This window comes from Paracoccus lichenicola (assembly GCF_009708075.1).
Taxonomy (GTDB): Bacteria; Pseudomonadota; Alphaproteobacteria; order Rhodobacterales; family Rhodobacteraceae; genus Paracoccus; species Paracoccus lichenicola.
In genome coordinates this window covers 54,061-111,731 of the sequence record NZ_WMBT01000008.1, presented here as the reverse complement: position 1 = coordinate 111,731, position 57,671 = coordinate 54,061, and the positions used below count along the sequence as shown (strand labels likewise).

Here is a 57,671-nt window from a genome sequence, read left to right as displayed (position 1 = left end):
CGTCCTTGGTCACGACCTTGCCCGCCCGCATGAACAGCAGTTCCAGCAGCGCCAGTTCCCGGGCGGGCAGGTCCAGCGCCGCGCCCCCCGCCGTGAACCGCCGCGCCGCCAGATCCAGCGTGACATCGCCCACCGTGACCACCGCCGCCCGCAGCCCCGCCTGGCGGCGCAGCAGCGACCGGACCCGGGCCTCGAACTCGCCGATATCGAAGGGCTTGACCATGTAGTCGTCGGCCCCGAGGTCCAGGCCCCGGATCCGGTCCTCGGGCGCGCCGCGCGCGGTCAGGATCAGCACGGCGGCCTGGTTGCTGCGCGCCCGCAGCGCGCGCAGCACCGACAGCCCGTCCATCTGCGGCAGGTTCAGGTCCAGGATGATCAGGTCGAAGCGTTCGGCGGCGGCCAGCGCCTCGGCCGATGCGCCGTCGGCCACCCGGTCCACGGCATGGCCCGCGCCCGCCAGCAGGGATTGCAGCGCCTCGGCCAGCTGTTCATTGTCCTCGACCAGCAGAAGCCGCATCCCTGTCCCCCCTGGACGGCCACGATAGCCGCGCGCAGGGGCGTTGTGAACCGGGGCGGGCGCTGCCATGATCGGGCCATGATGCTGCGCCTGATCGCCGCCCTGATGCTGCTTTCGCTGCCCGCGCGGGCGGACCTGTTCATCTACGGGGGCGGGGACCAGATCCTGACGATCTATTCGTCGCTGGACAACCACCTGGCCGCGCCGCTGATCGCGGGCTTTCAGGCGCGGAACCCCGACGTGACCGTCCGTTACGAGGAACTGCTGACGGGCGCGCTGAACGACCGCATCGTCGCGGAAACCGATGCGGGGCGGGATACGGCGGATTTCGCCTTCTCCTCGGCCATGGATCTTCAGGTCAAGCTGGCCAATGACGGCTATGCGCAGCCCGCCGTGACCCCCGACAGCCCTGGCTGGCCCCGGTGGGCGAACTGGCGCGACACCGCCTATGCCCTGACCTTCGAGCCTGCGGTGCTGGTCTATCACCGCCCCGCCTTCCGCGACCGGCCCCCGCCGTCCTCGCGGTTCGAGCTGGTGGACTGGCTGGCCCATGGCGGTGTAGGCGTCAGGGGCCGCGTCGGCACCTATGACATCGAACGCTCCGCCGTGGGCTACCTGTTCCTGGCCCGCGACCAGGAGCATTTTCCCGACATCTGGTCCGTGATCGGCGCGATGGGCCGCGCAGATGTCCAACAGTTCCCGACCAGCCAGCAGATCCTGGAACGCGTGAACGACGGGCGGCTGCTGATCGGCTACAACATCCTGGGATCCTATGCCGCCGACTGGGCGCGCGACTACCCGGATGTGGGGATGGTGCTGCCGCGCGACTTCACGGTGGTGGTGTCCCGCGTGGGGCTGGTGCCGCGCGCCGCCACCCGGCCGGACCTGGGCGCGCGGTTCCTGGGCTTCTTCATGTCGCGGGCAGGCCAGACGATCCTGGCCGAAAAGCTGCGCCTGCCCGCCGTCAGCCTGGAGGTCGCGGGCGAGAACAGCGCGCGGGCCATGCAGGCGGCGCTTGGCGCGCAGTTGCGCCCCGTGCCCGTCACCCCGGGCCTGCTGGTCTATCTGGACCAGGCCAAGCGCGCCCGGCTGATCGACCGCTGGCGGCAGGCGACCGGGCGGGATTAAGGCCTTCCCGGAACGGGCGGGACAAGGAAATGCGACGAGCATTTCCCCCGCCCGCTCCGGAACGGTGCCACTAAAGACGGCGCAACCCCGCGACCACGGAAGGCCAGCGCCCGACCCGGTGGGCGTGAAGCGCCCGCCGGGGGCGGGTCGGGCGCTGGCCGGGCCTTTGAGGCCCGGCGGTTTCGATGGCGATGTCGCGACGTGGCGAAGGCGATGGCCTTCGCCAGACAGGCGGCCAGGCGCGCCACCGTCCTTTTTTCTGGACGCCCATGTCAGCTTGGTGACAGGTTCATCGTGTTTGGTCACCGCATCCGGGCTGGAGGGTCCGGGCCGCGCCTATGCGCATCTTGGGAGGATAGACAGACATGAAACACACCCTTTTCGGGGCGCTGATCGCTGCCGCACTTGCCGTTCCGGCCTACGCCGAGAACTACACCATCATCGCCCCCGCGGCGCCGGGCGGCGGTTGGGACCAGACCGCCCGCACCATGCAGGAGGCGCTGCAAGCCGAGGGCATTTCCGACACCGTGCAGGTCCAGAACGTGCCGGGCGCGGGCGGCACCGTGGGGCTGGCGCAATTCGTGGCGGGCGCGCAGGGCAAACCCGACCAGCTGATCGTCGGCGGCTACGTGATGGTCGGCGCGATCCTGACCAACGCGTCCCCCGTGTCGCTGGCCGACGTGACCCCCATCGCGCGGCTGACCGGCGAATACGAGGCCATCGTGGTTCCGGCAGCCTCCGACATCCAGGACATCAACGGCTTGATCGAGGCGCTGAAGGCCGATCCCGGCGCGGTCAGCTGGGCGGGCGGCTCGGCGGGCGGCGCGGACCACATCGCCGTGGGCCTGATCGCCAAGGCGGCGGGCGTCGATCCGACCAGGATCAACTACATCGCCTATTCCGGCGGCGGCGAGGCCCTGGCCGCGATCCTGGGCAGCCAGGTGACGGCGGGCATCTCGTCCCTGGGCGAGTTCAAGGCCCAGGCGGACGCGGGCGCGCTGCGGATCCTGGCCGTGTCGTCCGACGAGCGGATCGAGGGCGTGGACGCGCCGACCCTGAAGGAAGCGGGACTTGACGTGGCCTTGCAGAACTGGCGCATGGTCGCGGCGGCGCCCGGCATCACCGACGAACAGAAGGCCGCGATCAGCGCCGACATCGACCGGATGGTCCAGTCCAAGACCTGGCAGGACGCGCTGGCCACCAAGGGATGGGCCAACACCTATCTGGCGGGCGCGGACTTCCAGGCGCAGCTGGACAAGGACATCGCCGCGACCGGGGCGATCCTCAAGGACATCGGTCTGGTGAAATGAGCGGGTCCACCCCCCAAGGATCTGGCGCAACGCGTCGCCCCGATGGGGCGACGCTGGTCGCAGCCTTGATCCTGGCCGGTATCGCCGTCGTGATCTGGCGGGACGCCGCGCGCCTGCCGCAGGCGGGCGGCTATGCCGGCGTCGGTCCCGCCGACGTGCCGCGCTGGATTGCCCTGGGCCTTGCGGGCCTGTCGCTGTGGTCGCTGGTCGAGGCCTTCCGGTCCGGCAAGGCCGAACGCGAGGCGCAAGACACCGGCCCGATCCTGTGGATCGTCGGCGGGCTGGCCGCGCAACTGGCGCTGCTGAGCACGGCGGGCTTTTCGATCGCCACGGGGTTGCTGTTCGCGGCAACGGCGGCGGCCTTCGGCAAGCGCAACCTGGCGTTGACCGTGCCGGTGGGGATCACCTTCGCCCTGGTCGTCTATCTGCTGTTCGCGGGGCTTCTGAAGCTCAGCCTGCCCGCCGGTCCGCTTGAAGGGCTGGTCTGGGACCTGTTCCGGGGCGCCAAGCCATGAACACGTTCGATTTCCTGTTGCAGGGCCTCGCGGTCGCGATGGACCCGATGATCCTGATCTATGCGCTGATCGGGGTGACGCTGGGCACCGCCGTGGGCGTGCTGCCCGGCATCGGCCCCGCGCTGACCGTGGCGCTGCTGCTGCCCGTCACCTATGGGCTGGACCCGGCCGGGTCGCTGATCATGTTCGCGGGGATCTACTACGGCGGCATGTATGGCGGATCCACGACCTCGATCCTGCTGAACACGCCGGGCGAAAGCGCCTCCATCGTCACGGCGCTGGAGGGCAACAAGATGGCCCGCATGGGGCGCGGCGGACCCGCGCTGGCCACCGCCGCCATCGGGTCGTTCATCGCGGGCCTTGCCGCCACGATCCTGCTGGCCTTTGTCGCGCCCACCGTGGTCAAGCTGGCCCTGGTCTTCGGCCCGCGCGATTACTTCGCGCTGATGGTGCTGGCCTTCGTCACCGTGTCGTCCGCCTTTGGCGAAAGCGCGCGGAAGGGGCTGATCTCGCTGTTCGTCGGGCTGGCCTTGGCGCTGGTGGGCATCGACCAGCTGACCGGGCAGGCGCGGCTGTCCTTCGGCGTGCCGCAATTGCTGGACGGGATCGAGGTCACGACCCTGGCCGTCGCCATGTTCGCCGTGGGCGAGGCGCTGTTCGTCGCAGCCCGGCGCGACACGGCGGATGACGAGGTGATCGCCGTCAAGGGGTCCGTCTGGATGACGGCGAACGACTGGGCGCGGTCCTGGAAGCCCTGGCTGCGCGGCACGATCATCGGCTTTCCCATCGGCGCCATGCCTGCCGGGGGCGCCGACATCGCGACCTTCCTGTCCTATGCGGCGGAAAAGCGCATGTCGAAGCACCCCGAGGAATTCGGCCACGGCGCCATCGAGGGCGTGGCCGGACCCGAGGCCGCCAACAACGCATCCGCCGCCGGAACGCTGGTGCCGCTGCTGACGCTGGGCCTGCCCACCACGGCTACGGCGGCGATCATGCTGGCGGGCTTCCAGCAGTTCGGCCTGCAACCCGGCCCGCTGCTGTTCGCCACCAATCCGCAACTGGTCTGGGGCCTGATCGCGTCGCTGCTGATCGCGAACTTCATGCTGCTGGTGCTGAACCTGCCGCTGATCGGGCTGTGGGTCCGGCTGCTGACCATCCCGCGCCCCTGGCTTTACGCGGGCATCCTGGTCTTCGCGACCCTGGGGACCATCGGCGCCAACCCCTCGCCGGTGGAGCTGTCGATGCTGCTGATCTTCGGCGTGATGGGCTACGCGATGCGGCTTTACGGCTATCCCATCGCGCCGGTGGTGGTGGGCCTGATCCTGGGACCGATGGCCGAACAGCAGTTGCGCCGGGCGCTGTCGATCAGCCAGGGCGATCTGTGGACGCTGGTGGGATCACCCGTGTCGGCCACGCTGCTGGCCTTGTCGGCCATCGCGCTGATCGTGCCCCTGATCCTGCGCGCGCGCGGCAAGGGGAAGGTGTTGAGCCAGCTGGCGTCCGACGAGGATTGAGAGCGGCAGCAATAGGAGGCCCTGGCGGTGCCGGGGCTTCCGACGGCGAGAGCCATGTCCGGCCTTGTGGATGGCAGCAATGCGGACAAGAGTTGCCGTTTACGGCCTCTCGTTCAGGGCGTTGTCAACACGCCTTGTGTTGTTTCACTCACCAAGATCGACATCATTCGTTGATAAACTGTTTCCAATAAAAATCGCAGCTCGCGAGTCTTTACCGTTGGGTCCTGTTCCGAGTGCTTGAAGAACAAACAATTTTTTCTCTTTGAAATTTTCTGGCGCCTCTATGTACTGGTTTCTAAGATCGCCTGACTTTGGATAACCCGACAAGCCATCTGCATCAATCCAACGGGTAATGTAAGTATCTATTGGGTCTGCAAGTGCGTTTCTGGCTGTTAGTTCGTAAGAACAGTTACTTCCAAAGCTTGCCGAGAAATTGGTGCGTCCGTCTGGAGCACTCCCTATCTTCTTCAATACCAGAGGGGATTTGCTAAGTTCATCTTTGATTGGGCAGTTATCTGAAAAGTTCTCATGATAAGTATTATCTTCGGGAACTGTGTCGCTCGAAGGGGCAGCGCACGCCACAGTGAAACAAGCCACCGCTATACAAGCTAGTATCTTAATTGCTGAATTCGCTCTCGACATTTCGGTCGTATTCTCCTGGTTCGGCTGTCGTCAAAGAACGCCAGACAGCATAAAGCTGCACTGTATCACTAGGTCGAGCGGCAGCAATGGACTCAAAGCACCTCTCCACTCCGGCACGCAGCTCTCCTTTCCACACCGTTATTCCCGCTTCCATGCTATACTCACCCTCCTGCAGTCCTGTTTCCCAGGAGGGATTTTCATGTCACACACCATCAGGACCACCCGCGGACGCGGCAGGCTTTACGACAGCATCCTGGACACCGTGGGCGACACGCCGACGATCCGCGTCAACAACCTCGCCCCCCAGGGCGTGACGATCTATGTCAAGGCCGAGTTCTTCAACCCCGCCGCCTCCGTCAAGGACCGCCTGGCGCTGAACATCATCGAGGCCGCCGAACGCGACGGCACCCTGAAGCCCGGCCAGACCGTGGTCGAGGCGACCAGCGGCAATACCGGCATCGGCTTGGCCATGGTCTGCGCGCAGAAGGGCTATCCCTTGGTCGTGACCATGGCCGACAGCTTTTCCGTGGAACGGCGGCGGCTGATGCGGATGATGGGGGCCAAGGTCGTGCTGACGCCGCGGGCGCAAAAGGGCACCGGCATGTACGCCAAGGCGGCGGAACTGGCGGAAAGGCACGGCTGGTTCCTGGCCCGCCAGTTCGAGACCCCGGCCAACGCCGACATCCACGAAGCCACCACGGCGCAGGAAATCCTGGGCGATTTCGCGGGCGGGCGGCTGGATTACGTCGTCACCGGATACGGCACCGGGGGCACGGTGACGGGCCTGTCGCGCGTGTTGCGCCGCGAACGGCCCGACACGAAGATCGTCCTGACCGAACCCGCCAACGCCGCCCTGGTCAGCAGCGGCACGCCCCAGGAACGCGGTCCCGACCACGCCCCCGCCGCCAGCCACCCCGCCTTCGAGCCGCACCCGATCCAGGGCTGGACCCCCGACTTCATCCCCTTCGTCCTGCAAGAGGCGCTGGACAACAACGGCTATGACGAGCTGATCCCGGTTTCAGGCGCGGACGGCACCGCCTGGGCCAGGAAGCTTGCGGCGCAGGAAGGCATCCTGACCGGCGTCTCGGGCGGATCGACCTTCGCCATCGCCATGCAGATCGCCGAACGCGCGGAACCCGGCACGGTGATCCTGGCCATGCTGCCCGACACCGGGGAACGCTATCTCTCCACGCCGCTGTTCGGGGACATCGCCGAGGACATGGACGACGAGGAACGCGCCCTGTCCGAATCGACGCCCGGCTACCGGATGGGGTGAGGGCGGTGGATACGCTGGACCCCCCGGACTGGGGCGCCTTCGCCCGCATTGCCCACGGCGCGGTGGACCGGGCCATCGCGCGGACCGCCGCCCTGCGCGACCGCCCCGTCTGGCGGCCGATCCCGCAGGCGGTGCGGAACAGCCTGCGCCAGCCGCTGCCGGAGGAACCGACGCCGCTCGACCGGGTGGTGGACCAGGCTTGGGACGGCGTGCTGGACTATCCCATGGGCAACACCCATCCGCGGTTCTGGATGTGGTACATGGGCGCCTCCAGCCTGACGGGCGCCTTGGCCGATTTTCTGGCGGCCGTTGACGGATCGAACTTGGGCGGGGGCGATCACGCGGCGGCGGAGTGCGAACGGCAGGTGATCGACTGGCTGCGCCAGATCGTGGGTTTCCCGGATGGCGCCAGCGGCACGCTGACCAGCGGCGGGTCGGTCGCGAACCTGATCGGGCTGACGGTGGCGCGCAACCGCATGGCGGGCATGGATTTGCGCGAACAGGGGCTGGCCGCCCTGCCCCGGCCCTTGCGCTTCTATGCCTCGGACCAGGTGCATGGCTGCCACCAGAAGGCGGTCGAGCTGCTGGGCATGGGCAATCGCGCCCTGCGCCGCATCCCGACCGGACCCGACTGCCGCATGGACATGGCGGCCCTGGCCCGCGCCATCGACGAGGACCGGGCGGAGGGCTGGCAGCCCGCCTGCGTCATCGCCAGCGCGGGCACGGTCAACACGGGGGCCATCGACCCCCTGCCCGCCCTGGCCGACCTGTGCCGCGACCGGGGGCTGTGGTTCCATGTCGATGGCTGCATCGGCGCGCTGGCCCGGCTGTCGCCCCGCCACGCCCCCCTGCTGGACGGGATCGGCCGCGCCGACAGCCTGGCGCTGGACCCGCACAAGGGCCTGCATGTCCCGTTCGAGGCAGGCTGCGCGCTGGTCCGCGACGCGGAGGCCCACCGGGACAGCTTCGCGCTGCATTCCCCCTATCTGGACCCGGCGCTGCGCGGGATCGCGGCGGGGGGCTGGCTGCTGGACCTGGGGATCCAGACCACGCGCGGGTTCCGTGCGCTGAAGGTGTGGATGATGCTGCGCGAACACGGCACCGCGCGGTTCGGCCGGATCATCGGGCGCAACATCGACCAGGCGCGGCGCATGGGGGCGGGGATCGACGCCCATCCCCGGCTGACCCGCCTGTCCCCGGTCACGCTGGACATCGTCTGCTTCCGCTATGACCCCGGCGGGCTGGACCCCGCCACCCTGGCCGCGCTGAACGCCGAGATCATGATGCGCCTGCAGGAACAGGGCATTGCCGCCTTTTCCGACACCACGGTCCACGGGCAGCACGGGCTGCGGGCCGCGATCTGCAATCATCGCACCACGGACGAGGACATCGACACCGCGCTGGCCGCCGTCGTGCGGACCGGCGACGAACTGGCCCAGGTCCCGATCCATGCAAGGCCCGCATGACGGGCCTGCGCATTTGCCGCGTTGCGGCATGGCGGGGAAAGGGCCACATTCACCCTGTCAACCAAGGACAGAAAGTGAGACTGACTATGACCGCCCTCCGCAACGCCATGATCCGCATCCGCGCGTTCCTGGACGTGATGGATGCCGCGATGTCCGCCTCGGCCGCCGTGCGCTTGCACCACGCGCCCGCGGTGGCCGACCTGCGCCGCCTGGGGATCGAGCCGACCCGCGCCGCCATGGCCGCCCTGTCGCGCGCCTGATCCGCGCGGACAGCCTGCCGACCCTGGCCCGCCACTGGCGGGCCTTTTGTTTTTCCGGCCTTGGATGGGCCATCCTGTTCCCGCTCCGGCTTCTCAGAAGGCCGGCAGGTCCACGCGATACCCGCGCATCTTCTCGAAGCGGGCCAGGAGCGCGGCCTTCCCTTCGTCCCGGCTTGCTTCCTGCCCCAGACGATGCAGGATGGTCCGGTTCAGCGTCTCGGCGCGGGCCTGGAGGCGGAACATCTGCTTGCGGATCTCGATCATCTCCGCAGCCTCGCGCTCCGTATAGGGGCTCTTCTCTTCACCCAGGAGCTTGCGCTCCTTCAGGGCCGCCTGCTCCAGCTTGGTCATCTCCCTGATCCGCTCGTAATGGCGCCCGGCGGCTTCGCGGATCTGGGCACGGCGCTTGTTCTTGGGGTCTTCGTCATGCGGAGTGGGAACGGGGGTCATGCGGGGCTCCTTGTGATTACGATCAAGGTATAAACAATCCCGGTCCCGCGATCAACGGGTCGGGCAGGGCGCACGGGTGGCTTTCGTTCGGGGAACGGGAACGGGCATGCAGGAAACGGGGAACGGGAAGGAGGGAGCGGGATCGGCGGAAGATCGGAGCCGGAGACCGGCCGATCTTCCTTCTTTCCTTTTCCTTTTCCTTTTCCTTTTCCTGCCCGCCGCCGGGCGGGATCAGGAAACGCATCGCGTTTCTCCCGCCCGTGCAAGCGCCCGTCCCGCCCCCCATCGCTTCCCGGAACAATTCCCGCGCGCGCTGGTTTTCCTTTCCAACGCCCGGCCAGCGCAGAAACCGGGCCGTCGCAGAAAGGGAGAAGACCCGTGGCGCAAACTCTGGATCAGACCGCAGGAACCGGACGGCCCCCTTCCATCGTCGCGGTGTTTGCCGACCGGAACGCGGCGGCTGCCGCGACCCAAGGGCTGCGAAACGCCGGCATCGACGGCGCCAGCATCCATGACGCCAGCGGCAGCGGCAGCCTGACCCATCCGGCCCTGGCCCGCCTGTCTGACGCCGACCGCCAGGCGGTTGCGGCCGCCGTGGCGGAAAATGGCGCCGTGCTGGTCGTGACAAGCCGGTCGCAGGCCGAACACGACCTTGCCCTGTCCGTCCTGAACCGGCAGCCGGGCGGCCACGCGCCCACTGGTTCCGCCCCCGCCGGCGGCAGCGCGGGCGGTGACGAAACGGCCCTGCCCGACGGCATCCGCGGCACGACCCGCGACACCCCCTATACCATTCCCAAGGACGAACACGCGGGCCATGGCGACGCATTCCCCGACCACATGCCCGACAGCAGCCCGGGCGGGGCAAGGACCGGCCTTTACATCGTCCACGGCGACTGACGCGTCCAACCTGCATCGGGGCTTTCCATGAACGACATCGGGGCGCGCGCGCGCGCGCTTGGCATCCAGCTCGACTATGAAGGCGTGGGCGGCACCCGCCACGAGGTGCCCGCCGAAACGCTGGAAAAGCTGGTCGCGGCCTTCGAGCCTGCCCCCGCGATGCGCCCGCAGGCGCTGGAGGCACCGGACGGCGTGCGCTGCCACCTGCCCGAAGGCCCCCCGGCCTGGGGCGTGGCGGTGCAGCTTTACCAGATCCGCACGGCGCGGAACTGGGGCATCGGCGATTTCGCCGATCTGGAAACGCTGGCCGCCATCCTGGGCGGCGAAGGGGCCAGCTTCATCGGTCTCAACCCGCTGCACGCGATGTTTCTGGCCGATCCGGCGCGGTGCAGCCCGTTTTCCCCGTCAAACCGGCGCTTCCTGAACCCGCTTTATATCGCGGTGGACCGGGTGGAGGGCTTCGCGCCCGACATGGCCGACCCGCAGGAGATCGCCCGGTTGCAGGCCACGGATCTGGTGGACTACCCTGCCGTCGCCGCCCTGAAGCTGCGCGCCTTGCGCGCCGCGTGGCAGGCGGCGGGCACCCCCGATGCCGGGGACGCCTTCCGCGCCCAGGGCGGGGATGACCTGGACCGGCACGCCCTGTTCGAGGCGGTATCGGCCCATATGGTGGCCGGGGGTCATGGCGCGGGATGGCGCGGCTGGCCCGCCGAATGGCAGGATGCCGAAGGTCCCGCCGTCCAGGCCTTCGCCCGCGACCACGCGCCGGATCTCGCCTTCCACCGCTGGATGCAGGAACAAGCCGACCGCCAGCTGGCCCGCGCGCAGGAGGCCTGCCGGGCGGCAGGCATGGGCATCGGCCTTTACCTCGACATCGCCGTGGGCGAGGCGGCGGACGGATCGGGCAGCTGGGGCCGGCCCGACGTGCTGGCGGGCGTGCGCATCGGCGCGCCGCCCGACTATTTCAACGAAAAGGGCCAGGACTGGGGCCTTGCGCCGTTGTCTCCCGCCGCGATGGCCGCGACGCGGGCGGCGTCCTTCGGGACGCTGATGGACGGCGTGATGCGCCGCGCGGGCGCCGTCAGGATCGACCACGCCATGGGCCTGTGGCAGCTGTTCCTGATCCCCGACGGGGCGGACGCCAGCACTGGCACCTATGCCCGCTATCCGCTGGACGACATGCTGCGCGCGCTGGCCCATGCCTCGAACCGGCACGGCGCGGCCGTGATCGGCGAGGATCTGGGCAACGTCCCCCCCGGCTTCCGCGAGATGATGGAGGACGCAGGGATCCTGTCCTATCGCATCCTGTTCTTCGAACGCGATGAAACCGATTTCCTCCCGCCGCAGGATTACCCGGCCCATGCGCTGGCCTGCCTGTCCACCCATGACCTGCCGACCTTCCAGGGATGGTGGCGCAGCGACGACGTGCGGCTGCGCCAGGAATTCGACCTGATCGGCGAGGACACGGGCCGCGAACAGGCCAACGCCCGCCCCGCCGAACGCCAGGCCCTGGTCCAGGCCCTGACGGATGCGGGCCTGCTGCCGGAAAGCCCGGAGGTGGCCGGGGACGCCGCGCCCCTGGCCGTGGTGGTGGCCGCGCACCGCTATCTGGCACGCACGCCCTGCCGCCTGATGGCCGCGCGGCTGGAGGATCTGGCCGGAGAGACCCGCCCCGTCAACCTGCCCAGCACCGAGGACGAATACCCGAACTGGCGTCCCAAGCTGGGCCTGACGCTGGACGACATCGTGGCGGGCGAACCCTTCCGCGCCATCACCCAAGCCATCCGGTCCGAACGCCCCGGAACCGCGGATTGATCTATGTTTAGCGGACGGGGGCGGAACAGATGCGCGGACCAGGGGGTTCAGTGATACCGAAATCCGCACGCTTGGCGGATTCCCAACAAAGGATGACAGCCCATGACCAATCCGGCACATGACGTTTTTCTCGACGGGTTGCGCAACGCGCACGCCATGGAAAAGCAGGCCCTGTCGATCATGCAGCCTCAGCTGAACCGGCTGGAACACTACCCCGAGGTGTCCGCCCTGCTGGACCGCCACATCCGCGAGACCGAAGGCCAGTTGGCCCGCATCGACCAGGTGCTGGACAGCCTTGGCGAATCCGCGTCGGGGCTGAAGGACACGATGCTGTCCTTCAGCGGCTCGATGGCGGCCATGACCCATACGCTGGCCAGCGACGAGATCCTCAAGAACTCGATGGCGAACTTTGCCTTCGAGCATTTCGAGATCGCGGCCTATACCGCGCTGATCACGGCGGCGGAACTGGCGGGCCCGACGGCGGCCATTCCGGTCCTGCAACAGAACCTGGACGAGGAAAAGGCCATGGCCGCCGCCCTCGAGGCGGGCCTGCCCCATGTCGTGCGCCAGTATGTGGCCCTGTCGGCCAGCGGCGAACGCGCCGACATCTGACGGCAGCCGAAAGGGGGGATCCCATGTCCTATTCCGAGATCCTGGCCCTGTCGCGCCAGGCCGCGGCCGGGGGGCTTGCCCCCTGGTTCGACGCCCGCCTGAAGGCGCAGATCGACGCTGGCCTTTTTCTTGGGGAAGACCGGCTGGCCCAGGTCCGCGACCGGATCACCCGGCAGCTTGCCGACTACCGGACGCAAGCCGGGGTCGGCACCGCCGTCCTGGGCATGTCGGGGGGCGTCGATTCCGCGCTGACGGCGGCGCTGTTCAAGCAGGCGGGCTGGCGGGTGATCGGCTTCACCCTGCCGATCCACCAGAACCCTGTCGAGACCGAACGCGGGGTCGAGGCCTGCGAGGCCCTGGGCCTCGAGCATTTCCACCTGGACCTGTCCCCCGAATACGAGGCGATGGTCGCGGGCCTTGGCCGGGTCGATGAGGCGATGCCGGGGTCCGACGACACGCCGGCCCGGACGCGGCGGGGCAACCTGCGCGCCCGGCTGCGGATGATCACGCTTTACGACCAGGCGCACCGCTTTGGCGGCGTCGTCGCCAGCACCGACAACTTTTCGGAACTCGGCGCGGGCTTCTGGACGCTGCATGGCGACGTGGGCGACCTTGCGCCGGTGCAGGGGCTGATCAAGTCCTGGGAAATCCCCTGGCTGGCCCGGGAGGTCGGCGTGCCGGAAAAGACCTGGCGGGCCAAGCCCACCGACGGGTTGGGGATCGGCGCGGGGGACGAGGCGCAGATCGGCGCGACCTATCTGGAATGGGACATCACCGTCTTCGCCATCGCCGAAGCCTTGCAGCAGGATCCGCAGATCACCGTTGCAGGGCTGGCCGATGCGCTGGACATGGGGGGCGACGATCATGCGCGCCGGATCCTCGGCACCGTGCTGGCCCGGCTGCGCATGACCTGGCACAAGCGGGTCAACCCGATCCGGTTCGATCATCCGCTGGCCGACCGCTTCGCCCTGATCGACCGGACCGATGAAGCCTTGTTCCGTCCCCCGGTCTTGCGCCAACAGGAAGCTGCCCATGACCACCAGCGGATTTGACTGCGCCATTGTCGGGGGCGGCCCGGCCGGGTTGACGGCGGCGATCTATCTGGCGCGCTTTCGCCGCAGGGTCGTGCTGATCGACGCGGGGCAAAGCCGCGCATCCCTGATCCCGCGGTCGCACAACCACCCGGGCTATCCCGACGGGATCCATGGCAACGACCTGCTGGAGCGGATGCGCCAGCAGATGGACCGCTTCGGCGTGACCGTCCTGTCCGCCAAGGCGACCGATGCCAGGCCCGTCCTCGACGGCGGCTTTCGGATCGAGGCGGGGCAGACCCTTCTGGCCGACCACATCATCCTGGCGACCGGATCGCGCGACCGCCTGCCGCCCCTGGACGACGCGCTGGACCATATCCGCCAGGGCCTCTTGCGCCAGTGCCCGATCTGCGACGCCTATGAACTGTCGGGCCAGCCCGTCGCCGTGATCGGCGCGGGCGACTGCGCGGCGGGCGAGGCGCTGTTCCTGCGCCATTACACGCCCGACATCTCGATGCTGACTTTGGGCAGCGAACTGACCGTCCCGCCGCCGCTGCTGGCCAAGCTGGAAAAGGCCGGGGTGCGGATCGTCACGGATGAGGCTTCCGATTGGGACTTCGGCGACGGCGGCGTCGGCGTCACCCTGGGCGGCAGCCCGGCCCGGTTCCGCGCGGTCTATTCCGGCCTGGGAAGCGACCCGCAGAACAGCCTGGCCCGCAGCCTTGGCCTGGACCTGGCCGAGGACGGCCGCATCAGCACCGACGCGCATCAGCAAAGCTCGGTGCCCGGGGTCTTCGCGGCGGGGGACGTGGTGACCGGCCTGAACCAGATCGCCGTCGCCATGGCGCAGGGGGAAATCGCCGCGACCCATGTCCACAACCTGCTGCGCGTGCAGGAAGATCGCTGCCTGGCCGACAGCCTTTAGCGGACCACGCCTTCGCCACGTCACACCATCGCCACCCGAAACGCCGGGCCTCAAAGGCCCGGCCAGCGTCCGGTCTGGCACCGCATCACGCAGGCAGCAGGCCCGGCGCATAGCGGCTGTCGCGTGGCAGGCCCAGGGCCGTGAAATCGCCCGCCAGCCGGTCCAGCGCGGCCTGGAAATCCGCTCCCGCCAGCGCAGGCCCGTGGCCCGCGATCATCGCGCGCGGACGAAGCGCGGCCAGCCGCCGCACCGAATCCCCCGCCGCCTGCCAGTCGGTCGTGAAATAGGCGGGCGGGCCTTGCAGCTTCGGGGTTTGCAAGGCGGCGCTGGCCATGGATTCCTGCTGCGTGGTGCTGATCGCGTCGCCCGCGACCAGCCGGCCCGTGGCCTCGTGCCAGAAGGACACATGGCCCGGCGCATGGCCCGGCGTGTGGATCCAGCGCCAGCCCTCAAGCCCCGGAATGGTGCCGTCCCCCGGCAAATCCGCCAACCGGTCCGCGATGTCGATCGGGCTGCGCGGGAACAAGGGCGAGAGTTCCGCCATCAACCCGCCGCCGACCTCGGGCGCGGGCGGGGGATAGGACCGGGTGCCGTCCAGGAAGGGACGCTCATCGGGGTGGGCCAGGACGGGGGTGTCCCATTCGCGGGCCAGCTGCTCCAGCGCGCCCACATGGTCGAAATGGCCGTGGGTCATCAGGATGGCGGCGGGCCGGGCCGTCCCGTAACGCGCCCGCGCGGCGGCACGGATGAAGGACGCCGAACCGGCGATCCCCGCATCGACCAGGAACCATGCGCGGTCCCCTGCCCCCGGCGCGCCGATGAAGGCCACGTTCACGATGCCGCAGCGCAGGCGCATCAGGTCGGGACCCAGGGCCTCGGCGGTGGCGCTGGCGGGCAGCGGGATACCCTGCGGCCCTTCGGGGCTGGTCAGGGCGGCGGCGGCCAGGGAAAAGCCGCCATAGCCCGTCAGGAAGGCGCGCGGGCCGGGCCGGGTTTCGCGCAGTCCCGCCGCCAGGCAGGCGGCCCCTTGGGCTGCATCCAGCAGCCGGTGCTGGTCCAGATCAAGGCCACTCCCCGGTCCTTGGCGATAGCGGGTGGCCAGCGAATAGGCGGCAACGCCAAGGCCCGCCAGCGCCAGCGGGCGCGACAGGCGCGCGGGCCAGCGCAGCGCGTGCGGCATCAGGACCAGCATCGCCGCCGATGCCGCATCAAGGGTCGCGTGCAGGCGGGGCGGGATCATGGGTTTCCTCCGGTCATGTCGGTGTCCTTCATACCTTTGTCCAGTTGAAGCAGCCGGGGGGCGTGCCCGCGCCGCTGACCAGCAGGGCGCCGGACAGGTAAAGCGCCCAGGGGTTGCCCCCCTCCAGCCGCGCGACCGTCACCTGCGACAGGGGATCCATCCAGACCACCTGCGCTTCGGAAAAGCCCGCGCGGGCCAGGACGTCCTCGGGCTGGACGCCGGGGGCGAAGACGATGGTGGTGAAGGGCTGGCCGGCGGGCGGCTGCGCGGCCCAGATCCCGCCAAGCGCCGCGACTAGCCCCAGGACCGAGACAAGCACCGCAGGCGGCGGCCCGCCCCGTTCCCGGCGCTGCATCAGCCGCCAGCCGATCAGGATCGGGACCAGCCCGAACGCCGCCATCCAGCCCAGATCCCAGGCCAGCGGAAAGGCGCTGTCCAGCCTGACCCGGTGGATGCCCAGAAGCCAGTGCGACAGGACTCCATCGATGACATGCCAGGCGCCAAAGCCCGCCAGCAGCGCGCCAAGCGTCGCGGACGCGGCCACCGCCTGCCCCCGCCCGCGCCACAACCCCCACAGCGCCAGCGCGGCCAAGCCGTACATCAGCGCGTGGAAATACCCGTCCCACAGGATCTGCACCCGCAGGTCGGCCATGCCGGGCACCAGGCTCAGCAGGTGGTGCCATTGCAGGATCTGGTGCAGCAGGATGCCGTCGAAGAACCCGCCGAGCGCGAAGCCCAGCAGGACTGTCCAGCGCGTCCAGGCAGATCGTGCCATCGTCCCCTCCTCCGGGTGGAAAGGCCCGCCGGACGAACCCGGCGGGGCCGTGGGATCAGCCTACATCTGTTCGCTTTGCGCGCCGCTTTTCGGCTTGGCCTTGCCCAGGTCGGGCTTCTGGTCGGACGGGTGCAGCTTGCCGGTGGTGAAGGTGCCCTTGCCGTCGATGGACGGCCCCTCGCCCCAACGGCCCGGGACGGGCGCGCTGTCATCGGCCTGGAAGCCCAGATAGGCATAACTGAACTCGGTCTTTTCCTCGGCCTGCGGGTGGCTGTTGGGGATCGGGAAGGCGCCGGTCATGCCGCCCAGTTCTTCCAGAGCGGCCAGCCACTGGTTCTGGTGCATGGTGTCGCGCGCGATCAGGTATTGCAGCATGTCCTTCATGCCCGCGTCGCCCGTCATGTTGTAAAGCCTGACGGCCAGCGTCCGGCCCGTGGCTTCGGCGGCCACGTTGGCCGTCATGTCGGCGGCGATGTTGCCGCTGGCATAGATGTGGGACATGTCGAAGGGCACCCCGTCGCTGTCCACCGGCATCGCCGACAGGCCCGACGACAGCAGGTTCTTGAGGTTCATGCCCCCCATCACGGCGGCAATGGCGCGGTCGCCTGCCACCATCTCCTCTTTCATCGACAAGGGGGCGCCTTCCAGGTTCATCGCGACGGCGGTGGCCAGCATCTCGATATGGCCCAGTTCCTCGGCTGCGGTGTTCATCAGCAGGTCGCGGAACTTGGGGTTGCCGCGCGCGCCGCAGGCCTGGAAGAAATACTGCATGGCCACGCGGATCTCGCCCTCGACGCCGCCGATGGCTTGCTGGAGGGCACGCGCGAACAGCGGGTCGGGGGTCTCGACCCGAACGGGATATTGCAGCTTGTTGTCGGTATAGAACATCGAAAGGCTCCGGTTGTGGATGAAAGACCAGCCTGCGGCAGCGGGCGGTTTCAGCCCGCAAGCCTCGTGGCGGCTGCCCGACAGGAAAACCGTGCAGGGGCGCGATTGTTCCCCGGGGAACGCCGGGGCAATCTTTATCAACCGGCGCAGGCCAGCCGCCGCCTTCCGCAAACCGGGCGGCGCCGGGATTTGTCGATTTTTCCTGCCTTGCGGGAACAATGGCCGGAACACACGGTTCAGGACGCCGCAACCCACCCGCCGGAGGAGGATCCATGCGCAGCGCCGTTGTCCCGCATCCAGCCGCCCGGCCTGCCGGCGCAAGGTCCCCGGCCCGCCGTCCCTTCGGCCCCGGGGCAGCGGGGAAACCGCATGGCTGAGCCGATGGGTGCCCTGGATCTCGCGTCGCCGCGGACCCGCCCGGGCCGGGTCATCCCGCACCCCGCCGCGGGCATGTCGGACGACATCCTGGATTACCTGCCCGCGCTGCGCGCCTTTGCGCGGGGCCTGTGCCGGGGGGGCCAGGACCCCGACGACCTGGTGCAGGAAACCCTGCTGCGGGCCATCGAATATGCCGACAGCTACCGGCCCGGCACGAACCTGCGGGCCTGGCTGTTCACGATCATGCGCAGCCGGTTCTACAACAACTGCCGGCGGGCGGGGCGCGAGACGACCGGGCAGATCGACTGCGTCTCGGCCCTGCCCGCAAGCCAGCCCAGCCAGGAATGGCACCTGCGCCACAAGGAGATGCTGCTGGCGCTGGACCGGCTGCCCCCCCATTACCGCGAGGCGCTGGTCCTGATTTCGGTCCTGGGGGAAAGCTACGTGAACGCGGCGGTGATCCTGGATTGCGACATCGGCACGATCAAGAGCCGCGTCAGCCGCGCCCGCCGCATCCTGCGCACCATGCTGAACCCCGAGTTCTGAGGATGCGCCCCCATCACCGGCACCGGATCGGGGGGGATCCAACGGGCGCGTTAACGCTTTGGTAACCTTCAGCCGTCATGAAGCGATGAACCATGCCCGATGGAAGGCATGACGCAAGGCACGGGGCATGACGGCAGAGCTTGAAGACCGCAAGGACGGGACCGATCAGGACAGGATCCCCGAACGGTTGCAGATCCTGGTGGCGCGGTTGCGCAAGGTGATCCTGCAGCAGTCCCCCGCCGACCATACCGCGCAGGATCCCTGACCGCCGGGACAGGCGTTTCCAAGGACTGGAACATTCCGCCGCGCCGATTGTTGCGCGGCAGGATGTCCACCGGAGGAGACGACATGACCACCGAACGCGAAGACAGGATCCGGCAACGCGCCCACCAGCTGTGGGAGGAACAGGGCCGCCCCCAGGGCCGGCACGAGGATCACTGGCGGCAGGCCAGTTCCGAGATCGGCGAGGACGGCGAGGACGGCGATTCGGGCGGGGACACCGCCAGCACCGGCGACTTCACCCCTGCCCACCGCCTGCAAGAGGATCCGCCCGAAGGCGACCGCGACACCATCGAATCCGAACTGGCCCGGCGCCAGTATGACGAGCTGGAAAACGGCAGCAGCCAGGGCTGACGCTGACAGGGGGTGCGGCTGCAATGAACCGCACCCCCGGCTTTCGCCGCGTGCCGGCTCGTCCCGCAGCGCGCAGGCCCTAGCCGTCGATCCCCTCGAACAGCCCGGGCGCCATGTCGCGCCAGAAATTCGCGATGCGCGCGGCGTTCAGCGGCGACATCCAGCCGTGGCGCTCGAAATCGTCGCGCAGCCGGGCGTCGGGAAGCTGGCTCATGAACAGCCGCCGGTCGGCGTCGCGCTGCGTGGGCGTGCGTGCCTTCACCGCGTCCAGGATCCGGCGCAGCCGTTCCGCCCGGGGCGAGGGCGCCGGCGCGGCCAAGGCGGGCACCCCCCCTGCCCCCTCGCCGTCCAGCGCCGCGCTGAGGTATCCGATGCGGCTGCGCACCCCCTCCTTCGCCTCGACATAGGCGAGCTTGGCCAGCACCTGCTCCTCGCCATGGGCGGTCAGCCATTGGCGCGCCAGCCGGTCGCTGACGCCAAGCGCGCGCAGCCGGGCATAGACCGGGCCGTGGCGCGCCCCCTCGCCATCGTCGATGTCCAGGATCGCCAGCTGCGGGTTCTCGGCGATGCGAAAGCGGATGTCGGTGACGGCCCGGCCCATCTTCTTCGTTTCGGGCGTCACGATGATGTTGCTGGTGCGGTTCACCTCGGCCACGGCGGGCTTGATGATCTTGGCGTTCAGGTGCTTGAAGGTCTCGTAATAGGCCGACCCCTCCACCCCCATCAGCCGCCGGAACAGATCCAAGGGCCACCAGCCCGTCGAGCCGGTCCTGACGAAGCGGTAGCAGTTCTCGTACAAGGCCAGCGCGTGCCCGCTGGTGAAGCGGCGCTGGATGTTGAGGTTGATCAGCGCGAAGACCTTGGGATCGTGCAGCTTTTCCGCCAGGGCCGGGGAATAGGCATATTCGCAAATGCCCCCCTTCAGCTTGGCATAGGACAGCAGGCTGCTGACCCCCCATTCCTGCTGGCCCTTCTCGTCCAGCATGTCCCATTCGGCCACCGTCTCGGCCAGGCCGCGCAGGGATTGCTTCAGCGTGTCCATGTCGTTGGAATTGTAGCCGATCATCAGGCACAGGGTGCGCGCGTCGATCTGGTGGCGCGCGCTGCTGGTCAGCGTGTCATAGGCATTGAGCAGCAGCACGTTCGACAGCTTGCGCTGCAACAGCGTCAGCTTGCCCGACACGTGGATCGCCGCCACGTGCTTCTTGACCGCGCCGCGGCGCAGCGCGCCGGTCAACTGGTCCCTTGGAATGTCGTCCATCGCCTCTGCCCCGTTTTCGCGATCATGCCCCAAACAGGTACCCGGGGGCAACCACCGTCCGGGCACCAAGGCGTTGCGCCTTTTGCCCGTGCAACGTCCCGCAAACGGATACCCTTGGCGGTGCGCGCGCCCCAAAGGAACCCGTTTTCGGGATGAGCATAGCGGTTGAGGCAGGCTTTCGGAGTCCATTCGGGGCTGTTTGGACCCCCAAACCCCCTTTCCCGCGAATCGGCGCCCCCTGTCCCGGAATCGGATGCCCTTTGTCCCGTGAACGGGTGCCATCCATCCCGGAAACGGGTGCCGTTTCATCAGTAATGCCTTGCCGCAAAATGGAAAATCGACCCGCAAAGATCCTTAAAGAATCAAAGATCCCTAAAATCATGATGCCTTTTCGGGATCATTCAGGGGGATTTCGCCGCGAAACCTCGCTTGCGCGATTCAGGCAAACAGGATCATGTGCAACAGATCGCGAAGACATCGCGTCAAAGCAGCACATCGCCGAGAGTGTAACATGTCATCAGGCAAAGATCCCCTGCCCCCCTATTTCAACATCGACCCGGCGAAGGCGGCGAAGCGGTTGTCGGATCCGATCGACACCGCCCGATTCGCCAAGGCCGCCGCCTTCGCCGCCCGGGGGCGGCAGGACCTGGCCGAACGCGGCTATGCCCCCGACGGCCAGAAACGCCTGCGCCGCTTTTCCACGTGGGAGATCTGCCGCTACCTGATCCCCGTGGCGCCTGCCCATTTCCGCCGCGTGCTGCGCAAGTTTCCCGACCTGCCCCAGGGGGCGGGCGAGGGGAACTCGAAATGGTTCAGCCTGGACGACGTGCTGCGCCTGCGCGCCCATTTCGCCGCCGAGGGCGCGGCGGGCCGCGAATACCGCCCCTGGCGCCCCGAAGGGCTGCCCGCCAAGATCCTGGCGGTGGCGAACTTCAAGGGCGGGGTCGGCAAGACCTCGACCGCGGCGCATCTGGCGATGTCGGCGGCGCTGGACGGCTACAAGGTGCTGGTGATCGACCTAGACAGCCAGGGCAGCCTCACCTCGATCATGGGCGGCCGGGTGCCGGACGAATGGTCCACCGCATTCCCGCTGATCGCCAAGGACTATGCCCTGGCCCTGCAAGAGGAAAACAAGGTCCGCGAGGCCGCAGGCCAGACCCCCCTGCCCTTCGACGAGACCCTGACCGAGGCGCTGACGGTCAGCGCCCGCGACATCATCCAGACGACCCACTGGCCCAATATCGACCTGCTGGGGGCGCAGCTGAACCTCTACTGGGCGGAATTCCAGGTGCCGGTCTGGCGCATGGGCCTGCGCGGCTGGCCCCTCTGGGACGCGCTCGGCAACGCGCTTGTCAACGACCGCATCGTCAACGATTACGACATCATCATCCTGGATACTCCGCCCGCGCTTGGCTATCTGACGATCAACGCGCTGGCGGCGGCCGACATCCTGCTGGTACCGCTGGGCGCGTCCTTCCTGGAATTCGATTCGACGGGGCGGTTCTTCGACATGCTCTATTCCACCTTCGCCAGCGTCGAGGAGGGCGAGAACGCCGCCCGCCGCCGCGAGGGCCTGCCCGAGATGAAGTTCGAATGGGACGCAGTGCGCGCCATCATCACCCGCTTCGATGCCGCCCAGCAGACGGATCTGGCCAATGTCATCCAGGCCTATTTCGGCGATTTCATGACCACCTTCCGCCAGGAAGTGACCGCCATGGTGGGCCAGGCGGGCGAGCAGGTGAACGGCATCTACGAGGCCGATTACCGCGAATTCAACCGCGACACCTATGTCCGGGGCCGCGAGACCTTCGACCGCACCTGGGCCGAGGTGAAGGAGCTGATCCTGGGCACCTGGTGGCGCGACCTGCAGATGCAGCAAGCCGAGCAGGCGGGAAAGGAGAAGAACGATGGTTAAGCGCAGGCGGCTGGAAACCCCCAGCAACGACGAATTGACCCGGATCGAGGAACAGTTTCGCCGCGAAACCCCGGGGCGGCCCTTGCTGGGACCGGGCATGGCGCCGATCGCCCAGGTCGCCGCCGAAAGCGCGGCGCTGGCCACGGCGGGCGATACTGACGCGCGGGCCGCGCGGCTGCGCGACCAGGCGGATGCGGAACGGTTCCGCCAGGCCGAAGGGCAGGGGCTTCTGATCCTGGAACTGCCCGTGGACCGCATCGACGAGGGCGCGATGATCCGCGACCGCATGGTGATGAGCGAGGACGAGATGCAGGAACTGCGCCTGTCCATCGCCGCCAACGGCCTGCGCCTGCCGATCGAGGTGTTCGAGCTTGGCGCAAGCGGGCAGGGACCTCGCTATGGCCTTTTGTCGGGCTATCGCCGCCTTCATGCGGTGCGCGCCCTGCGCGACCTGACCCGGGACGCGAAATACGACCGCATCCGCGCCTTGGTCCGCCCCCGGACCCAGGCCGATGCCGCCTTCGTCGCCATGGTCGAGGAAAACGAGGTCCGCGAGGAACTGAGCCATTTCGAGCGCGGCCGTATCAGCGTCATCGCCGCCAACCAGGGCGCCTTCGCCAATGTCGAGGACGCCGTGAACCGGCTGTTCGCCACCGGGTCCAAGGCCAAGCGGTCCAAGGTCCGGTCCTTCGCCCTGATCTTCGAGGAACTGGGCGACATGCTGCGCTTTCCCGAGGCCCTGACCGAAAAGCGCGGGTTGCGCCTGTCGGCCGCCCTGCGGGACGGGGCCGAGGCACAGCTGCGCAAGGCCTTGTCGGGCGGCGCGCCCGAGGACGCCGAGGAGGAGTGGCAGCTGCTGGAATCCGTCCTGGCGCAACTGGAGGGCACGCCCCGCAGCCCCGCCCGGGGCGGCCGTCCGCGCGGCAAGCCGCCTGCGCAGCATGGCTGGATCGACGACCTGACGATCCGGACCGCCAGCGGCATCACCATCCGCCGCGCCCGCGACGGCAACGCCCACGTGCTGCGGCTGGAAGGCCGGGCACTGGACAACGAACTGATGGACAGCCTGATGGTCGAGATCCAGGCGCTGCTGGAACGATAGGGTTTCGCCGCGAAACCGAAGGGCGGGCAGGGCAGGGGCTTGCCCTACTCCTCGCCCGGCCCGCCGATCATCCCCTGCTTCTCGGCCCGTTGCAGAAGCATCCTGACGGTGGAGGGGAACCACTTGCCGTTGCCGCGCGGGGTGCGCTCGCGCATCTGTTCCAGCCGGCTGGCGATGCCCGCCAGCGTCAGGTCGGGATCGGCATGGCGCATCCCGGCCACGATCGCCAGCAGCCGGTCGCCGGGATCGCTGCGCGGGGCGCGTTCCAGCACGGTGGCCGCCAGCAGCCCGTCGCGGACATAGCGGCGGGCGGCGCGCTTCAGCCGCTCGACCGTCCAGGGCTGGCCGGTGCGGGCCCCCACCAAGCGCGCCAGGTCGTCCCACGCCATCGCCGGGCGGTGGCGGCGCACCAGCGGCAGCCAGCCTTCGGCCCCGGCCTCGAGCTTGCGGAAATAGCTCTCGTCGCGGGCCACGCGCAGCTTGCGGATCGCCTCGCGGTCGCCCGCCCGCAGCGCCGGGTTGCCGCCCACCCGGCCCTGCGCCTTGGCCGAGCGCAGCCCGGCCTTGGTGCGCTCGCGGATCAGCGCGCGCTCCAGCTCGGCCACAGCCCCCATCACCTGCAGCGAAAAGCGGCCCTGCGGCGTGGCCGTGTCGATGGGATCGCCCAGGGATCGGAAATGCGCACCCCTCGCCTCCAGCACCTCGATCACCTGCAGCAGGTGGGACAGCGAGCGGGCCAGCCGGTCGAGGCGCACCACCACCAGCGTGTCCCTGGGCCGGATCGTGGCCAGAAGCCGCGCCAGCGCCGGGCGCGCGCGGTCGGCGCCCGAGGCGTGTTCCTCGTGGATCAGGGCGCAGCCGGCCTGGCGCAGCTCCACCAGCTGCGGGTCAAGCGTCTGCTCGAGGGTCGAGACGCGGGCATAGCCGATCAGCGGCATAAGTGACTCCGTTCTGCATTCCAGCACCTGCATACAGTTACGGAACACGCAAGGAAACGGTCGTTTGGAGGGAACTGCAACAGGCGTCCCGGGACGGAAAACCTGTGCTTGCTGAGGGAGGGCAGGGACTGAGACGCGCGGATGAACGGAATTTTCCAAGAACTAACCTACCATCAGCAGAATCACCAATAATCCGCAAAAGCACTTCATAATGCGGTTAAGGCATTTTATCGCTAGGGATGATCAAGCCTCTTGACCATGCCGGCCAGGGCGCGCCCAGGGACGGGGCGGGTCTTTGTCGCAAGCTCTTCTGATCTCCGGGCCTAAGCTACGCTTGGTCAGTGGAGCAGCATGATGGGAGGGCGTGATGACGATCTCGTTCAACGCTGCGCATTGTCCCAAAGACATGACCATGTTCGGTTCCATTGGAAGAACATGGCGGCGCAAGCGCATCGCGCAGCTTGCCGGCGGCAACTTTCAGGGTTCACCGCAAAAAACGTCTTGCTGCAGCACGCACCTTGTGTCGCATCCGTGCGAGATCGCTATCAGGCGATGACAAGCCTGCTTGACGCGATCGAAAGGCATCGGAAATGAACGCCCCCATGCGGCTGCTGTCCGCCGACCAGCTGATCGGATCGAACCTTGGCTTCCAGCATTACTGCCGATCACCGGGTACCTGCAGGAACTGGCGCAGGCGGGATATCGGGGGGCGCTGTCCTTTGAACCCTTTGGCGATGGCAGCCATGCGCTCGACTCCGTGGCGGCGTGGGACAGGAACATGACCCGGATCAGGCGCCATCTGGCACCAACAAAGGAACGCACATGACCGGACCGCTGAAGATGATCGCCGTGGGCGACAATTGCCTGGATGTCTATCTGTCCAAGAACAGCATGGCCGTCGGCGGCAATGCCTTGAACGTCGCCGCGCAATGGCGTGCGCAGGGCCTTGATGCGCGCCATTTCGGCATCGTCGGCCACGACGCCGAAGGCGATGTGGTCGTCGCCGCGCTGTCGCAGGCAGGACTGGCGGGCGAGGATGTCGAGCGGGCGGCGGGAAGCACGGCGGTTACGCTGCTGCTGGAACGGGACGGTGACCGCCGCTTCCTGCTGGAGGATCTCGGGGTCGGGCAGGGCTACCAACCGGATCCCGCCCGCCATGCTGCGCTGCGCGAGGCCGACTGGGCGCATCTGGGCACCAGCACGCCCGACGCTCTGGTCCGGCAACTGGTGAAGGACGGCGTGCCTTTCAGCGTCGATGTCTCGACCCATCACGACGCCCTGACGCTTGACGGCGTGACGCTGGTCTTCGTCTCGGGTCCGGAAGACCCGGATGCCCCGATTGAACCCGTCCTGCGTCTTTTGCGCGGACGCGGTGCCGGGCGCATTGTCATGACCTGCGGGCGGCGCGGTGCCTTCCTGCTGGAAGGCGAACACCTTGTCCATGTGCCGGCCCGGCCGATCAAGGTCGTCGATACTTGCGGGGCAGGCGACAGCTTCGTCGCGGCCTTCATTGCGGCCACGATCTCTGGCCGGACAGGCGAGGAGGCGCTTGGGATCGCCACCCGGGCGGCTGCCCGGACCTGCGGTCACGAGGGCGGATTTCCCCAACAGCTGCTTCCGATCCCCCAGTGGCTGTTCGAGAAATACGCCGAGGTCATCGGCACCGCCAGGCCTTGAAGCCTACGGCAACGCCTTGGAGAGCGGGACACGATCCTACTTGCGCACGAAGCTGAACGAAAACGCCGAGCCGCAGTGATAATCCTTGGCATAGATCACGCGGGTGCCGTCGGATGCATAGCACACCTCCTCGATCAGAAGGGCGGGGCCGAAATCCTGCAAGCCGTGCATGTCGCTTGTTTCCCGGGGCAGCAGCGTCGCCTTGACATTCGCGGTCGAGGCCACGGGCGCCCGGCCCATCTCGGCCAGGACCGAGACGATGGAACTGCTCCAGTCCGAGGTCCGGTCGAAATCGGGACCGAACAGATCCTTGGGCAGCCAGTCCAGCGAATAGACAAGCGGCTGCTTGCCGCTGCTGCGCAGCCTTTCGATGCGCAGCAAGGGCGCCCCCTCGGCCAGGGCAAGCTTGCCCGCGACATCTGCATCTGCCGGCACGGTCGCAAAGCCCAGGACGCGCGTCTGCGCCTTGTAGCCGTGGCTGGCCACCATTTGCGAAACGCTTTCGAACTTCGTGATCGGCCGGGCGATGTTCAACAGCGCGCCAGCCGCCAGAAAGCGCCCCTTGCCTTGCTGCACGTCGATGACGGCTTCCTGCTCCAGAAGCTTCAGCGCCTCGCGCAGGGTCGGGCGCGACACCTCGAAGCGTTCCGCCATCACCTTTTCGGTCGGCAGCTTGTCGCCAAAGGACAGGTTCGATTCGCGGATCATGTCCAGAATGGCGCTGCGCAAACGCTCGATGCCGCTTTCACGGGACTTTTGCATGATCACGTTCCTTTCTGCGACCCGGAAAAAAGCGTGGCAATCTGCCGGGCCCGCGAAGCGCGTCGTCGCAGATTGCGCAGATCCGCTGCATCAACCGGCTTGAAGACCATCAGTCCGGCGTGATCGCCGTCAACGGCATTCCGGTGGACGGCCAGCGCCGCCATATCGACCAGCTCCGCCGGCAGGTCGGGATGGTGTTCCAGAACTTCAACCTTTATCCGCATCTGACGATCCTGCAGAACTGCACCATCGCGCAATGCTGGGTCCGGGGCGTTTCGCGCGCCGAGGCCGAAGACCGCGCGATGCATTATCTGGGCCGGGTGCGCATTCCCGACCAGGCGCACAAGTATCCCAGCCAGTTGTCCGGCGGCCAGCAGCAGCGCGTGGCAATCGCCCGGTCGCTGTGCATGGAGCCGCGGATCATGCTGTTTGACGAACCGACTTCGGCGCTGGACCCGGAACTGGTGCGCGAGGTTCTGGACACGATGGTGCTGCTGGCCCAGGACGGCATGACCATGATCTGCGTCACCCACGAGATGGGCTTCGCGCGGCAGGTGGCCGACCGGGTGATCTTCATGGATCAGGGCCGCATCGTCGAAAGCGCGGCGCCCGCCGACTTCTTCGCCAATCCGCGCGAGGAACGCACGCGCTTGTTCCTCAGCCAGATCTTGCACTGACCCCGACAGAAGGGTCCGGCAACCGGGGGCTGTCCCCATCCCGTATGTTCCATCCCAACAGGAGAACGACATGACAAGACTGACCCGCCCCGTCGGCGCCTTGCTGCTTTCGGCGGCGATGACGCTTGGCCTTGCCGCCATCGCCTCGGCCCAGGAACTGCCTCCGCTGCCGCAGGCGATCAAGGACCAGGGCACGATCCGCATCGGCGTGAAATGCGACAGCCCACCCTTTGGCGCGTCTGGACCTGACGGCAAGCCGTTCGGGGTCGAGGTCGAGATGGCCAAGAAGATCGGCGAATTTGCGTTCGGCTCGGCCGAAGGCGCCGAACTGTCCTGCATCACCAGCGAGGCACGCATCCCGTTGCTGCAATCGGGCAAGCTGGACCTGATCCTTGCGACCCTGGGCCGCACTCCTGCCCGGCAGGAAGTCATCGACTATTCCAACATCTATTTCTGGGGCACATCGAACGTCCTGGTCCCTGGGGACAGCCCGGTGCAAACGCTGTCTGACCTGCAGGGCAAGACGGTGCTGGTGGTCAAGGGCGCCTCGCAGATCAAGTGGCTGGAAGCCAACATCCCCGGCATCAACATCCTGCAACTGAACACCACGGCCGACGGCGTGCAGGCGCTGCGCCAGGGACGGGCCGACGGTTTCGTGGGCGACGGCGGCCTGGTCGCCACCCTGGGCGGCAGCTATCCCGAGATGCGGATCGTCGAGGAAGGCCTGGACCTGGGCGTCAACGGCATCGGCCTGCGCAAGGACGAACCCGAGCTTCTGGCCTTTGTCAACGCCGCGCTCGACACATTGCGCCGCGAGAACTTCTACCAGGAGGTCATTCCCCGGTTCGTCAAGGAACCCGCCGTGGCGGCGGTGATGACGCGCGGCTTCCTGGAGGAGCCACCCCCGCTGTGACGCGCCGGGCCGGGTCTTGACCCCCGGCCCACCTCACCTGTCGCCCAGCAAAGCGGAACGACCATGAACTTCTTGGATTGGGTCTATATCGCCGGTGCCCTGCCGGATCTGATGAAGGGTCTTGCCATGACCCTGCTGATCAGCGTTCTTGCGATCCTTTTTTCGCTGACGCTGGGCCTGGCCGGATGCCTGCTGCGCACCTCGCGCATCGCACCAGCTGCCCGCGCGACCTGTCGCCGGAACTGCGCGCGCTTCTTTCTCCGGCGTTCATGGCAACCCTGATGGAACGGCTGAGCGCCCATCTGGAAGTCATGCGCGACCACCCGCTCGTGACCCGCAGGTACTACAAGCGCGTCGCCTATTGATCCCGCAGCAGTCGTGAATGAGGCAGGCCCTGCGTCACCTTCGGGTGGCGGAGGGATCCCGACGCAGGTGGGGATTCCTGTCCCGACCCTGACCGCGCGGCGCCTCTGGGCGGCATGGGTCTCCATCCGCTCGCCAAAGCCGGACAGGTCCACGAATGTTTTGTCAATGAAACACACGTCGAGGCGCGGCGAACAGGCGACAGGATTTCGTCATCCATCAGCAGCCGGGCGCGGTCGTCATCGACCCAGGCACAGGCGTCGGCCACTGCCGTATCCAGGGCCTTGTGGGATCCTTGCGAAGGCAATTAGAGAACTCCACAGGACAGCACCCAGTGCGAAGGTACCGAATAACCCGCCCGTTTACACTTTGGTAACCGGAACGGTGTAGCTGACGGGAAAGGCAAGGATACCGCTTGCCGGCGCCGATTGGTCCAGAGTTCATGTCATTGCAGCGAATGGTTACAAGGTCTTTCCGCCAGCCCGGCTTGTGCGGCCGCTCGCGCAGCGAAGGGCGTCAATGGCCGGGACGGACCCTTGCGCTGCTTCTTGTGGCGGTTATCTGGCTGTCCGGGGCAAACGCTGTGGTTGCGCAGTCGGTGGACTGGCTCTTGAACGTGGACGACACCGCCTCGGACCCTGTGCCGGCCGGGGGCTTGGTCGAATACCGGATCACGGTGTTCAACGACGGCTTCGACCCGGCCCCGGCCACGATCCTGGATCTGTCCATCCCTTCCGGGATGCGGATCGAAAGCGTCGGCAACCTGACCGGCTGTTCGCCCGTGCCCGTTTCGGGGCCGCGCGTCGTGACCTGCCCCATCCCCGCATTGGCCGCCCAGGGCAGCCTGTCGCTGGTGGCCCGTCTGCGCAGTTCGACCCAGGGGACGACGCAGCTGACCGCCTCGATTCCCGTCACCGCGGGCGGGGTGACGGACGTGCAGACCACCAACAACAGCGTCACGGAACAGACAACCGTCACCGCGGGCGCGGACATCCAGCTGCGGCTGAACGGTCCCGCCACGGCCGTCGCCGGATCCACGGTCTCGTATACCTTCCAGGCCACGAACAACGGGCCTGATCCGGCGGCCAGCCTGACCCTGCGCTTTCCGGTGCCCACGGGGCTTGGCAATGTCGCGCCGCCCACGGGCTGCACGCTGGCAGGCGGCGTTTACCAATGCGCCATCACCGGCCCGATCCCCGTGGGGGGCAGCGTGACGCGCGTCTTCACGGCCCAGGTGGGGACCGCGTCGGGATCGACGATCACCGCGGCGGGCAGCGTCCTCAACGTCTCGCCCCCCGATCCGCTGGCAGGCAACAGCGCGGCGCAGATGAACACGACGGTTTCGGCGGGCAGCGACCTGGCGATCAGCAAGGCGCGGTCCGGCCCCGATCCGATCCTGGTGGGCGACGCCGTCACCTTCACCCTGACGCCGCGCTATTCCGGCGACGTGCCGCAGACCATCACCGTCACCGACACGCTGCCCGGGGGATACCGAATCGATTCGGTCTCGGCTCCAGGTTGGGGGGTGGCGGTCGCGGGCCAGACGGTCACCGCGACCCAGGCCTCGGGGACGGTGCCGGGGTCGAACGTGGCCCTGGGTCCGATCACCATCGCGGCCACGGCCATCGGCAGCGGCCCGGCCACCAACACCGCCGCCATCACCGCCACCGGGCCGGTCGATCCCAACACGGCCAACAACACGGCCAGCGACGGCGGCGCCACGATCCAGGAACCGCAGGTCGATCTGCTGGCCACCAAGTCCGGGCCTTCGCCCGCGCTTTACGTGGTGGGCAACAGCTATGACTTCCGCCTGGGCGCGCGCAACGTGGGCAACGCGCCCTTCGCGGGCCGGCTGGTGATGACCGACAGCCTGCCCGCCGGGCTGACCGCGACCGCGGTGACGGCCAACGGCTGGTCCTGTTCGCCCGCCCTGCCGCTGGCCGGTCCCGCCACCCTGACCTGCACCCGCAGCTATGGCGCGGGCGCGCCCCTGGCCGCGGGCGCCGCCGCCCCCACCGTGGTCGTCACGGCCGAGGTGACGGCCGACGGTCCCATCCAGAACCTGCTGTCGGTCGCCTCGCCCGACCTGCCGCCCGAGCCGAACACCGCCAACAACACCGCCGGATACTCGGGCACCGCGGCCACAGGCCCCGACAGCGCCGACATCCGGGTCGAGAAAAGCGCGGCCCTGCCCTCGGTCGGCGCGGGCGACGTGCAGGACTTCACGATCGTCATCCGCAACGACGGGCCGGTCACGGCCCGCGACGTGCTGGTGACGGATCTGCTGACGGGCCTCGTCAACGCGGACCTGAACGCCGCGACCGGCGGCATGGCCAGCTACAGCGTGGACACCAATGCGGGGGGCGCGGGGGACAACAGCGCGTTCAGCTGCTCGACCGCGGCCCAGGGCGGCAATGCCCGGCAACTGCAATGCGTGATCGACACGGTGCCGCCTTGCGGGGTCAGCGATTGCCCGCGCATCCAGGTGGGCATCCGTCCGGGCGGCGCGGCCGGGGGGCGCACCAACACCGCCACCGCCGTGTCCACGACCACGCCCGATCCGAACGACGGCAACAATGCGGGAACCGCCAGCTATGCCGTCACGCCCAAGGCCGACGTGGCGGTGGACAAGATCGCCAGCCCCTCGCCCCTCGCGGTGGGGCAGGTGTCCACCTATGTGGTCACGGCGCGCAACCTGGCCAACGGCTTGTCGGCGGCCGACCACGTGACCATCACCGACACGCTGCCCGCGGGGATGACCTTCGTGTCGGCGACCCCTTCGGCGGGCACCTGCGCCGTGCAGCCCGCGGCGGAAACGGACGTGGCGCCGGGCAACGATACGGTGTCCTGCGACCTGGGCACCATCAACAACGGCGCCCAACGCACCGTGTCCATCCGCATGAGGCCGAACCTGGGCCTGGAAGGCACCACGGTGGTCAACGCCGTGACCGTCTCCACCACCACCGCCGAAAGCGCGATGGGCAACAACAGCTTCCAGCTGTCCTCTCCGGTTCGCGACCCCGAGGTCAGCCTGCTGGTCAACAAGACCGACACCGTCGATCCGGTGCCCTTGGGCGATGCGACCGATTACGTGATCCGCGTTACCAACACCGGCCCCTCGATCGCCACCAATGTCGCGATCACCGACCAGATGCCCGGAGCGCGCATCACCTATCAGGGCCACGTCCTGCCCGCAGGCGGCAGCTGCGCCAGCGTGCCCGGCGTCGGAGCGCTGGGCGGCACGCTGGAATGCGGCGTGCCGCGTGTGAACGTGGGCCAGACGGTCGAATTCCGCGTGACCGGCGGGGCCACCGCCAAGGGCGTGGCGGTCAACCGCGTCACCGTCACCTCGAACGAGACGGCGCGCGGGTTCGAGCCGAACCTGGCCGACAACCTTGCCGTGCAGAACACCACCGCCCGGACCCGCGCCGATCTGGAGATCGTGCAAAAGACCGCAAGCCCCGCCACGGTGAACCTGCGCGATCCCTTCGATTTCCTGATCGACCTGCGCAACAACACGGGCGCCGGCCTGTCCGAGGCCGACGACGTGGTCCTCACCGACAGCCTGCCTTCGGGGATCGAGCTGACGGGCACGCCCACCATCGCGGTCCTAGGCGGCACGGCGGGCCAGACCGCCTGCACGGGCGGGGCGGGGTCCACCAGCTTCACCTGCAACCTGGGCACGCTTGGCAGCGGCGCCCTGGTGCGCATCACTGCGCCCTCGCGCGTGACCTCCGTCACCACCACGGGCCAGATCTTCACAAACACCGCCAGCGTGACCACGCAGTCGCTGGACGTGGTGCCCGCCAACAACACCAATTCGGGCAGCGTGACCGTCAACGCCAGTTCGCTGGCGGGGCGGATCTTTCGCGATTTCAACGCCGACGCCCTGCCCGACCCGACCGACCAGGGGCTTTCGGGTGTCACGGTGACGCTGACGGGGACGGCCTTCGACGGCACGCCCGTCAACCGCACCGCGACCACGACCGGCGCGGGCGCCTACAGCTTCACCGCCCTGCCCGAGGGGACGTACCGGATCAGCCACGCCGCCATCGCCGAGGCGCGGCTGACAAACGGCACCACCACGGCGGGCGGCGCGGGCGGCACCCCGGCCCCGACCAGCATTGCCAGCATCGCCCTGCCCCCCGCGACGCCGTCTGACGGATACCTGTTCCCAAAAATCCCGCTGGCCCAGATCGGCATCGCCAAGCAGATCGTGGCGGCCCCCGTCATCAATCCCGACGGCACCTTCACGGCCGGCTTCCGCCTGCGGGTCCGCAACTTCTCGCGCGAACCCTTGGACACGGTCCGCGTGACCGACCCCTTGTCGGGCGCGGCGCCCCGGTTCGGCAGCGCGGCCAGCCTGGCCAATCCCCTGACCGATCCGCTGGCGCCGGGATCCTATGCCATCACCGCCGCGCCTTCGGGCAGTTGCGGAGGGGGGAACAGCGGCTTCGACGGGGCCGGGGATCCGGTCGTGGCGACGGGGGTGACGCTGGCCGCAGGCGCGACCTGCGACATCCAGTTCGCGCTGCGCGCGCGCCCCACCGTGCCGCTGCCGCCGGTGCTGCCCTCGGGCGGGAACTATGAAAACCTCGCTGCGGTCACGGGCGAGGGCGCCTATTCGCGGCAGGATTCGACGGGCAACCCGGATCTGGCCGACCTGTCCGACAATGGCGCCACGGCGATCCCGGGCAGCAGTTCGCCCACCCCGGTGGCCCCGGCCTTTTTGCCGCGAATCGCCCTGGTCAAGACGGCGGACGTGTCGGGCCTGTCCTCGCCCCCGCGGGCAGGGGACGCGGTTTCTTATGACTTCACCGTGACCAACACCGGCAACCTGACGCTGACGAATGTGGTGGTGACTGACCCGCTGCTGGGCGGGGCCGTTGGCAGCCCGATCCCGACGCTCGCCGCAGGGGCAAGCCAGGCGGTCCGCGCGCCCTACACCCTGACCCAGGCGGATCTGGACGCGGGCCGGGTGGAGAATACGGCGGTCACGCAAGGCGATGCCCCGGACGGCTCCATCGTCACCGACACCTCGGGGGCGACCCTCACCGACGACGATCCGACCGAGGTGCCGATCGCCCCGGCTCCCTCCATCGCCCTGGTCAAGGCGGCGGATGCGTCGGCGCTGTCCTCGCCCGCGCAGGCGGGGGACGTGATTTCCTATGACCTCACCGTGACGAACACGGGCAACGTCACCCTGTCGAATGTGGTGGTGAACGATCCGCTGCTGGGCGGGGCCGTTGGCAGCGCGATCGCGACCCTCGCGCCTGGCGCCACCGGAACCGTGAGCGCCACCTATGCCCTGACCCAGGCGGATCTCGACGCGGGCGAGGTCGTGAACACAGCCACCGCACAGGGCACCCCGCCGAGTGGCGGGCCAGTGACCGACACCTCCGGCACGACCACAGCAGACGACGACCCGACCGAGGTGCCGATCACCCCGGCCCCCTCCATCGCCCTGGTCAAGGCGGCGGATGCCTCGGGCTTTTCATTGCCCGCGCAGGCGGGGGACGTGGTTTCCTATGACCTCACCGTGACGAACACGGGCAACGTGACGCTGACGAATGTGGTCGTGAACGATCCGCTGCTGGGCGGGGCCGTTGGCAGCCCGATCGCGACCCTTGCACCCGGCGCCACCGGAACCGTGAGCGCGACCTATGCCCTGACCCAGGCGGATCTGGACGCGGGCGAGGTCTTCAACACCGCCACGGCCCAGGGCACCCCGCCCACCGGAGGCCCCGTGACCGACACCTCGGGGGCGACCACAGCAGACGATGATCCGACCGAGGTGCCGATCACCCCGGCCCCGTCCATCGCCCTGGTCAAGGTCGCCAATGCGTCAGGCCTGTCCACGCCTGCGCAGGTGGGGGACGTGATTTCCTTTGACTTCACCGTGACGAACACGGGCAACGTCACCCTGTCGAATGTGGTGGTGAACGATCCGCTGTTGGGCGGGGCCGTTGGCAGCGCCATCCTGGCCCTTGCGCCGGGCGCGAGCGGGTCGATGAGCGCGACCTATGCCCTGACCCAAACGGATCTCGACGCGGGCGAGGTCGTGAACACCGCCACGGCCCAGGGCACCCCGCCCACCGGAGGCCCCGTGACCGACACCTCCGGCACGACCACGACGGACGATGATCCGACCCAGGTGCCGATCACTCCCGTCCCCTCCATTGCCCTGGTCAAGGCGGCGGATGTGTCGGGCTTGTCCGCGCCCGCGCAGGCGGGGGATCCCATAGCCTACGGCTTCACCGTCACCAACACCGGCAACGTCACGCTGACGAACGTCACCGTCACCGACCCCCTGCTGGGCGGCGCGGTGGGCAGCCCGATCCCGACGCTTGCGCCGGGGGCGAGCCAGACCGTGACCGCCCCTTATCCCCTGACCGTGGCCGACCTGGACGCGGGTGTGGTCGTGAACAGCGCCACCGCCCAGGGAACCCCGCCCGGCGGCGGGGCGGTCACCGACATCTCGGGGACGACCGTCGCGGACGACAACCCGACCCAAACGCCCCTGGTCCCGGCGCCCGCCATCGCCCTGGTCAAGACGGCAGACGTGTCGGGCCTGTCCGCGCCCGCGCAGGCGGGCGACCTGATCGCCTATGGCTTCACCGTGACGAATACCGGCAATGTCACGATGTCGAATGTCGTGGTGAACGATCCCCTGCTGGGCGGCGCAGTGGGCAGCGCCATTCCGACACTTGCACCGGGAGCCAGTGAAACGGTGAGCGCGACCTATCCCCTCACGCAGGCGGATCTGGACGCGGGCCTGGTGGTGAACACCGCCACGGCCCAGGGCACCCCGCCCACAGGCGGGCCAGTGACCGACATCTCGGGCGCGACCCTCACCGACGACGACCCGACCGAGGCGACCCTGGTCCCGGCGCCTGCCATTGCCCTGGTGAAAACGGCCGACGCCAGCGCGCTCTCCGTGCCGGTCCATGTGGGCGAGCTGGTCTCCTATGATTTCACCGTCACCAACACCGGCAACGTCACCCTGTCGAATGTCGTGGTGAACGACCCGCTGCTGGGCGGCGCGGTGGGCAGCCCGATCCCGACGCTTGCGCCCGGTGCCAGCGGAACCGTGACCGCGGCCTATCCACTCACGCAAGCCGATCTGGACGCGGCCCGGGTGGTGAACAGCGCTACCGCCCAAGGCACTCCACCCACGGGCGGGGCTGTCACCGATACCTCGGGCACGACCATCACCGACAACGACCCGACCGAGACGCCGCTGGTCCCCGCCCCCGCCATCGCCCTGGTGAAAACCGCCGACGCCAGTGCGGTCTCTGCCCCCGCGCAGCTGGGCGAGCTGATTTCCTACGGCTTCACCGTCACCAACACCGGCAACGTCACGCTGTCGAACGTCACCCTCACCGACCCGCTGCTGGGCGGCGCGGTGGGCAGCCCGATCCCGACGCTTGCGCCTGGCGCCAGCGGGATGATCAGCGCGACCCATGCCCTGACGCAGGCCGATCTGGACGCGGGCCAGGTGGTGAACACGGCGACGGCCACTGGCACCCCGCCGCGTGGCGGGCCGGTCACCGACACCTCGGGCGCGACCGTGGCTGACGACGATCCCACGACCGTTCCCCTGGTGGCCGCGCCCGCGATCGCCCTGGTCAAGACCGCCGACGGCAGCGGCATCGCGGTGCCTGCCGCGCCGGGCGATCCCATCGCCTACAGCTTCACCGTGACGAACACCGGCACCGTGACCCTGCTGAACGTGACCCTGGCCGATGCGCTGCAAGGCGCGGTGGTCAGCGGCGGGCCGATCCCGGCCCTGGCGCCGGGGGCGGTGGACAGCGGCACCTTCACCGCGACCTATCCGTTGCAGCAGGCCGACATCGACGCGGGCCGCGTGGTCAACAGCGCCACCGCGACCGGCACCACCGCGACGGGGACTGCCGTGTCCGACATCTCGGGCAGCGGCGCGCTGACGGACGACCCGACCGAGGTCGCCATCACCCCCGCCGCGGGCATCGTCCTGGTCAAGTCCCTGACCCGGATCGAGGACGCGAACGGCAACGGCGCCGACGACGCGGGCGACGTGGTCCATTACGCCTTCGCCCTGACCAACACCGGCAACGTCGCGCTGCGCGTCCCTGCCATCGCGGATCCGCGGGCCACCGTGTCGGGCGGGCCTGCGGTGGTCGCGCCGGGGCAGACGGACAGCGGCAGCTTCACCGCCCGCCTGGTCCTGACCCAGGACGACCTGGACCGCGGCCATGTGGACAACAGCGCCACCGTGACGGCCGCCGCGGTGCGCGGCGACGGCGGCGCCATCGCGGGGCCGGGCGGGGCGCCGCTGACGGCCTCCGACATCTCGGACGCGGGGACCGATCCCGAGGGGGCTGCGGTTCCGACGCCGGGCGCCGCCGAGACGCCGGACGGCGCGGGCGGCACCGATGGCGATCCGGGCAACGACCCGACCGTGGCGCGGCTGACCCGCGCGCCGGGGATCGCGCTGATCAAGTCCCATGCCGGTTACCAGGACGCGAACGGCAACAAGGCGCCGGACGCGGGCGACGTGCTGCGATACGCCTTCACCGTGACCAACACCGGCAACGTGGCGCTGCGGATCGACAGGCTGGACGATCCCATCGCGACCGTCGCGGGCGGGCCGGTCGTGCTGCAGCCGGGCCAGTCCGACGACCGGACCTTTACCGCGACTTATGCGCTGACCGACAGGGACATGGTCCGCGGCCATGTCCAGAACAGCGCCACGGTGCGCGCGCCCGCGGTGGCCCGCGACGGCTCGCCGGTGACGGACCGCGACGGCACGCCGCTGGAGGCGACCGACGTGTCGGATGCCGGGACCGACCCGGACGGGGCGCGTCTGGACGACCCGCAGGCGGTGGAAACCCCCGACGGGCAGGGCGGGACGGACGGCGATCCCGCCAACGATCCCACGGTGGTCACGCTGGGCCGGCCGGAAATCCTGCTGCGGATCACCATCACGGACACGCCCGACCGCAACGGCAACGGCATCTTCGACGCGGGCGACCTGATCGTTTACGCCTTCGCCGTGACGAACACCGGCAATGTCCTGCTGGAAAACGTCACCATCGACCCGGCCAGCCTGAACCTGGATCTGCCCGGCTTTTCCTGCCGCCCCATCCGGCTGGAGGTGGGGGAAACCGCCACCCTGGTCTGCCAGGGCAACCGCTACACCGTCACCGCGCGGGACGCGGCGCAGGGCGCGGTCCGGCTTACGGCCACGGCCATCGGCGATTCGGTTTCGGGGGTGCGGGCCTCGTCGGATTCGGGCATCGCCTCGCCCACGATGGAGGAAGGCGGGCTGAGCGTCGTCAAGACCGCCGACCGCGGCACCGCGCTGGCGGGCGATCTGGTGGGCTATACCCTGGCCGTGACGAACGAGGCGGGCGGCATCGCCACCGCCACGACGCTGGTGGACAGCCTGCCCCCGGGCTTCACCTATCAGTCCGGCAGCGCCCGCCTGGACGGCGCCGCCGCCGAACCCGAGATCGCGGGCAACCGCCTGGTCTGGCGCGGCCTGGACCTGGCGGCGGGCCAGACCCGGCGCATCGCCATCAGCGTCCTGGTGGGCGGCGGCGTGCAGCCGGGGGCGCATGTGAACCGCGCCCAGGCCTTCAGCCCCGCGACCGGACGCCCCGTGTCACCCGAGGCGCAGGCCACCATCCGGGTCGAGGTGGATGCGGTCTTCGCCTGCTCCACCGTGATCGGGCGGGTGTTCGACGACGGCGACCATGACGGCCACTTCAACGGCGAACCCGACCGGGGCAGGGGCGCGCGGGGCGCGGCCAATCTGGACGGCCCGCCGGGGACCGAGAAGGGGCTGCCCGGGGTCCGGCTGGTCACGCCCGACGGGGTGGCCGTCACCACCGACGAACACGGCCGCTTCAGCCTGCCCTGCGCGGCCCTGCCCCGCGACATCGGCGCCAACGTCATGCTGAAGCTGGACGAACGCACCCTGCCCCTGGGCTATCGCCTGACGACCGAAAACCCGCGCGTCGTGCGGGTGACGCCGGGGATGCTGACCAAGATGAACTTCGGCGCCACGCTGTCGCGGGTGGTCCGGGTCGATCTGTCCGCCCGCGCCTTCGGGGCCGGGGGCGCGGCGCGTCCCGAACTGCAGGCCGGGCTGCGCCAGCTGGTGGCGCAGATCGCCGACACCCCGGCGGTGCTGCGCATCAGCTATCAGCTGGCCGCGGGCGAGGATCGGGCCACGGCGCGCGCCCGGATCCGCCAGGTCGAAACGGCCCTGCGGCGGCTTTGGCCCGCCAACGGGCGCTATGCGCTGACGATCGAGGCGGTCGTGCAAGCCCGGGCCGGAACGGCCGGGGCGGGAGGCCGGTGATGCGGACAAATCGGATGAGAATGAGCAGGTTTTCCAGAACCGCGCGGGCGGGCTGTTCGGCCCTGGCCATCGCCCTTGCCGCCGCGCCCGGTTCGGGCCTGGCCCAGGACCGGCAGGGCTGCGCGCTGACCGATGGCGCGCTGCCCGAAGGCTGCAGCCACGCCAACGCGGGCACGGTGGTCGCCCGCCCCGCCCCCGCCAACGCCGCGCACGAGGCGGCGGGCGACCTGGGGGATCTGGGTTTCTCGATCTCGATCGACGCGGCGCTCGTGGCGTCCGATGCCCCCGACGCCGCGGATGCCGCGCCGCGCCGGACAATCGCGGGCGCCCCCGCCGCGCTCGACCGGCTGCGGGCGATGGACCACGACCTGGACCGGCTGGGCCTGCGGGTGCAGGTGGACGGCCTGGGCGCGCGGCCCATGCTGAACCTGTCCACCACCGACCTGCGCACCGCCTATCCCGCGGGCGAAAGGGTGGAGTTCCGCAGCTTTTCCAACTATCCCGCCTGGATCGCCCGGGCCGAGGTGGTCGTGACCGATCCCGAACATCCCGGCCGCCCCCTGGCCGTGCTGCCCACGCGCCCCAACGGCGTGACCGCCTGGACCATGCCCGCCCAAGGCCCGGAAACGTTGTTCTACACCCTGCGCGTTTATGACGGGGACGGGCGGCTGGACGAAACCGCGCCCCTGCCCCTGACCCGTGGCGCGGCGGGCGGCCCCGACCTGACCGGCCCCGTCATCGCCGCGGGCGAGGCCGAGGACCGCACCGCCCGGCGCGGCATCCCCGTGCGCGGCGCCGTGGTCACCGTCTCGGGCGAGGCGCTGCCCCCGAACGCCCGCCTGACCGTGATGGGAGAGGAGGTCCTGGCCGACGCCGACCGCCGCTTCGTGCTGCAGCGCATCATGCCGCCGGGCGATCACGGCCTGGCCATCGCCATGGGCGGCCAGTCCCAAATCCGCAGCGTCACCGTGCCGCAACGCGAATTCTTCGCCACCGGCATCGCCGAGGTGACGCTGGGCCGCGATCTGGCCAATGACGAAAACTGGCGCTTCGGCCGGCTGTCGGGATTCCTGCAAGGGGTGCGCGCCGACGGCACGCGGCTGACCGCGTCCGTGGACACGCGCGACACGGAATTGCGCGACATCTTCGGCCACGCGACCCGCCGCTTTCCCGACCAGGTGCTGCGCCAGATCGAGGATCGCGATGTCTGGACCACCACCGGCGACGACAGCGCGACCGAAGACCTGGCCCCCACCTCGGGGCGGCTGTTCGTGCGGGTCGAGGATGACCGGAGCCATGCGATGTGGGGCGATTTCCGCCCCGAGGGCGATCTGGACCGCATGGTGCGCACCGACCGGACGCTGTACGGCGCCTCGGCCGGGTGGCAATCGCGGGACGTGGCCGTGGATGGCGGCCCGCGCCGCCGGATCGCGGCCTATGCCGCCTCGACCGACCGGCTGAGCCAGCGCGACGTGTTCCGCGGCACCGGGGGCAGCGCCTATTTCCTGTCCCACCGCGACATCGAATCGGGTACCGAGACCCTGCTGGTCGAGGTGCGAAACCCCGTCACCAACACGGTCGTCTCGTCCCGCCGTCTGGTGGAAGGGCAGGATTACCGCATCGACTATGTCCAGGGCGTGGTGATCCTGAACGAACCCTTGCAGCCTTCGGCCAACGGGCCGGGTCTGGTGCAGGACAGCGCGCTAGGCGATCACGTCGTGAACCTGGTCGCGCAATACGATTACGTCCCCGCCAGCGGCGGGGAGTCCGGCAGCAACCATGGCGCCCGGGCCGAGGCCTGGGCCACCCCCGCGCTCCGCCTGGGATCCACCCTGGCGCAGGACGGCGCGGGGACTGCGGACAACCGGCTGGCCGGGGTGGATCTGCTGTGGACAGGGGGCGCCGACAGTTGGCTGTCGGCCGAGATCGCGCAAAGCCAAGGCCCGGGCTTCGGCCAGACCCTGTCGCTGACGGGCGGGCTGGATCGGGATCCGCAAGGCCCCGCCGCAAGGGCCGAGGGGCAACGCGCGCGCGGAATGCGGGTGCAGGCCCGGCTGGATCTGGCCGACCTGGGCGGCGAAGGCCATGTCGCGGTCCTGGCCGACCGGCGCGACCGGGGCTTCAGTGCGCCCGACTGGACCGTCGGCGCGGGCCAGCGCAGCGAGGAACTGGACGGGCGCGTGGCCATCGGCGGCGCGACCGCGCTGACCTTAGGGGGCGAACGGTTCCGCGACGACGAGGGCAGACGCGACAACCGCGCCCGCCTGGGCATCGACCGGATGCTGAGCGCCGCCTGGCAACTGGAGGCCGAGGTCGCGCAACGCGACAGTGCCCATCCGGGCAGCTTGGTCGGCGGAGAGAACGGCGACAGCACCGACGCCGCGCTGCGCCTGACCTGGCACCGGGGCGACGACCTGTCGGTCTGGGCCTTCGGCCAGGCGAACCTGTCCCGTTCGGGCGACCTGCTTGCCGACAACCGCCTGGGCCTGGGGGCCGAGGCCGCGATCACCGGCAACCTGCGCGCCCTGGCCGAACTGTCCCACGGCACCCAAGGCCTGGCCGGGCGCGCGGGCCTGGCCTGGCAGGCCGATGCGGCATCCACCTATACCCTGGGATGGCGCGAGGATCCGACGCGGATCGACGACCTGTCCAGCGGCGAACGGCGCGGCCTGACCTTTGGCGCGCAACGCCGGATCAACGACGACTGGGCCTATACGACCGAAACCGTGCAAAGCGGCGTGACCGGCAGGCGCTCGCTCGCCTCGACCTATGGGGTCAGCTACACGCCCGACGCCCGCTGGCGGCATGACGCGGGCCTTGTGACCGGGCGCACGCGCGAACATGACGGCACGGTCCTGCGCCGGACGGGATTTTCGCTGGGCACCGCCTTTTCGGACGGCGAGGACCGATCCGCCCGGCTGCGCGGCGAATGGCGGCGCGAACGGCCCGACGAACCGGCCCGGCTGGCGCGGCGGGAAACCTGGATGGTGGCGGGCGATTTCACCTGGCGCGCCAGCGACGACTGGCGCCTTGTGGGCGAGCTGGACAGCGTCATCTCGCAAGGCGAGGAGGATCTGCGCGACGGCCGCTATGTCGAGGCGCGGCTGGGCTACGCCTATCGCCCCGTCGCCAGCGACCGGCTGAACGCGCTGTTCAGCTATACCTATTTGCAGGATCTGCCGGGGGCCGACCAGGTCAACATCGACGGCGACGCCGACGGCCCGCGCCAGCGCAGCCACATCCTGAATGCCGCCGTGACCTATGATTTGGACCAGCGGTGGACGCTGGGGGTCAAGTACGGCTACCGGATGCGCAGGCAGGCCGAACGCGACGATTCGGACTTCACCCGGTCCCGCGCGCATCTGGGCATCCTGCGGCTGGATTACCGCATCGTCTTCCGCTGGGATGCGATGGGAGAGGTCCGCGCCTTCCACGCCCCCCAGGCCGGCATGACCGAATACGGCGCGCTGCTGGGCATCTATCGCGAGATCACCCCCCATGCCCGGCTTGGCCTTGGCTATCTGTGGGGCGGTGTGTCCGACGACCTGCGCACCGTCGAGAAGGCGAAGGAAGGCGTCTTCGTGAACCTGATCGGCAAGTTCTGACGGGGGCACGCGCCGCGTCCTGCGGCATGTCGGCGCCCGAACCCGGTCAATCCTTGGACCAAGACAGCAACATCCGGGGGGCGGCACAAGGGGAGAACGGTCGCGCATTTGGTGGGCAGGGCAGGACTTGCTATTTCCATCATGTTGCAGGCCCTGTTTCCTGCCTTTCAGCCTCGGATCAGTTCGACGGCTATGCCGATGTCCAGGCCAGCCCAAGCCTGGTCTGCAGTCAGGGCAGGCATACCGAGTTCGGCCGCCAAGGCAAGACATGCCCGATCTCCAAGCGACAGGCCAAGCGTCCGGGTTGCCGGGCGCAGATGGCCAATGGCATAGGCTTGGGCAGCGGTGAGAGGCCGGACATCGAGAGGAAGGCCTCCGAGCACGTCCTCCACCTCCTAGACGCTCAGGCCCCGCTCACGCAACTTGGACACGACCTCGGCGAGATTGGCAGCGCCGATCACCGCCCTGGGCAGGGCCTCCAGAACGCGTTCGCTGCCCTGCTCGCCATTCAGAAGGCAAAGAAGGGCCGAGGCGTCCAGGACCGCGGCCTTACTCACGCTCTGCCTCGCGCCGACGGTCCGCGATCAGTTCGGCCGCCAGCGACACGCCTTCGGGCACATGGCGCCGCAATATGGCTTGAGCCTTGGCAACGGCCTGCGGAAGCGAGCGAACGCGCAGTTCGCCACCCTTGACCTCGACAAGCACGGTATCGCCTGCCGCGATCCCCAGTTCGCGGCGCATGAGCGCGGGAATGACAAGCTTGCCTCCTTCGATGATCCGAACCCGCTGCGCTGTCATGGCCTGTATCCCTTCTTGGGTCATCTTGTCCGCTCTGATACCTGTCAGTGTATATGGTATCGCAGGCGCAAAGAAGTCAGAAGCATCTTGAGTGGCAGACAGCGCTTAAGCGACTATGTCGCCGTGCTGTGTCGCATTTAGGAACACCCGCAGGTGACAGAATGCCCATGCCTCGGATCGGATACGCCCGCGTCAGCACGTCGAGCCAGGATCTCGACATCCAGAAAGCCCGATTGAGGGCGACAGGCTGCGAGATCGTCCGCTCTGAGACCGGCTCCGGGGCATCCCGCGACGGTCGCAGCGAACTGGCGACAGGATTGAGCTATGAAGGAAGTATCGATCATCGGCAATGACCTGGCCAAGCAGGTCTTTCAACTCCACGGAGCGACGGCCGAGGGAAAGGTCGTGTTTCGCAAGAAGCTGTCGCGCAAACAGTTCATGGCGTTCATGCAGGCGCACCCTGGCTGCCAGGTTGCCATGGATGCCTGCGCCATAGCGCACCCCTAGGCTCGAACCCTGGTCTCGATGAGGTTGCCAAGAGGATCAGCGAGAACCGTAAACTCATAAAGATCGTCAGGCCAATTCCGACAACATTGATAACAGCGAGATGATTTGGGTCCAAAACGGCACCGAGGAAGGGATCAAGGCCTTCATGGACCGCGGCATCGGATGCCTGCACGAGCTTATCGCAGACATCCGCACCTTGGAGGACAGGAGCCGCGAGTTCTTGCGTGACGAGCAATGCGAGCCTGACGGCATCGAAAGCATCATGGCCGACGAAAGCAGACGCCGAGGCAAGACGGTCCTCGGCATAGCCTTAGATTATACGTCTCCAGAACGACCACTCAACCAGCCTTGGCGATGCTGACCGGCACATTCGTCATCCGCGGCTGGCCCGTGTAGGGATCAAAAACCTGGTCCGAGGGGATCAGACGGTTCGGATTGGCACCGTATATTGCAGGTTCCGCTGTCGGATCCGTCGCGCGACCATAGGCAAACGACATGGAGAGCGTCTTGCGGATCAGATAGCGATCCGCATGGGCCAGGCCCCGGATCACACCCAGTTCCGAGGAGATGCGGATCTCATCGCCCTCGGCAATCTCCAGTTCTGCCATGTCTTCGGGATTGAGAAAGGCCGGATTGTAGGGCCTCCCTTTGTGGGTAACCTCATTGTGGCACGATGAATTGTAGACGTGGTTCTGCCTTCGGCAGAGCAGCCGGTATTCGTGCGCGTCATCGACGCTGGACGGCGCCGCATTCAGGAATTCAGTCAACCAGCGCATCATCTCGGCATGTCCAACATCAAGCCGGCTGCTATTTGCCGGATCACCCGGCTCGACCACGATAAGGTCTTCGTCATAGACATGCCCCCCCGGATTGCCTTTGATCCGCTGCAGCGGAATGCGGCCGCGTTCCGTCAAACGCTCGAGCAGCCTGCTACTCGTCGGCCGGCTGTCGAACTGCAACTTGGGAGCGTCGGGCGGAGAGCCGAAGGGCAAGACTTCGGCCCGATACCCCATGCGGACCAGAAGTTCGTAGAAGATCTCCCAGTCTTCCAGAAGGTCCGACCCTTCAGGCGGGGGGACGATGGCCTCGGTGTGCTGCGCATGGGCAAGGCCCTGACCGTAACCGGTAGCTCGCCCCGAAACCCAATCCATGAAGATCGTCGCCGCCTCGACTTCCAAGCCCATCATCGGCGGAAGGACGTAATGCGCAAGCTTCGCGGATTCGCTGTACCAAGGATCGACGGTGACAAAAAGATCGAGCGATGTCAGTGCCCTGATCACACGCTCCTGATCAGGATAGGCGACTGCCGGATTGCCGCCCCAACTGATCAGCGCCTTTACCTGACCTTTCCCGGGTAACAGCATCTCCTCGGCCAGAGCGGCCGTCGGCATTCCGGCCCGGGATTGTTTCAACCCACGGACCCGCAACCTGCCTGCAAGAGCCCAATCGGCGTCCGGCGGGCGCGCCTCGGCCCTTGCGGTGTAGGCCGGCAAAAGCGAGGGACTCGGCAAGATGGTCTCACCCGCGCGCATCCAGCGACCGCAGAGCGTGTCGATCACGATCGTGAGGTATTCGACCAAGGTACCGAAGCCCGACATGTGGGGGCCGGTCCCCGCCATCGCATAGCCACGCTTCGCACCTGCATAGGCGCGGGCCGCCTCGACGATCAGCTTGGCGTCAACTCCGGCGTCCTGCGCAACTGCCGCGATATCCAGTGAGTCGAGAGCCGAGGCCAACTCCCTGACGCCGGTGACATGGCGCGCGACAAACTCCGCGTCGTAGAGTTCTTCATCGAGGATCACCTTGATGAAAGCGGCCAGGATCTGGACATCCCAGCCCGGCCTTGCCTGCAGGAAGTGGGTGGCGCGTTGTGCAATCTGGGTTTCGCGTGGGTCGATCACGATCAACTTGCAGTCGCGCTGAAGCATATCGGCGATCCAGCGTTTCGGCGAACCCGCCGGAAAGCCTGTGTAGGTCAGCAAGGGATTGATCCCGATCAAAAGGATCGCATCGGGGCGATCAAACCCCCGGCTCGGCGCGCCCCAGTAGCCAAGAAACGATTGCGCCGTCTGCTTGCCACCCTTGTCGATGGTGTTCGGATCGAAGCGCATGTTTGTGCCGATCGCGTCGAGCAGTGCGTTGTAAAACGGCATCGCCGCACCGGGATTGCCGATGCTGGCCATCGTTCCCCAATAGGAGGCGATGGCGCGCGGCCCGAACCTGTCCTTGATCCGCTTCAGCTTCTCGGCGATCTCGTTGAGCGCGGCATCGCTCGAGACAGCTTCATGCGTCCCGTCCGCGCGCCGCCGCAGCGGGTGCAGCAGGCGGTTCTTGTCTGTCAGAAATGCGGCTTGCGACCTGCCCTTGATGCAACTGTAGCCCTTGTACTGCGGATTGTCCGGATTGCCTTCCACCGCCAGCACGCGACCATCCTCGACGATAACATTGATCGAGCATTGGTTGATGCAGCACCGGCAGAATGAATGTTTCAGCTCAGGCATCATAAGACTCCTGCTGGTGCCGTGCCGCGCGCAACATGTCTTCCTGGTGCACGAGCTTCACCCTGGGCCGGCCGACCGCCAATCCTGACGCTCGTTCATGCCGATCGATGGCTCGCCAAGCGGCAAGGTCGCCGCCAGCGGGCAGCGATGTCAGCAGCCGCTCACGCGCCTCGGTTATGTGCCCGAGACGACCCGCGGTGAAATCCTCGAGCACGGATGACACGGTTTCCCGGGCACAAAGCTTGTTCGTGCCCATGACGCCCGAGGGTCCGCGCTTGATCCAGCCTGTGACATAGACACCGGGCAGGTTTTCGTCCGTTTCCGGGTCACGCACTCGCCCGGCAGTGTTGGGGATGCGGCCTTGGGACGCTTCAAAGGGAACTCCCGCGATCGGCTTGCCGCGATAGCCGACCGAGCGCAGGATCAGCCCGGCTTCCTGATACATCTGCTCGCCGATCGCTGCCGTGACGGGCTTGCCATCTGGACCCCGCGTCAGGCCCGTGACCGCGAGATTCACGCCCTCGACGCGCAGCTTGCCCATCATGGCCACCGGTGCACGGAAGAAGGACAGCCGGACGGACCGGCCCTCGGAAGATGCCTCGCGCGGCAAGTCGAGAATGGCCTTCACCTTCTGTCTCACCGCCCAAGGAGCAGCCCCCATGGCTTGCCGCTGAAGTTTGTCGGCCTCGAAATCCGCAGGCAGGTCGGTCCAGAGCGCGATGCCTGCCGTCGATCGAAGTCCCATGAGTTCGGGAAGCGTGAAGGCCGCCTCGAGCGGGCCGCGCCGGCCAAGGACGACAATCTCGCGCAGACGGCTTTGTGTCAGTGCCTCCAAGGCATGTTGGGCCATGTCGGATTGGCGCAGATCCGCTACGTCCCGAGCCAGTATCCTTGCGACATCAAGTGCGACATTGCCATTACCGATGATCACCGCTCGGTCCGTATCCAGATCAAAGCGAAGATCGGCAAAATCGGGGTGGCCATTGTACCATGCGGCAAACTCCATCGCGGAATGGCTGCCGGGCAGAGCCTCGCCCTCTATTCCCAGCCGACGATCGGACAAGGCGCCATTGGCGTAGATCACGGCGTCATAGGCCGCACACAGATCGACATGCGAAAGATCCCGGTCGATCTCTACGCCGAGGCGCAGGGTGACACGGGCGTCATCAAGTGTCCTCTCGAAGCTGCGGGTGATCTCCTTGGTGTTGAGGTGATCCGGCGCCACACCAAAGCGTGCCAGCCCCCACGGCACGAACAAGCGCTCGAACATGTCGATCTGCAGCCCCTGCCCGGTCCGCTTCAGAAGATCTTCAGCCGCGTAACAGCCGGCAGGTCCGGTGCCGACGATCGCCACGCGCAATGGACTTCCCGCCAGCGCCACTCGATCGTCGAACTGGCGCAACGCACGTTTTGGGTGGTAATCGCGCTTTCCCGGCTGCTGGAAATGCGCGGCATTGATCGCGATGAAAGCGTGATCCTTTGGTTCCAGATCGTAGTCCGCAACGATGGCTCCTACAGGGCACGCATCCGCGCATGCACCGCAATCGATGCAGACATCCGGATCGATATAGAGCATCTCTGCCGTCGAATAGGCTGCCTCGGTCGGGCCTGGATGGATACAGTTCACCGGACATACATCGACACATGCTGCATCGTTGCAGCAATGCTGGGTCACGACATGGGCCACGTGCGGTTTCCTCCCGGCACACTCATGATATTATCGAAGTATGAGCCGAGCTATGGCCGCAACCATGTTGCGATACATGCTGGCTCGATACGCACCGTGTGCCCCTCCCAAGACCCGGCGTGCAATCGACTGCCACTGGACAATTCATTGTAGCACTAGAACATAATAATCTACCATACCTTTCTGCTGGCAGAATGATCTGTGTCTAGGCTCCAGATTTATTGATCTTCAGAGCCAGAACAGGATGGTGGCTGCGAGGGCGATTGCGCAGAAGTGAGTCTCTGGGCATCGGTCGCATCGAGTGGCGACGCGTCTCCCATCCTTCAACCGACCGAACATGATCTCGATGCGGTTGCGTCGCTTGCAACGCCGCTTGTCATATTTCGCAGTCTTCTTGCGGGACGACCTGCCAGGGATACAGACCTTTATTCCTTTGTCCTCAATGGCCTCTCGCAGCCAATCTGCATTATGGCCCGATCCACAACCAGCCAATCGGCCTTGGGCAGGCTGCTCAGCAGTGCTGCCGCACCGGTGTAGTCGCTGACCTGTCCGGCCGACATGAAGAACCGGATCGGCCGGCCCTTTGCATCGGTGACGGCGTGAAATTTGGTGTTCATGCCACCCTGGGTGCGCCCGATCTGCCGCCCGCGTTCCCTTTTTCGCACGCAGGCTGGAAGCGGTGCGATCCGCTTTGAGGTAGGTCGCATCGATCATGATCGTCTTGCTCTTGGCAGTCTCGGCGGCCAGGCCAGGCACGGGGCAGAAAAAAACGCAAGTGGTGCTAAGGCGATCGCGCCCAGGCGTGGCCAGCGTCAAGCCGGACACGCCGGGCCACGGGTCCGCCGCTTCCTGGGTTTTATCATAATTTCAAGCTATTAATCGATCACCAACCGCCTGCCAGGTTTAGGTTCCCCGCTGTCCTGCCCCTTATTATGTTCCAACAAATCTTTTGACAGCGGAGTTATCTTATCCTAGCGTACCAATATTGCCCGCCATCCGACTGCCGGAGGAGGCAGCCCCGGGGGCGAAAAACTACAGTGAACAGGAAGGTTTCGGCACATGCCGGAGGCCAAAAATGGCCTCTGCGCCAACCGATGCATCGTCCCAACGCCATACATATCGGGGAGGATATGCGATAATGGCACCTATCACTCGTGGACGGCTTTTGGCTGTCTCGGCACTGGCACTCACCCTGGCCTCAGGCACGGCTTTCGCCGAAATCACCAAGCTCAGGCTGGGCGTCCTGAACGACATGGCCAGCGGCTTTTCCGCCTGGAGCGGGCCAGGGTCAGTCGTTGCCGCGAAACTCGCCGTCGAGGATTTCCGCAAGGCCCATCCCGAAGCAAAATTCGACATCGAAGTGCTTTCGGCCGATCACCAGAACAAGGCCGATGTCGCCTCGACCATTGCGCGGGACTGGATCAGGGACGGCGTTAACGCCATCATCGACGTGCCAAATTCCGCCGCCGCGCTGGCGGTTGCGGCGCTGGTCAAGGACAGCGACACCGCCTTGCTCGTCTCGGGCGGCGGACATGACGCGCTGACCCGCGATGCGTGCACGCCGAACACGGTGCACTGGACCTTTGACCTGTATTCGCTGGCACGCAACACCGCGCAGGCGACGGTGGAGACCGGCGGGAAAAGCTGGTTCTTCGTCACCTCCGACTATGCTGGGGGCAAGGGGCTGGAGGCAGTTGCCACCAAGTTCGTGCTTGAGGCCGGGGGCGAGGTCAAGGGTCATGCGCTACCGCCGCTGGGGCTGGTCGATTATTCGTCGTTCCTGCTTCAGGCGCAGTCCTCCGGTTCCGACGTGGTGGCTTTTGGCACCGCAGGCACGGACCTGATGAACATGATCAAGCAGTCCAACGAGTTCGGCTTGGTGGAAGGCGGCCAACGGCTCGCGACGCTTGCCATTTTCATCAACGATGTACACGGTCTGGGACTCGAGGTGGCCCAAGGGCTGATCTATACGACGGCCTTCTACTGGGACACGAACGACCAGACCCGCGCGTTTTCCGAACGTTTCGCCCCCGCCCATGATGGCGCGATGCCGTCCGAAGGACAGGCGGGCGTCTATTCCGTGACCTACCACTATCTCGAATCCGCCCTTGCGACCGGATCGCCCAAGGCCGGCACCATCGTCGCGAACATGAAGGCCCAGCCGATCGACGACCCGCTGTTCGGCCAGGTCACGATCCGCCCCGATGGCCGCGCCATCCACGACATGTATGTAATGCAGGTCAAGGCCCCCGAGGAAAGCAAGAAGCCCTGGGATTACGTCAAGGCGCTGAAGATCATCCCCGGCGATCAGGCCTTCGGCCCGGCCGAACCAAATAAATGCCCGTTGGCACAGTAAGGCGCGCGCATGCAACCCGCCGGATCGCGCACGGCTCCGTGCCGATCCGCCCTCCCTCCAGGAGCAGAGACAATGATTACCCTAGACGATGCGGATTTTCATCCGCGCGACCCCTCTGACATGAGCTGGACCGAGACCACCTTCCTGCCGTTTGCCGTCCCTGAAGAAGGCATCTTCGGCAATTGCTATGTGCTGGCCCGGCCAAATCTGGGAGTATGCCTGTCCTCGGTGATCGTCAGCCGTGGCATCTGCCTGCACACTTACGAGATCGACTTCACCGATCCGCAGATGCATTTGAAATGTCCCGAGAAATTTTCCGACTTCACGCTTGAGAACGGCTTATCCGTCAAGGCGCTTGGCGGTCCGCAGAACTACGACCTCCGCTATGAGAACCAGCTTGGCGCCTGCAGCTTCGACCTGAAGTTCCGCGGTCTCCACCGCCCCTTCGACCCGCACGATCCCGCGGAAAACCCGATGGTCTTCGAACGGGCGACGGGCGCCGAGGATGCCCGCATTGGCAGGGAATGGGCGAATGGCCATTTCGAATGCAAGGGCCACATCACCGGTTCGCTGACGCTTTACGGCGAAACCTACCAGGTCGACTGCTACGAGGGCATGGACCATTCCTGGGGTCCCCGAAAGGAACTGGGCACCCGCGCCGTGACCTGGATTTCCATCAACTTCGGCGAGGAGCTGGCCATCCATCTGGCCGTGCCGATGCGGATCGAAAAGGGCACGGTCCTGTATGATCCGGTCCAGTTCGGTTTCGTCTGCGAGAATGGCGAGGTCCATGGCGTGGTCAGCGCCGAGGTGCAGGCCAACCGGGTCCACCTTCAGCCGGTGGGCAACCGCATCACCGTCACCGACATCCGCGGCAAGAGCTTCGAGTTCCTGGGCACTGCGGTTGGCGGGCACCCGTGGCATTCGTTCAATCCCTGCCATGTCTGCTATCAGACCACGATGCGCTACACCTGGAACGGCTGCATCGGCTTCGGCGAATTCGGGGATATCTTCGGGCTGGACTACCTTGCCCGCCACATGTCGCGTTCCGCCCCGTGGCGCCGCGTCCAGACGGGGGGCATCGTATGACCGCCGCACCCGCATCGCTTCACGACAGTTTCAATATCCGCGACAATCCCACGCCGGAATTCATCCGCGCAATCCGCGACCGATTTCCTGTGGAGCGCGAGGTCGATGAGCTTCTGACGCGCAAGATGCAGAACCGCTCTGGCCCGCCCTATCGCCGCATCACGCTGGACGAACTGGAGGCAAACCTGTCCCGGATGCTGACCGACCTTGGGGTCGCCAACTTCGTCATAACGAAACCGGGCTGGTTCACTGGGGGCGTGTCCAAGATCCAGATGGGCTTCACCCTGGAATGGGACGACCCGGCAAAGGGCCGCAGGAAGGAACGGCTGGTGCTGCGGATGGACCCGTCCGAGGGGTCCAACACCACATCCCGCTCAAGGGAATACGAGCTGCTCGAGGCGTTCCGGGGCATCATTCCCGTGCCCGCGGTATATTGGCTGGACCCAGACGGGCGCTGGTTTACCCAACCGGCGCTGATCTATGCTTTTGCGCCGGGCGTCACCAAAAGCCGGGCCACGCAAACGGGTCAAGTCAGCGGGCTTGGGACCAATTTCGGGCCCGAGCTGCGGGCCAAACTGGCGCCGCAATTCATGGCCCATCTGGCGGCGGTCCACGACTTCGACTTTTCGTCCCGGTCCTTCTCGACCATGGACATGCCCGAGGCCGGAACCACGCAGGCGGCACTCTGGCAGCTGAATCGCGCCCGCCGCATCTGGGAAGAGGACAGGGGCGAGGACTTCCCGCTGATGGACGTGGCCGCGAACTGGCTGGAGGCGAATGTGCCCCTGCTCGACCACGCCAGCATCGTGCATGGCGATTTCCGCAGCGGCAACTTTCTGTTCGACGAGGAAACCGGCCAGATCGGCGCATGGCTCGACTGGGAACGGGCGCATATCGGCGACCGCCACCGCGATCTGGCCTGGATGACGCAATCGACCATGGGCCATTATTCCGAGGACGGGAAAACCTATTTCGTCTGCGGGCTGATCCCGCTGGATGAATTCTTCGACCGGTATACCCGGACCTCCGGCCTCTCGGTCGATCCCGACCGGCTGGCTTGGTATCGCATCCTGAACTGCTACCAGATCATCGCCTCGACCGTGGCAACGGCCAATCGTGTCGCGCGGCTTGGGAAGTCGCATCAGGATCCGCTGCTGACCCGGGTCAAGGGCATGGCGCCGACCGTCGAACTCGAATTGTCTCTTTGCCTCAAGGAGCGTTTGTGATGGATCACTCCGACACCGGCCTGCGCGCCATCTGCAAATCGCTGACCGACGTTATCGCCCCGTCGCTGCAACCCGACGACCCGCTGGCCCGCGAACAGCTGGGGCTGATCGTGCATTACCTGGAATTCCTGCGGTCGCGGCTGGACCATCTGCATGCGCGGGAGCGGTTCCAGTTGGCCGATGCGCGGGCCCTTGCCGCGCGAGTCCGCAACGCGGTGCAAGGCGCATCGGGCACAGCCACGCTGGAAAGCACGATTGCCGCCGCCGACGATCTGCTGGCCGACCCCTGGGCAGCAACCGGCGACCTGCGCGAAGCGACTGCCCGCGCGAATCATGCGGTTTCCGAGATCGTGCAAGCCGCTCCCGGTCTGCCTGCCGAGGTTTCGCGCCGCCTCTCTCTGGCCGTGATCGACGGGAGCGGGGACCGCATCGCCATGGAACGGGCCTGGTATCTTCCCATGGGTCTCGATCCCTCCCCGGCCGAGATTCTGCCGCTTGAAACCTTGCTCCGCCGTCATGCGGGCGACCATGAAAACAGTGCGACTGCCGAGTGACAGTCCCCACGCGGTAAAGCTGGAACGGATCGCCATGACTGAGACAATTCTTCAAGCACGCAACCTTTCTAAGCAGTTCGGCGGGTTCAAGGCCGTGAATGGCGTGTCCCTCGACGTGGCGCGCGGCACGGTGCAGGCATTGATCGGGCCGAACGGGGCGGGCAAGACCACGACCTTCAACCTGCTGACCCGGTTTCTGGACGCGACCTCGGGCACGATCCGCTTTGACGGCAAGGATATCACCCGGCGGCATCCGGCCGACGTGGCGATGGACGGCATGGTGCGGTCGTTCCAGATCTCGGCCACGTTCCCGCATCTGACCCTGATCGAGAACGTGCGCATTGCGCTCCAGCGCCGGGAAGGGGGCACATTCCGGTTCTGGCGGCCGATCACCCGGTCCGAGACACTGAACGACAAGGCAGAGAAGCTTTTGGCCGACGTGGGCCTGGCCGATCGCGGCGGCCGGCTTGCCTCCAGCCTGTCCTATGGTCGCAAGCGGGCGCTGGAGATCGCGACGACGCTGGCGCTGCGGCCGAAACTGCTGCTGCTGGACGAACCGACCTCGGGCATGGGGATCGAGGATATCGCGCCGATCACCGCGCTGATAAACCGCCTGCGCGGATCGATGACGGTGCTGATGGTGGAACATAACCTGTCCGTAGTGGCCGAGCTTTCCGACCGCATTACCGTCCTGGCACGGGGCGAGGTGCTGGCCGAGGGAACCTATGCCGAGGTTTCGACCAACCCCGACGTCACCCGCGCCTATATGGGAGAGTAGGATGACCGCAGACACGGCCATGCTTTCGGTCCGCAACCTCCACGCCTGGTATGGCGAGAGTCATGTGCTCCACGGCGTGACATTGCATGTCAACCGGGGCGAGGTGGTCACGCTCTTGGGCCGGAACGGCGCGGGCAAGTCCACCACCATGCGTGCCATCATGGGGCTGATGAAGAAACGCAGCGGCAGCATCACCTATGAGGGGCGCGAGGCGATCACGCTGCCGTCGCATCAGATCGCGCGGATGGGAATCGCCTATTGCCCGGAACACCGCGGCATCTTTTCACGGCTGGATGTCCAGGAAAACCTGGAACTCCCACCGGTGATCGGCGCCTATCCCCTGACGCTTGACCGGGTGCAGGCGATGTTCCCGCGGCTTCTGGAACGCCGCCACAGCCCGGGGACGAAACTGTCGGGGGGAGAACAGCAGATGCTGGCCATCGCGCGGATCCTGCGGACCGGAGCCAGATTCCTGCTGCTGGACGAACCGACCGAAGGTCTGGCCCCGATCATCGTCAAGCACCTGGGAGAGATCATCGGATCGCTACAGTCCATGGGCTTCACCATCCTGCTGGTCGAGCAGAACTTCCGCTTTGCTTCCGCTCTGGCAGACCGGCACTACGTGGTCGAACACGGGCGGGTGGTCGATGAAATCGCCTCGGGCGAACTGGCCGCCGGATCGGCGCGGATGCGGGTCTATCTGGGCGTCTGAAAGGGAAACGACATGGAAATTTTCGGAATTCCCGCTCAGGCGCTTTACGGCCAGCTCGCGCTTGGGCTGGTCAATGGAGCGTTCTATGCGTTGCTGAGCCTTGGGCTCGCCATCATCTTCGGGCTTCTCAACCTGATCAACTTCGCGCATGGGGCGCAATACATGCTGGGCGCCTATGTCGCCTGGATGCTGCTCAGCTATCTGGGGATCGGGTTCTGGGGGGCGCTGATCCTCGCCCCTCTGGTGGTGGCGATGCTGGGCATGGCGCTGGAACGGGGGCTGCTGCGGCACCTCCGCGACGTGGACCAGATATACGGGCTGCTCCTGACCTTCGGCGTCGCCCTGATCCTCGAAGGGCTAGTGGCGCAGACCTATGGCTGGTCGGGGATGCCCTATCCTAACCCGCTACCGGGCTCGGTCGATCTGGGGTTCATGCGCATGCCGATGTATCGGCTGGCGGCAATCGCCATCTCGCTGGTCGTCTGCCTTGCGGTCTGGATTGCCATCGAGCGGACCAAGCTTGGCGCCTATCTGCGCGCCGCGTCTGAGGATGCCGATATGGTGCAGGCCTTCGGCGTCAACATCCCCCGGCTGATCATGCTGACTTATGGCTTTGGGGTCGGGCTGGCCGGGCTGGCGGGTGTCGTCGCCGCCCCGGTCTATCAGGTCAGCCCGGCGATGGGGTCGAACCTCATCATCGTCGTCTTCGCCGTGGTGGTGATCGGCGGCATGGGATCCATCGCGGGTTCGGTGATCGCCGGCTTCGGGCTGGGCCTGATCGAGGGGTTGACGAAGGTCTTCTATCCGGCCGCCTCGACCACAGTGATCTTCTTCATCATGATCCTGATTCTCATCTTCCGGCCCTCGGGCCTGTTCGGGAGCACCCGATGACCAGCAGCACGACCACCCTTGCCGCCCCCCAGAGCGAACGTCGGATGACCCAACGCCGCCGGATGGCGGAACTCGGGCTCTTTGCCGCCATCGTCCTGATGCTGCTGCTTGCGCCCTTGGTCATGAACCCCTTCGTGGTGATGAAAATCATGTGCTTTGCCATGTTTGCGCTGGCGCTGAACCTGCTCATGGGGTTCACCGGCATCGTCTCCTTCGGCCATGCGATGTTCTTCGGCAGCGGGGCCTATGCGGGCGGCTATGCGATCAAGGCCCTGGGCTGGCCGCTGGAGGCGGGAATTCTGCTGGCCGCCGCCTCCGCGGCCCTGCTGGGGCTTGGCACCGGGGTGCTGGCGGTCCGCCGTCATGGGATCTACACCGCGATGGTCACGCTCGCCTTTGCGCAGATGCTGCTGTTCCTGGCCATTCAGGCGCCCTTCACCGGGGGCGAGGACGGGCTGCAGTCGATCCCCCGCGGGTATTTCCTGGGACTGCTGGACACGCGGAACGAGTTCCAGCTTTTCCTGGCGACGCTGATCCTGTTCGTGGTAGTGTTCCTGATCGTCTTCCGCACCGTGCATTCGCCCTTTGGCCAGACGCTGAAGGCAATCCGGGAAAACGAAACGCGGGCGATCTCGCTTGGCTACCGCACCAACCGCTACAAGCTTGCGGCCTTCGTCCTTTCCGCCGCCCTGTCCGGCGCGGCCGGAGCGATGAAGGCGGCAGTGTTCGAACTGGCCTCGCTCACGGACGTGTCCTGGCACACCTCGGGCGAGGTGGTGCTGATGAACCTCGTCGGCGGCATCGGCACGATGCTGGGGCCGATCGCGGGCGCGGCGATGATCATCGGGATTCAGGAATTCCTGTCAGGGATCGAGGACTGGATCCTGGTCATCAACGGGGTGATCTTTGTGGTGGTGGTCATCGCTTTCCGCAAGGGCATCGTAGGCGAGATCATCGGCTTTCTCGCCCGCCACGAAGGGCGCTGACGGTCAGGGCTGAAAAGTCAATTCGATCTGGAACCTGTCCACCGGATTCAGGCTGACGCTGAGGTGAAAGAAATGATCGTCGGCGTTGAAATACAGCGTCGTGATCTGGGTGGCGAGCATCTTGCGGGGGATTTTCAGGTAGTCGGCGCAGTCGTCCGGCATCAGAACCGGCTGCGCAAAGGTCCGCGCCGACATCGCCCGGCCCAAGCCCAGGTCGCCGATGGTGTCAATGGCCGACGCCTTGGTCTTGCCCATCCGGCGCGCGGCCTCTTCGAGCTCACGCGGGAAATAGAGCGTGATCGGGTTCCAGGGTTCCTGCGTCTTGTCCAGAATGCGATAGCAGGAAAGCCTGAGCCAGTCGGACGAGTCGCGGCCAAAGGGCGTGTAATCCCGGCAAAGTCCAGTGATCCCGGCAAAAGGCTCAAAGGAATCTATCCTGAGCCGGGACTTCGCGTGAATCTCGCGCAGCGCGATGAACGGGTTGACCGTGGTCCGCACGACAGGAATTTCCTCCTTCTTGACCACTCGGGATCCTTTCTTGCGGATGCGGGTGATCAACCCCTGATCGGCAAGCTGCCGGAGGCTTGCGCGGATGGTATTCCGGCTGACGCCATACTGTCCTGCAAGGTCGATCTCGTTCGGCAGATAGCTGTCTACGGGAAGCGACCCGTCGGCAATACGGGTGCGTAATTCCTCGGCGATCCGTTCCCATAGCGGGATGATACGGCCGGTTGTTTTTTTGGGATGATTCATCAGTTCCGTTCGCCCTGGAGATGCGCGTGGGCAACCATGACACGCCCGCAAGATACCGCCAACCCTACCGATTTGCCGACCACCGCCCACATAGGCCATAGGCGGCGAACTGACGCAAAAGGAGCGGCAATCTCGGGTCGTTCCCACGACACCCCGGCGGCCGGCCGTAGGCGGTATCCCTGTCCACATCGGCACGGTGTCTGCTGACGGGACCGAACGACGCGCTGCCCAAGATCACGCGTCCATCCGCCGCTGCCGGATAATGGATATCGGTCCCGAAGGGCTGGTCCACGATGATGGCGGCCGACCAGAGATCATTGAACTGGTGCTTACAGGCGAAGCCGAAGTTGTCGTAGGAAGACGCAACATCGCCCGTGCGCTCACCGCCGGGGAGGGGCCAAGAGGCAGGTCTCTTCCCGTGATGCGGGGCGAGACATGGCCATATCTCAGTTCG

47 protein-coding genes and 3 pseudogenes (1 of these 50 running past the window's edge) are annotated in these 57,671 nt (G+C 67.2%); 34 read left to right on the top strand and 16 right to left on the bottom strand.

Translation table 11 applies throughout. The features are described from left to right. Positions 1–517, bottom strand: the 5' portion of a protein-coding gene (locus GIY56_RS13260) for a response regulator transcription factor (protein WP_154765322.1). Its footprint begins 152 nt before the window's first position; only the first 517 of its 669 coding nucleotides appear in the window; it begins with the start codon at positions 515–517; its stop codon lies beyond the left edge, outside the window. 78 nt (positions 518–595) lie between these two features. On the opposite strand from GIY56_RS13260, the gene GIY56_RS13255 reads away from it, so the two are divergent. The 4 genes from GIY56_RS13255 (at position 596) to GIY56_RS13240 (ending at position 4,984) form a co-directional block, all read left to right on the top strand. After that, complete coding sequence (locus tag GIY56_RS13255) at positions 596–1,645, top strand: ABC transporter substrate-binding protein (RefSeq protein WP_230312518.1); 1,050 nt, start codon at positions 596–598, stop codon at positions 1,643–1,645. Between the two features lie 365 nt (positions 1,646–2,010). Further along, positions 2,011–2,955 carry a tripartite tricarboxylate transporter substrate binding protein gene (locus GIY56_RS13250; protein WP_154765321.1) on the top strand — a complete coding sequence of 315 codons (945 nt, stop codon included), beginning with the start codon at positions 2,011–2,013 and terminating at the stop codon, positions 2,953–2,955. 65 nt (positions 2,956–3,020) lie between these two features. After that, positions 3,021–3,470: a tripartite tricarboxylate transporter TctB family protein gene (locus GIY56_RS13245; RefSeq protein ID WP_230312517.1), complete on the top strand. Its 450-nt coding sequence runs from the start codon at positions 3,021–3,023 to the stop codon at positions 3,468–3,470. Further along, complete coding sequence (locus GIY56_RS13240) at positions 3,467–4,984, top strand: tripartite tricarboxylate transporter permease (protein ID WP_154765319.1); 1,518 nt, start codon at positions 3,467–3,469, stop codon at positions 4,982–4,984. Before GIY56_RS13245 ends, GIY56_RS13240 begins: the two co-directional genes overlap by 4 nt. A 144-nt stretch (positions 4,985–5,128) precedes the next feature. On the opposite strand, the gene GIY56_RS13235 is transcribed toward GIY56_RS13240, so the two are convergent. Beyond that, entirely contained in the window at positions 5,129–5,626 is a 498-nt protein-coding gene (locus tag GIY56_RS13235; protein ID WP_154765318.1) for a hypothetical protein, read from the bottom strand. A gap of 199 nt (positions 5,627–5,825) precedes the next feature. On the opposite strand from GIY56_RS13235, the gene GIY56_RS13230 reads away from it, so the two are divergent. The 3 genes from GIY56_RS13230 to GIY56_RS13220 all read left to right on the top strand — a co-directional run bounded on the left by GIY56_RS13230 (position 5,826) and on the right by GIY56_RS13220 (position 8,628). Next, entirely contained in the window at positions 5,826–6,902 is a 1,077-nt protein-coding gene (locus GIY56_RS13230; RefSeq protein WP_154765317.1) for a PLP-dependent cysteine synthase family protein, read from the top strand. 5 nt (positions 6,903–6,907) lie between these two features. Beyond that, positions 6,908–8,368 carry a pyridoxal phosphate-dependent decarboxylase family protein gene (locus GIY56_RS13225; protein WP_328288546.1) on the top strand — a complete coding sequence of 487 codons (1,461 nt, stop codon included), beginning with the start codon at positions 6,908–6,910 and terminating at the stop codon, positions 8,366–8,368. 74 nt (positions 8,369–8,442) lie between these two features. Then, a complete protein-coding gene (locus GIY56_RS13220; protein WP_154765316.1) occupies positions 8,443–8,628 on the top strand; it encodes a hypothetical protein in 186 nt (61 codons plus the stop codon). A 93-nt stretch (positions 8,629–8,721) separates the two neighbouring features. Here the strand turns inward: GIY56_RS13220 and GIY56_RS13215 are convergent, their stop codons facing one another. Beyond that, a complete protein-coding gene (locus tag GIY56_RS13215; protein ID WP_154765315.1) occupies positions 8,722–9,078 on the bottom strand; it encodes a hypothetical protein in 357 nt (118 codons plus the stop codon). A 22-nt stretch (positions 9,079–9,100) separates the two neighbouring features. Continuing rightward, entirely contained in the window at positions 9,101–9,322 is a 222-nt protein-coding gene (locus GIY56_RS13210) for a hypothetical protein (RefSeq protein ID WP_154765314.1), read from the bottom strand. A gap of 134 nt (positions 9,323–9,456) precedes the next feature. On the opposite strand from GIY56_RS13210, the gene GIY56_RS13205 reads away from it, so the two are divergent. The 5 genes from GIY56_RS13205 to GIY56_RS13185 all read left to right on the top strand — a co-directional run bounded on the left by GIY56_RS13205 (position 9,457) and on the right by GIY56_RS13185 (position 14,358). After that, positions 9,457–9,975, top strand: coding sequence for a hypothetical protein (locus tag GIY56_RS13205; RefSeq protein WP_154765313.1), 519 nt, complete (start codon positions 9,457–9,459; stop codon positions 9,973–9,975). Positions 9,976–10,002: 27 nt separating this feature from the next. Continuing rightward, positions 10,003–11,790 carry a 4-alpha-glucanotransferase gene (gene malQ / locus GIY56_RS13200; protein WP_154765312.1) on the top strand — a complete coding sequence of 596 codons (1,788 nt, stop codon included), beginning with the start codon at positions 10,003–10,005 and terminating at the stop codon, positions 11,788–11,790. A gap of 102 nt (positions 11,791–11,892) precedes the next feature. Next, on the top strand, positions 11,893–12,402 hold the full coding sequence (locus GIY56_RS13195; protein ID WP_154765311.1) for a ferritin-like domain-containing protein: 510 nt from the start codon (positions 11,893–11,895) through the stop codon (positions 12,400–12,402). A gap of 23 nt (positions 12,403–12,425) precedes the next feature. Beyond that, positions 12,426–13,454, top strand: a complete 1,029-nt coding sequence (gene nadE, locus GIY56_RS13190) for an NAD(+) synthase (protein WP_154765310.1) — start codon at positions 12,426–12,428, stop codon at positions 13,452–13,454. Further along, complete coding sequence (locus tag GIY56_RS13185) at positions 13,435–14,358, top strand: NAD(P)/FAD-dependent oxidoreductase (protein ID WP_154765309.1); 924 nt, start codon at positions 13,435–13,437, stop codon at positions 14,356–14,358. Before nadE ends, GIY56_RS13185 begins: the two co-directional genes overlap by 20 nt. An 85-nt stretch (positions 14,359–14,443) precedes the next feature. Here the strand turns inward: GIY56_RS13185 and GIY56_RS13180 are convergent, their stop codons facing one another. The 3 genes from GIY56_RS13180 to GIY56_RS13170 are packed head-to-tail and all read right to left on the bottom strand — an operon-like array spanning position 14,444 to position 17,261. Then, entirely contained in the window at positions 14,444–15,598 is a 1,155-nt protein-coding gene (locus tag GIY56_RS13180) for an MBL fold metallo-hydrolase (protein ID WP_154765308.1), read from the bottom strand. 28 nt (positions 15,599–15,626) lie between these two features. Then, entirely contained in the window at positions 15,627–16,373 is a 747-nt protein-coding gene (locus GIY56_RS13175; protein WP_154765307.1) for a DUF2243 domain-containing protein, read from the bottom strand. Positions 16,374–16,433: 60 nt separating this feature from the next. Next, on the bottom strand, positions 16,434–17,261 hold the full coding sequence (locus GIY56_RS13170; RefSeq protein ID WP_154765306.1) for a manganese catalase family protein: 828 nt from the start codon (positions 17,259–17,261) through the stop codon (positions 16,434–16,436). A 369-nt stretch (positions 17,262–17,630) separates the two neighbouring features. On the opposite strand from GIY56_RS13170, the gene GIY56_RS13165 reads away from it, so the two are divergent. The 3 genes from GIY56_RS13165 (at position 17,631) to GIY56_RS13155 (ending at position 18,818) form a co-directional block, all read left to right on the top strand. Next, entirely contained in the window at positions 17,631–18,185 is a 555-nt protein-coding gene (locus GIY56_RS13165) for a sigma-70 family RNA polymerase sigma factor (protein WP_328288545.1), read from the top strand. Positions 18,186–18,312: 127 nt separating this feature from the next. Next, on the top strand, positions 18,313–18,450 hold the full coding sequence (locus tag GIY56_RS13160) for a hypothetical protein (RefSeq protein WP_154765305.1): 138 nt from the start codon (positions 18,313–18,315) through the stop codon (positions 18,448–18,450). Between the two features lie 83 nt (positions 18,451–18,533). After that, positions 18,534–18,818 (top strand): DUF2934 domain-containing protein, encoded by a 285-nt coding sequence (locus tag GIY56_RS13155; protein ID WP_154765304.1) that lies wholly within the window; start codon positions 18,534–18,536, stop codon positions 18,816–18,818. Between the two features lie 79 nt (positions 18,819–18,897). Here GIY56_RS13155 and GIY56_RS13150 read toward each other — a convergent pair whose 3' ends face one another. After that, the gene (locus GIY56_RS13150) at positions 18,898–20,079 is read right to left on the bottom strand and encodes a replication initiation protein (RefSeq protein WP_154765303.1); all 1,182 of its coding nucleotides are present in this window, start codon (positions 20,077–20,079) and stop codon (positions 18,898–18,900) included. Between the two features lie 511 nt (positions 20,080–20,590). Here GIY56_RS13150 and GIY56_RS13145 point away from each other — a divergent pair. Both GIY56_RS13145 and GIY56_RS13140 read left to right on the top strand, forming a co-directional pair. Further along, positions 20,591–21,994: an AAA family ATPase gene (locus tag GIY56_RS13145; RefSeq protein ID WP_154765302.1), complete on the top strand. Its 1,404-nt coding sequence runs from the start codon at positions 20,591–20,593 to the stop codon at positions 21,992–21,994. Next, positions 21,987–23,096 carry a ParB/RepB/Spo0J family partition protein gene (locus GIY56_RS13140; RefSeq protein ID WP_154765301.1) on the top strand — a complete coding sequence of 370 codons (1,110 nt, stop codon included), beginning with the start codon at positions 21,987–21,989 and terminating at the stop codon, positions 23,094–23,096. Before GIY56_RS13145 ends, GIY56_RS13140 begins: the two co-directional genes overlap by 8 nt. Positions 23,097–23,140: 44 nt before the next feature. On the opposite strand, the gene GIY56_RS13135 is transcribed toward GIY56_RS13140, so the two are convergent. Next, entirely contained in the window at positions 23,141–24,034 is an 894-nt protein-coding gene (locus GIY56_RS13135; RefSeq protein WP_154765300.1) for a recombinase family protein, read from the bottom strand. 367 nt (positions 24,035–24,401) lie between these two features. Between GIY56_RS13135 and GIY56_RS13130 the strand changes: the two genes are divergently transcribed. Further along, positions 24,402–24,590, top strand: a complete 189-nt coding sequence (locus GIY56_RS13130; RefSeq protein ID WP_154765299.1) for a hypothetical protein — start codon at positions 24,402–24,404, stop codon at positions 24,588–24,590. Positions 24,591–24,856: 266 nt separating this feature from the next. Next, the gene (locus GIY56_RS13125) at positions 24,857–25,711 is read left to right on the top strand and encodes a PfkB family carbohydrate kinase (RefSeq protein WP_154765298.1); all 855 of its coding nucleotides are present in this window, start codon (positions 24,857–24,859) and stop codon (positions 25,709–25,711) included. A gap of 36 nt (positions 25,712–25,747) precedes the next feature. Here GIY56_RS13125 and GIY56_RS13120 read toward each other — a convergent pair whose 3' ends face one another. After that, positions 25,748–26,473: a GntR family transcriptional regulator gene (locus GIY56_RS13120; protein ID WP_154765297.1), complete on the bottom strand. Its 726-nt coding sequence runs from the start codon at positions 26,471–26,473 to the stop codon at positions 25,748–25,750. A 47-nt stretch (positions 26,474–26,520) separates the two neighbouring features. Here GIY56_RS13120 and GIY56_RS13115 point away from each other — a divergent pair. From GIY56_RS13115 to GIY56_RS13095, 5 genes and pseudogenes are all read left to right on the top strand, one after another. Then, positions 26,521–27,150, top strand: a pseudogene (locus GIY56_RS13115) (amino acid ABC transporter ATP-binding protein); the annotation flags it as partial. A 70-nt stretch (positions 27,151–27,220) separates the two neighbouring features. Then, positions 27,221–28,063, top strand: coding sequence for a transporter substrate-binding domain-containing protein (locus GIY56_RS13110; RefSeq protein ID WP_154765295.1), 843 nt, complete (start codon positions 27,221–27,223; stop codon positions 28,061–28,063). Positions 28,064–28,126: 63 nt separating this feature from the next. Further along, on the top strand, positions 28,127–28,345 hold the full coding sequence (locus GIY56_RS18410) for an ABC transporter permease (RefSeq protein ID WP_196053634.1): 219 nt from the start codon (positions 28,127–28,129) through the stop codon (positions 28,343–28,345). Positions 28,346–29,024: 679 nt separating this feature from the next. Then, positions 29,025–38,774, top strand: coding sequence for a DUF7507 domain-containing protein (locus GIY56_RS13100; RefSeq protein ID WP_196053628.1), 9,750 nt, complete (start codon positions 29,025–29,027; stop codon positions 38,772–38,774). 20 nt (positions 38,775–38,794) lie between these two features. Continuing rightward, positions 38,795–42,379, top strand: a complete 3,585-nt coding sequence (locus GIY56_RS13095) for a transporter (protein ID WP_230312514.1) — start codon at positions 38,795–38,797, stop codon at positions 42,377–42,379. A gap of 395 nt (positions 42,380–42,774) precedes the next feature. Here the strand turns inward: GIY56_RS13095 and GIY56_RS18580 are convergent, their stop codons facing one another. Together GIY56_RS18580 and GIY56_RS13085 are read right to left on the bottom strand one after the other, a co-directional pair. Next, complete coding sequence (locus tag GIY56_RS18580; RefSeq protein ID WP_230312513.1) at positions 42,775–42,936, bottom strand: PIN domain-containing protein; 162 nt, start codon at positions 42,934–42,936, stop codon at positions 42,775–42,777. Next, positions 42,929–43,201, bottom strand: a complete 273-nt coding sequence (locus tag GIY56_RS13085; RefSeq protein WP_230312511.1) for an AbrB/MazE/SpoVT family DNA-binding domain-containing protein — start codon at positions 43,199–43,201, stop codon at positions 42,929–42,931. Before GIY56_RS13085 ends, GIY56_RS18580 begins: the two co-directional genes overlap by 8 nt. 29 nt (positions 43,202–43,230) lie before the next feature. On the opposite strand from GIY56_RS13085, the gene GIY56_RS18890 reads away from it, so the two are divergent. Both GIY56_RS18890 and GIY56_RS13075 read left to right on the top strand, forming a co-directional pair. After that, on the top strand, positions 43,231–43,530 hold the full coding sequence (locus tag GIY56_RS18890) for a recombinase family protein (RefSeq protein ID WP_328288544.1): 300 nt from the start codon (positions 43,231–43,233) through the stop codon (positions 43,528–43,530). Beyond that, a pseudogene (locus GIY56_RS13075) lies at positions 43,502–43,678 on the top strand (IS110 family transposase); the annotation flags it as partial. The gene GIY56_RS18890 and the pseudogene GIY56_RS13075, both read left to right, overlap by 29 nt. 344 nt (positions 43,679–44,022) lie before the next feature. Here the strand turns inward: GIY56_RS13075 and GIY56_RS13065 are convergent. The 3 genes and pseudogenes from GIY56_RS13065 to GIY56_RS13055 all read right to left on the bottom strand — a co-directional run. Next, a complete protein-coding gene (locus tag GIY56_RS13065) occupies positions 44,023–46,185 on the bottom strand; it encodes a molybdopterin-containing oxidoreductase family protein (protein WP_196053627.1) in 2,163 nt (720 codons plus the stop codon). Further along, entirely contained in the window at positions 46,178–47,872 is a 1,695-nt protein-coding gene (locus GIY56_RS13060) for an FAD-dependent oxidoreductase (RefSeq protein WP_328288543.1), read from the bottom strand. The genes GIY56_RS13065 and GIY56_RS13060 overlap by 8 nt, the downstream gene beginning before the upstream one ends. Positions 47,873–48,100: 228 nt before the next feature. Then, positions 48,101–48,625 (bottom strand): annotated as a pseudogene (locus GIY56_RS13055) (IS5 family transposase); the annotation flags it as partial. Positions 48,626–48,857: 232 nt separating this feature from the next. Here GIY56_RS13055 and GIY56_RS13050 point away from each other — a divergent pair. From GIY56_RS13050 to GIY56_RS13015, 8 genes are all read left to right on the top strand, one after another. Further along, positions 48,858–50,228 carry an ABC transporter substrate-binding protein gene (locus GIY56_RS13050; protein WP_230312510.1) on the top strand — a complete coding sequence of 457 codons (1,371 nt, stop codon included), beginning with the start codon at positions 48,858–48,860 and terminating at the stop codon, positions 50,226–50,228. A 120-nt stretch (positions 50,229–50,348) separates the two neighbouring features. Next, positions 50,349–51,317 carry a DUF7064 domain-containing protein gene (locus GIY56_RS13045; protein ID WP_230312509.1) on the top strand — a complete coding sequence of 323 codons (969 nt, stop codon included), beginning with the start codon at positions 50,349–50,351 and terminating at the stop codon, positions 51,315–51,317. Further along, positions 51,314–52,543: a phosphotransferase family protein gene (locus tag GIY56_RS13040; RefSeq protein ID WP_154765289.1), complete on the top strand. Its 1,230-nt coding sequence runs from the start codon at positions 51,314–51,316 to the stop codon at positions 52,541–52,543. Before GIY56_RS13045 ends, GIY56_RS13040 begins: the two co-directional genes overlap by 4 nt. After that, positions 52,543–53,097, top strand: a complete 555-nt coding sequence (locus GIY56_RS13035; protein WP_154765288.1) for a hypothetical protein — start codon at positions 52,543–52,545, stop codon at positions 53,095–53,097. Before GIY56_RS13040 ends, GIY56_RS13035 begins: the two co-directional genes overlap by 1 nt. A gap of 34 nt (positions 53,098–53,131) precedes the next feature. Continuing rightward, on the top strand, positions 53,132–53,875 hold the full coding sequence (locus GIY56_RS13030; protein WP_154765287.1) for an ABC transporter ATP-binding protein: 744 nt from the start codon (positions 53,132–53,134) through the stop codon (positions 53,873–53,875). A 1-nt stretch (position 53,876) separates the two neighbouring features. After that, entirely contained in the window at positions 53,877–54,587 is a 711-nt protein-coding gene (locus tag GIY56_RS13025) for an ABC transporter ATP-binding protein (protein WP_154765286.1), read from the top strand. Positions 54,588–54,599: 12 nt separating this feature from the next. After that, on the top strand, positions 54,600–55,478 hold the full coding sequence (locus GIY56_RS13020; RefSeq protein ID WP_154765285.1) for a branched-chain amino acid ABC transporter permease: 879 nt from the start codon (positions 54,600–54,602) through the stop codon (positions 55,476–55,478). Then, positions 55,475–56,464, top strand: a complete 990-nt coding sequence (locus GIY56_RS13015; protein WP_154765284.1) for a branched-chain amino acid ABC transporter permease — start codon at positions 55,475–55,477, stop codon at positions 56,462–56,464. The genes GIY56_RS13020 and GIY56_RS13015 overlap by 4 nt, the downstream gene beginning before the upstream one ends. Before the next feature lie 3 nt (positions 56,465–56,467). On the opposite strand, the gene GIY56_RS13010 is transcribed toward GIY56_RS13015, so the two are convergent. Then, complete coding sequence (locus tag GIY56_RS13010; protein WP_196053626.1) at positions 56,468–57,217, bottom strand: GntR family transcriptional regulator; 750 nt, start codon at positions 57,215–57,217, stop codon at positions 56,468–56,470. Positions 57,218–57,671 lie beyond the last annotated feature (454 nt).

Coding starts and splice junctions, on each gene's coding strand:
- GIY56_RS13240 (WP_154765319.1), top strand. CDS start 3,467: ATGAACACGTTCGATTTCCTGTTGCAGGGCCTCGCGGTCGCGATGGAC.
- GIY56_RS13135 (WP_154765300.1), bottom strand. CDS start 24,034: ATGCCGCTGATCGGCTATGCCCGCGTCTCGACCCTCGAGCAGACGCTT.
- GIY56_RS13175 (WP_154765307.1), bottom strand. CDS start 16,373: ATGGCACGATCTGCCTGGACGCGCTGGACAGTCCTGCTGGGCTTCGCG.
- GIY56_RS13215 (WP_154765315.1), bottom strand. CDS start 9,078: ATGACCCCCGTTCCCACTCCGCATGACGAAGACCCCAAGAACAAGCGC.
- GIY56_RS13065 (WP_196053627.1), bottom strand. CDS start 46,185: ATGCCTGAGCTGAAACATTCATTCTGCCGGTGCTGCATCAACCAATGC.
- GIY56_RS13110 (WP_154765295.1), top strand. CDS start 27,221: ATGACAAGACTGACCCGCCCCGTCGGCGCCTTGCTGCTTTCGGCGGCG.
- GIY56_RS13045 (WP_230312509.1), top strand. CDS start 50,349: ATGAGCTGGACCGAGACCACCTTCCTGCCGTTTGCCGTCCCTGAAGAA.
- GIY56_RS13250 (WP_154765321.1), top strand. CDS start 2,011: ATGAAACACACCCTTTTCGGGGCGCTGATCGCTGCCGCACTTGCCGTT.
- GIY56_RS13165 (WP_328288545.1), top strand. CDS start 17,631: ATGGCTGAGCCGATGGGTGCCCTGGATCTCGCGTCGCCGCGGACCCGC.
- GIY56_RS13185 (WP_154765309.1), top strand. CDS start 13,435: ATGACCACCAGCGGATTTGACTGCGCCATTGTCGGGGGCGGCCCGGCC.
- GIY56_RS13020 (WP_154765285.1), top strand. CDS start 54,600: ATGGAAATTTTCGGAATTCCCGCTCAGGCGCTTTACGGCCAGCTCGCG.
- malQ (WP_154765312.1), top strand. CDS start 10,003: ATGAACGACATCGGGGCGCGCGCGCGCGCGCTTGGCATCCAGCTCGAC.
- GIY56_RS13150 (WP_154765303.1), bottom strand. CDS start 20,079: ATGGACGACATTCCAAGGGACCAGTTGACCGGCGCGCTGCGCCGCGGC.
- GIY56_RS13035 (WP_154765288.1), top strand. CDS start 52,543: ATGGATCACTCCGACACCGGCCTGCGCGCCATCTGCAAATCGCTGACC.
- GIY56_RS13130 (WP_154765299.1), top strand. CDS start 24,402: ATGACGATCTCGTTCAACGCTGCGCATTGTCCCAAAGACATGACCATG.
- GIY56_RS13125 (WP_154765298.1), top strand. CDS start 24,857: ATGACCGGACCGCTGAAGATGATCGCCGTGGGCGACAATTGCCTGGAT.
- nadE (WP_154765310.1), top strand. CDS start 12,426: ATGTCCTATTCCGAGATCCTGGCCCTGTCGCGCCAGGCCGCGGCCGGG.
- GIY56_RS13255 (WP_230312518.1), top strand. CDS start 596: ATGATGCTGCGCCTGATCGCCGCCCTGATGCTGCTTTCGCTGCCCGCG.
- GIY56_RS13210 (WP_154765314.1), bottom strand. CDS start 9,322: ATGCGTTTCCTGATCCCGCCCGGCGGCGGGCAGGAAAAGGAAAAGGAA.
- GIY56_RS13230 (WP_154765317.1), top strand. CDS start 5,826: ATGTCACACACCATCAGGACCACCCGCGGACGCGGCAGGCTTTACGAC.
- GIY56_RS13015 (WP_154765284.1), top strand. CDS start 55,475: ATGACCAGCAGCACGACCACCCTTGCCGCCCCCCAGAGCGAACGTCGG.
- GIY56_RS13095 (WP_230312514.1), top strand. CDS start 38,795: ATGAGCAGGTTTTCCAGAACCGCGCGGGCGGGCTGTTCGGCCCTGGCC.
- GIY56_RS13025 (WP_154765286.1), top strand. CDS start 53,877: ATGACCGCAGACACGGCCATGCTTTCGGTCCGCAACCTCCACGCCTGG.
- GIY56_RS13180 (WP_154765308.1), bottom strand. CDS start 15,598: ATGATCCCGCCCCGCCTGCACGCGACCCTTGATGCGGCATCGGCGGCG.
- GIY56_RS13195 (WP_154765311.1), top strand. CDS start 11,893: ATGACCAATCCGGCACATGACGTTTTTCTCGACGGGTTGCGCAACGCG.
- GIY56_RS13030 (WP_154765287.1), top strand. CDS start 53,132: ATGACTGAGACAATTCTTCAAGCACGCAACCTTTCTAAGCAGTTCGGC.
- GIY56_RS13140 (WP_154765301.1), top strand. CDS start 21,987: ATGGTTAAGCGCAGGCGGCTGGAAACCCCCAGCAACGACGAATTGACC.
- GIY56_RS13085 (WP_230312511.1), bottom strand. CDS start 43,201: ATGACCCAAGAAGGGATACAGGCCATGACAGCGCAGCGGGTTCGGATC.
- GIY56_RS18890 (WP_328288544.1), top strand. CDS start 43,231: ATGGTATCGCAGGCGCAAAGAAGTCAGAAGCATCTTGAGTGGCAGACA.
- GIY56_RS13170 (WP_154765306.1), bottom strand. CDS start 17,261: ATGTTCTATACCGACAACAAGCTGCAATATCCCGTTCGGGTCGAGACC.
- GIY56_RS13040 (WP_154765289.1), top strand. CDS start 51,314: ATGACCGCCGCACCCGCATCGCTTCACGACAGTTTCAATATCCGCGAC.
- GIY56_RS13010 (WP_196053626.1), bottom strand. CDS start 57,217: ATGAATCATCCCAAAAAAACAACCGGCCGTATCATCCCGCTATGGGAA.
- GIY56_RS18410 (WP_196053634.1), top strand. CDS start 28,127: ATGAACTTCTTGGATTGGGTCTATATCGCCGGTGCCCTGCCGGATCTG.
- GIY56_RS13155 (WP_154765304.1), top strand. CDS start 18,534: ATGACCACCGAACGCGAAGACAGGATCCGGCAACGCGCCCACCAGCTG.
- GIY56_RS13145 (WP_154765302.1), top strand. CDS start 20,591: ATGTCATCAGGCAAAGATCCCCTGCCCCCCTATTTCAACATCGACCCG.
- GIY56_RS13235 (WP_154765318.1), bottom strand. CDS start 5,626: ATGTCGAGAGCGAATTCAGCAATTAAGATACTAGCTTGTATAGCGGTG.
- GIY56_RS13120 (WP_154765297.1), bottom strand. CDS start 26,473: ATGCAAAAGTCCCGTGAAAGCGGCATCGAGCGTTTGCGCAGCGCCATT.
- GIY56_RS13160 (WP_154765305.1), top strand. CDS start 18,313: ATGACGGCAGAGCTTGAAGACCGCAAGGACGGGACCGATCAGGACAGG.